The 56,731-nt window shown below is 66.6% G+C and carries 49 protein-coding genes and 2 tRNA genes (1 of these 51 cut by a window edge); 19 read left to right on the top strand and 32 right to left on the bottom strand.

Annotated elements, in window-relative coordinates; all coding sequences use genetic code 11:
- The 3 genes from MXC11_RS06660 to MXC11_RS06650 all read right to left on the bottom strand — a co-directional run.
- Positions 1-200 carry the 5' end (the start) of a phosphoenolpyruvate carboxykinase gene (locus MXC11_RS06660; protein ID WP_250006837.1) on the bottom strand. It extends 1,345 nt beyond the left edge of the window, so only the first 200 of its 1,545 coding nucleotides appear in the window; the start codon lies at positions 198-200; its stop codon lies off the left edge, out of view.
- Between the two features lie 123 nt (positions 201-323).
- On the bottom strand, positions 324-1,211 hold the full coding sequence (hslO, locus tag MXC11_RS06655) for an Hsp33 family molecular chaperone HslO (RefSeq protein WP_250006835.1): 888 nt from the start codon (positions 1,209-1,211) through the stop codon (positions 324-326).
- Positions 1,212-1,328: 117 nt separating this feature from the next.
- Positions 1,329-1,736 (bottom strand): RNA-binding S4 domain-containing protein, encoded by a 408-nt coding sequence (locus MXC11_RS06650; RefSeq protein ID WP_250006833.1) that lies wholly within the window; start codon positions 1,734-1,736, stop codon positions 1,329-1,331.
- Positions 1,737-1,857: 121 nt separating this feature from the next.
- On the opposite strand from MXC11_RS06650, the gene MXC11_RS06645 reads away from it, so the two are divergent.
- Both MXC11_RS06645 and rimK read left to right on the top strand, forming a co-directional pair.
- Entirely contained in the window at positions 1,858-2,337 is a 480-nt protein-coding gene (locus MXC11_RS06645; RefSeq protein ID WP_250006831.1) for an ATP-dependent zinc protease family protein, read from the top strand.
- Positions 2,334-3,239 (top strand): 30S ribosomal protein S6--L-glutamate ligase, encoded by a 906-nt coding sequence (rimK, locus tag MXC11_RS06640; protein ID WP_250006829.1) that lies wholly within the window; start codon positions 2,334-2,336, stop codon positions 3,237-3,239. The genes MXC11_RS06645 and rimK overlap by 4 nt, the downstream gene beginning before the upstream one ends.
- Positions 3,240-3,248: 9 nt before the next feature.
- On the opposite strand, the gene MXC11_RS06635 is transcribed toward rimK, so the two are convergent.
- From MXC11_RS06635 to bcsE, 10 genes are all read right to left on the bottom strand, one after another.
- Positions 3,249-4,562: an ATP-binding protein gene (locus MXC11_RS06635; protein WP_250006827.1), complete on the bottom strand. Its 1,314-nt coding sequence runs from the start codon at positions 4,560-4,562 to the stop codon at positions 3,249-3,251.
- Complete coding sequence (gene ompR, locus MXC11_RS06630; RefSeq protein WP_250006825.1) at positions 4,559-5,302, bottom strand: osmolarity response regulator transcription factor OmpR; 744 nt, start codon at positions 5,300-5,302, stop codon at positions 4,559-4,561. The genes MXC11_RS06635 and ompR overlap by 4 nt, the downstream gene beginning before the upstream one ends.
- Before the next feature lie 88 nt (positions 5,303-5,390).
- A complete protein-coding gene (locus tag MXC11_RS06625; RefSeq protein WP_250006816.1) occupies positions 5,391-8,705 on the bottom strand; it encodes a cellulose synthase subunit BcsC-related outer membrane protein in 3,315 nt (1,104 codons plus the stop codon).
- Positions 8,693-9,799 (bottom strand): cellulose synthase complex periplasmic endoglucanase BcsZ, encoded by a 1,107-nt coding sequence (bcsZ, locus tag MXC11_RS06620; protein WP_250006814.1) that lies wholly within the window; start codon positions 9,797-9,799, stop codon positions 8,693-8,695. Before bcsZ ends, MXC11_RS06625 begins: the two co-directional genes overlap by 13 nt.
- Before the next feature lie 3 nt (positions 9,800-9,802).
- A complete protein-coding gene (bcsB, locus tag MXC11_RS06615) occupies positions 9,803-12,091 on the bottom strand; it encodes a cellulose biosynthesis cyclic di-GMP-binding regulatory protein BcsB (RefSeq protein WP_250006812.1) in 2,289 nt (762 codons plus the stop codon).
- Positions 12,088-14,640 (bottom strand): UDP-forming cellulose synthase catalytic subunit, encoded by a 2,553-nt coding sequence (bcsA, locus tag MXC11_RS06610; protein ID WP_250006810.1) that lies wholly within the window; start codon positions 14,638-14,640, stop codon positions 12,088-12,090. Before bcsA ends, bcsB begins: the two co-directional genes overlap by 4 nt.
- Entirely contained in the window at positions 14,637-15,557 is a 921-nt protein-coding gene (bcsQ, locus tag MXC11_RS06605; protein WP_250006808.1) for a cellulose biosynthesis protein BcsQ, read from the bottom strand. The genes bcsA and bcsQ overlap by 4 nt, the downstream gene beginning before the upstream one ends.
- Positions 15,547-17,169 carry a cellulose biosynthesis protein BcsG gene (gene bcsG / locus MXC11_RS06600; protein ID WP_250006806.1) on the bottom strand — a complete coding sequence of 541 codons (1,623 nt, stop codon included), beginning with the start codon at positions 17,167-17,169 and terminating at the stop codon, positions 15,547-15,549. Before bcsG ends, bcsQ begins: the two co-directional genes overlap by 11 nt.
- Positions 17,166-17,339 (bottom strand): hypothetical protein, encoded by a 174-nt coding sequence (locus tag MXC11_RS06595; RefSeq protein WP_250006804.1) that lies wholly within the window; start codon positions 17,337-17,339, stop codon positions 17,166-17,168. The genes bcsG and MXC11_RS06595 overlap by 4 nt, the downstream gene beginning before the upstream one ends.
- Positions 17,336-18,859 (bottom strand): cellulose biosynthesis protein BcsE, encoded by a 1,524-nt coding sequence (gene bcsE / locus MXC11_RS06590; RefSeq protein WP_250006802.1) that lies wholly within the window; start codon positions 18,857-18,859, stop codon positions 17,336-17,338. Before bcsE ends, MXC11_RS06595 begins: the two co-directional genes overlap by 4 nt.
- A gap of 386 nt (positions 18,860-19,245) precedes the next feature.
- Between bcsE and MXC11_RS06585 the strand changes: the two genes are divergently transcribed.
- The 3 genes from MXC11_RS06585 (at position 19,246) to gshA (ending at position 23,692) form a co-directional block, all read left to right on the top strand.
- Entirely contained in the window at positions 19,246-21,573 is a 2,328-nt protein-coding gene (locus tag MXC11_RS06585) for a Tex family protein (protein ID WP_250006800.1), read from the top strand.
- 27 nt (positions 21,574-21,600) lie between these two features.
- A complete protein-coding gene (locus MXC11_RS06580; RefSeq protein WP_250006798.1) occupies positions 21,601-21,990 on the top strand; it encodes a PaaI family thioesterase in 390 nt (129 codons plus the stop codon).
- A 118-nt stretch (positions 21,991-22,108) separates the two neighbouring features.
- The gene (gene gshA / locus MXC11_RS06575) at positions 22,109-23,692 is read left to right on the top strand and encodes a glutamate--cysteine ligase (protein WP_250006796.1); all 1,584 of its coding nucleotides are present in this window, start codon (positions 22,109-22,111) and stop codon (positions 23,690-23,692) included.
- A 4-nt stretch (positions 23,693-23,696) separates the two neighbouring features.
- Here gshA and argA read toward each other — a convergent pair whose 3' ends face one another.
- The 4 genes from argA to MXC11_RS06555 form a co-directional block, all read right to left on the bottom strand.
- Entirely contained in the window at positions 23,697-24,995 is a 1,299-nt protein-coding gene (argA, locus tag MXC11_RS06570) for an amino-acid N-acetyltransferase (RefSeq protein WP_250006794.1), read from the bottom strand.
- An 8-nt stretch (positions 24,996-25,003) separates the two neighbouring features.
- On the bottom strand, positions 25,004-26,161 hold the full coding sequence (argE, locus tag MXC11_RS06565) for an acetylornithine deacetylase (RefSeq protein ID WP_250006792.1): 1,158 nt from the start codon (positions 26,159-26,161) through the stop codon (positions 25,004-25,006).
- 135 nt (positions 26,162-26,296) lie between these two features.
- Positions 26,297-27,559 carry an inorganic phosphate transporter gene (locus MXC11_RS06560; RefSeq protein ID WP_250006790.1) on the bottom strand — a complete coding sequence of 421 codons (1,263 nt, stop codon included), beginning with the start codon at positions 27,557-27,559 and terminating at the stop codon, positions 26,297-26,299.
- 38 nt (positions 27,560-27,597) lie between these two features.
- Positions 27,598-28,275 (bottom strand): TIGR00153 family protein, encoded by a 678-nt coding sequence (locus tag MXC11_RS06555; RefSeq protein ID WP_250006788.1) that lies wholly within the window; start codon positions 28,273-28,275, stop codon positions 27,598-27,600.
- 118 nt (positions 28,276-28,393) lie between these two features.
- Here MXC11_RS06555 and MXC11_RS06550 point away from each other — a divergent pair, with 118 nt between their 5' ends.
- Positions 28,394-29,761, top strand: a complete 1,368-nt coding sequence (locus MXC11_RS06550; RefSeq protein ID WP_250006786.1) for a CYTH domain-containing protein — start codon at positions 28,394-28,396, stop codon at positions 29,759-29,761.
- A 90-nt stretch (positions 29,762-29,851) separates the two neighbouring features.
- Here MXC11_RS06550 and MXC11_RS06545 read toward each other — a convergent pair whose 3' ends face one another.
- The 3 genes from MXC11_RS06545 to MXC11_RS06535 form a co-directional block, all read right to left on the bottom strand.
- A complete protein-coding gene (locus tag MXC11_RS06545; protein ID WP_250006783.1) occupies positions 29,852-30,286 on the bottom strand; it encodes a GlcG/HbpS family heme-binding protein in 435 nt (144 codons plus the stop codon).
- 116 nt (positions 30,287-30,402) lie between these two features.
- Positions 30,403-31,683: an OprD family porin gene (locus MXC11_RS06540; RefSeq protein WP_250006781.1), complete on the bottom strand. Its 1,281-nt coding sequence runs from the start codon at positions 31,681-31,683 to the stop codon at positions 30,403-30,405.
- Positions 31,684-31,722: 39 nt separating this feature from the next.
- Positions 31,723-31,905 (bottom strand): hypothetical protein, encoded by a 183-nt coding sequence (locus tag MXC11_RS06535; protein ID WP_250006779.1) that lies wholly within the window; start codon positions 31,903-31,905, stop codon positions 31,723-31,725.
- 107 nt (positions 31,906-32,012) lie between these two features.
- On the opposite strand from MXC11_RS06535, the gene trmL reads away from it, so the two are divergent.
- A complete protein-coding gene (gene trmL / locus MXC11_RS06530; protein WP_250006777.1) occupies positions 32,013-32,474 on the top strand; it encodes a tRNA (uridine(34)/cytosine(34)/5-carboxymethylaminomethyluridine(34)-2'-O)-methyltransferase TrmL in 462 nt (153 codons plus the stop codon).
- 91 nt (positions 32,475-32,565) lie between these two features.
- Here trmL and secB read toward each other — a convergent pair whose 3' ends face one another.
- The 4 genes from secB to MXC11_RS06510 all read right to left on the bottom strand — a co-directional run bounded on the left by secB (position 32,566) and on the right by MXC11_RS06510 (position 34,559).
- A complete protein-coding gene (secB, locus tag MXC11_RS06525) occupies positions 32,566-33,039 on the bottom strand; it encodes a protein-export chaperone SecB (protein ID WP_250006775.1) in 474 nt (157 codons plus the stop codon).
- Positions 33,040-33,067: 28 nt separating this feature from the next.
- On the bottom strand, positions 33,068-33,322 hold the full coding sequence (gene grxC / locus MXC11_RS06520; protein ID WP_250006773.1) for a glutaredoxin 3: 255 nt from the start codon (positions 33,320-33,322) through the stop codon (positions 33,068-33,070).
- A 1-nt stretch (position 33,323) separates the two neighbouring features.
- Positions 33,324-33,737: a rhodanese-like domain-containing protein gene (locus MXC11_RS06515; protein WP_250006771.1), complete on the bottom strand. Its 414-nt coding sequence runs from the start codon at positions 33,735-33,737 to the stop codon at positions 33,324-33,326.
- Between the two features lie 75 nt (positions 33,738-33,812).
- The gene (locus tag MXC11_RS06510) at positions 33,813-34,559 is read right to left on the bottom strand and encodes a sulfite exporter TauE/SafE family protein (protein ID WP_250006769.1); all 747 of its coding nucleotides are present in this window, start codon (positions 34,557-34,559) and stop codon (positions 33,813-33,815) included.
- A 150-nt stretch (positions 34,560-34,709) separates the two neighbouring features.
- On the opposite strand from MXC11_RS06510, the gene gpmI reads away from it, so the two are divergent.
- The 3 genes from gpmI (at position 34,710) to MXC11_RS06495 (ending at position 38,961) form a co-directional block, all read left to right on the top strand.
- A complete protein-coding gene (gene gpmI / locus MXC11_RS06505) occupies positions 34,710-36,248 on the top strand; it encodes a 2,3-bisphosphoglycerate-independent phosphoglycerate mutase (RefSeq protein WP_250006767.1) in 1,539 nt (512 codons plus the stop codon).
- An 85-nt stretch (positions 36,249-36,333) separates the two neighbouring features.
- Entirely contained in the window at positions 36,334-37,623 is a 1,290-nt protein-coding gene (locus MXC11_RS06500) for a murein hydrolase activator EnvC family protein (RefSeq protein WP_250006765.1), read from the top strand.
- 45 nt (positions 37,624-37,668) lie between these two features.
- Positions 37,669-38,961, top strand: a complete 1,293-nt coding sequence (locus MXC11_RS06495; protein WP_250006763.1) for a S41 family peptidase — start codon at positions 37,669-37,671, stop codon at positions 38,959-38,961.
- A 79-nt stretch (positions 38,962-39,040) separates the two neighbouring features.
- Here MXC11_RS06495 and hisF read toward each other — a convergent pair whose 3' ends face one another.
- From hisF to hisB, 4 genes are all read right to left on the bottom strand, one after another.
- Positions 39,041-39,811, bottom strand: coding sequence for an imidazole glycerol phosphate synthase subunit HisF (gene hisF, locus MXC11_RS06490; protein ID WP_250006761.1), 771 nt, complete (start codon positions 39,809-39,811; stop codon positions 39,041-39,043).
- 5 nt (positions 39,812-39,816) lie between these two features.
- Positions 39,817-40,554 carry a 1-(5-phosphoribosyl)-5-[(5-phosphoribosylamino)methylideneamino]imidazole-4-carboxamide isomerase gene (gene hisA / locus MXC11_RS06485; RefSeq protein WP_250006759.1) on the bottom strand — a complete coding sequence of 246 codons (738 nt, stop codon included), beginning with the start codon at positions 40,552-40,554 and terminating at the stop codon, positions 39,817-39,819.
- 151 nt (positions 40,555-40,705) lie between these two features.
- Entirely contained in the window at positions 40,706-41,344 is a 639-nt protein-coding gene (gene hisH, locus MXC11_RS06480; protein WP_250006757.1) for an imidazole glycerol phosphate synthase subunit HisH, read from the bottom strand.
- The gene (hisB, locus tag MXC11_RS06475; protein ID WP_250006755.1) at positions 41,344-41,937 is read right to left on the bottom strand and encodes an imidazoleglycerol-phosphate dehydratase HisB; all 594 of its coding nucleotides are present in this window, start codon (positions 41,935-41,937) and stop codon (positions 41,344-41,346) included. The genes hisH and hisB overlap by 1 nt, the downstream gene beginning before the upstream one ends.
- Before the next feature lie 163 nt (positions 41,938-42,100).
- On the opposite strand from hisB, the gene MXC11_RS06470 reads away from it, so the two are divergent.
- The 4 genes from MXC11_RS06470 to MXC11_RS06455 are packed head-to-tail and all read left to right on the top strand — an operon-like array spanning position 42,101 to position 46,139.
- Positions 42,101-42,514: an acetyl-CoA sensor PanZ family protein gene (locus MXC11_RS06470; protein ID WP_250006753.1), complete on the top strand. Its 414-nt coding sequence runs from the start codon at positions 42,101-42,103 to the stop codon at positions 42,512-42,514.
- Positions 42,511-44,763, top strand: a complete 2,253-nt coding sequence (locus MXC11_RS06465; protein WP_250006751.1) for an AsmA family protein — start codon at positions 42,511-42,513, stop codon at positions 44,761-44,763. Before MXC11_RS06470 ends, MXC11_RS06465 begins: the two co-directional genes overlap by 4 nt.
- A 12-nt stretch (positions 44,764-44,775) precedes the next feature.
- A complete protein-coding gene (mutY, locus tag MXC11_RS06460) occupies positions 44,776-45,870 on the top strand; it encodes an A/G-specific adenine glycosylase (protein ID WP_250006749.1) in 1,095 nt (364 codons plus the stop codon).
- The gene (locus tag MXC11_RS06455) at positions 45,867-46,139 is read left to right on the top strand and encodes an oxidative damage protection protein (protein WP_250006747.1); all 273 of its coding nucleotides are present in this window, start codon (positions 45,867-45,869) and stop codon (positions 46,137-46,139) included. Before mutY ends, MXC11_RS06455 begins: the two co-directional genes overlap by 4 nt.
- Before the next feature lie 47 nt (positions 46,140-46,186).
- On the opposite strand, the gene tnpA is transcribed toward MXC11_RS06455, so the two are convergent.
- Positions 46,187-46,555, bottom strand: coding sequence for an IS200/IS605 family transposase (gene tnpA / locus MXC11_RS12250; RefSeq protein ID WP_462938108.1), 369 nt, complete (start codon positions 46,553-46,555; stop codon positions 46,187-46,189).
- Between tnpA and MXC11_RS06450 the strand changes: the two genes are divergently transcribed.
- The 3 genes from MXC11_RS06450 to MXC11_RS06440 all read left to right on the top strand — a co-directional run bounded on the left by MXC11_RS06450 (position 46,448) and on the right by MXC11_RS06440 (position 47,674).
- The gene (locus MXC11_RS06450; RefSeq protein ID WP_462938107.1) at positions 46,448-47,455 is read left to right on the top strand and encodes an RNA-guided endonuclease InsQ/TnpB family protein; all 1,008 of its coding nucleotides are present in this window, start codon (positions 46,448-46,450) and stop codon (positions 47,453-47,455) included. The genes tnpA and MXC11_RS06450 overlap by 108 nt on opposite strands.
- Before the next feature lie 38 nt (positions 47,456-47,493).
- Positions 47,494-47,569 (top strand) — tRNA-Phe (locus tag MXC11_RS06445).
- A gap of 29 nt (positions 47,570-47,598) precedes the next feature.
- Positions 47,599-47,674 (top strand) — tRNA-Phe (locus MXC11_RS06440).
- 177 nt (positions 47,675-47,851) lie between these two features.
- On the opposite strand, the gene MXC11_RS06435 is transcribed toward MXC11_RS06440, so the two are convergent.
- The 3 genes from MXC11_RS06435 to MXC11_RS06425 form a co-directional block, all read right to left on the bottom strand.
- Complete coding sequence (locus MXC11_RS06435) at positions 47,852-49,561, bottom strand: methyl-accepting chemotaxis protein (protein WP_250006743.1); 1,710 nt, start codon at positions 49,559-49,561, stop codon at positions 47,852-47,854.
- A gap of 104 nt (positions 49,562-49,665) precedes the next feature.
- Positions 49,666-50,484, bottom strand: a complete 819-nt coding sequence (locus tag MXC11_RS06430; protein WP_250006741.1) for an OmpA/MotB family protein — start codon at positions 50,482-50,484, stop codon at positions 49,666-49,668.
- Positions 50,485-50,496: 12 nt separating this feature from the next.
- Complete coding sequence (locus MXC11_RS06425) at positions 50,497-51,294, bottom strand: motility protein A (protein WP_250006739.1); 798 nt, start codon at positions 51,292-51,294, stop codon at positions 50,497-50,499.
- 200 nt (positions 51,295-51,494) lie between these two features.
- Here MXC11_RS06425 and MXC11_RS06420 point away from each other — a divergent pair, with 200 nt between their 5' ends.
- Positions 51,495-52,982: a flagellin N-terminal helical domain-containing protein gene (locus MXC11_RS06420; RefSeq protein ID WP_250006737.1), complete on the top strand. Its 1,488-nt coding sequence runs from the start codon at positions 51,495-51,497 to the stop codon at positions 52,980-52,982.
- A gap of 184 nt (positions 52,983-53,166) precedes the next feature.
- Complete coding sequence (locus MXC11_RS06415) at positions 53,167-56,595, top strand: O-linked N-acetylglucosamine transferase, SPINDLY family protein (protein WP_250006729.1); 3,429 nt, start codon at positions 53,167-53,169, stop codon at positions 56,593-56,595.
- Positions 56,596-56,731 lie beyond the last annotated feature (136 nt).

Genomic DNA, 56,731 nt, shown 5'->3' with positions numbered 1-56,731 from the left:
ATCTTGCCCCAAGCGATCTTCGCCTCGGTGCTCGGCTCCTGCACGATGAAGCGATCCATCGGCGAGCGGCCGGTACGATGGCCGGTACGCACGACCAGCGAGCCGTTGGCAGCGAGTTCACCCTCGCCACGGCGGATAGCCTGCTCGATCAGTTCGGCAATGCTGATGTCGGTGTACACGGCAGTGTTGGCTTGCGTCATGTGGTCCCCGTCGGCCCGCGGCCGGGTGCTCTATCTATACGATTTGTAGCCAGCGGCCAGGCCGACTACAGCGAGAAAAAGTGCGCGCGATTATGCCAGAAAGCACCGCAAGGGTGCAGGCAATCAGTGCCGGGTCGGTGACGGCGCGCCGCTGCCACCACCGGCGAACAATTGGGTGACGTCCGCTGCATCGAATTGGTAACGCGCATTGCAGAACTGGCAGTCGATTTCCACCTTACCGCCGCGCTCCTCCAGGAGTGCCAGCGCATCCGCCTCGCCCAGACTGACCAGCGCCCCGGCCGAGCGTTCCCGCGAGCAGCTGCAGGCAAAGCGCAGCGGCTGGGGCTCGAACAGGCGCAGCTCCTCCTGATGGTAGAGGCGGTGCAGCAGGGTCTGGTTATCCAGCGCCAGCAGCTCCTCGGTGCTCAGGGTATCGGCCAGGGTGACCAGATGCTCCCAGCTGGCGCTGCGCGCCTCGCTGTCGGTCAACCGGTCAGCGGGCAGTTGCTGCAAGAGCAGGCCACGGGCGCGCCGGCTGTCGGCGCGCAGCCAGAAGCGGCTGGGCAGCTGCTGGGAGAGGGCAAAGTATTCGGAGAAGCAGGCCGAGAGGCTGTCGCCATCCAGGCTGACGATCCCCTGATAGCGCTGCCCTTCGCGCGGATCGATGGTCATCGCCAGCACGCCTTCGGGCATCAGCTCACGCAGGCCCGCATCGGCGGCGATCTGCTCGGCTTCATAGCGGGCGATGCCACGCACCTCGCGCTCGCTGGAAATCTCCACCATCAGCAGCGGCACCGCGCCCGAGGAGCGCGCCTGCAGCACCAGCAGGCCGTCGAACTTGAGGATGTCCCCCAAGAGCGCCGCCGCGGCCAGCATCTCGCCCAGCAGGCGGGCAACCGGCTCCGGGTAGGCGTGCTTGGCCAGCACCTCGGCATAGCTGCGGTCGAGTTCGACCATCTCGCCACGCACGTCGTTGTCATCGAAAAGGAAGCGCTGGGTGAAATCGGACATGCCTGCTCGCTCAAAAGCCCATGGGGACCATAAAGGTCGCGATTCTAGGCATAAATGCAGGCGCGACCAAGACTCGCGCACCTATCGGATGACAAGAGGCGCTCTATCGGGCGCCACTCAATGTCCGTCGCGGAACTGATGGATCTGCCGGCGCTGCTTCTTGTTCGGCCGCCCGTCGGTCTGCAGCCCCAGCGCGCCGGCGCGGCGCAGCTCGGCGGCTTGCTCGCGCCGCGCCAGACTGTCGGGCGTTTCCGTGTAGAGTTGCTGCGCCTCCGACGCGCCGCGGCGCACCGCAGACAGCGCCTGCACGATCACCACCCGCTCATCAAAGCCGCAGCGGATCTGCAGCTCATCCCCCACTTTGGGTTCACGCGAGGGTTTGCAGCGTTCGCCCCGACAATGCACCTTGCCACTGTCGATCGCCTCGCGGGCCAGCGCGCGGGTCTTGAAGAACCGTGCCGCCCACAACCACTTGTCCAGGCGGATCCGCTCGCGCTCATCTGCTGCTTCTGTCTGTCTGCCCATGCCTGTTCTGCGTCCTGTGTGGTGGGCCGATACCCCGGCGTACCGGCCATCGAATGCGTGTCATATTATGCTGGCATACCGGGCAGCCAGCGGATGCGCCCGCTTTTTCGGAACTTCTGACGTGCAGCGTTTCGCCCAACCGGCCCTGGTCGGCCTCATCGAATGGATCGCCCTGCCAGCGCTGGGCATCACCGCGCTGCGCGCCAAGATCGATACCGGCGCCCACACGGCGACGCTGCATGCCAGCGACTTCCAGCCCTTCGAGCGCGAGGGGCAGGCCTGGCTGCGCTTCACCGCCTACACCGGCAGCCGTCGCCGGCCAAGGACGCAGACCTGCGAGGCACCGCTGGTGGGCCTTCGCGACATCCGCAGCGCCACTGGACAGCTGCAACGCCGCTACGTAATTTGCACCCCGATGGTGCTCGGCCCGCGCTGCTGGCCGGTGGAAATCAGCCTGACCTGCCGCCGCGAGATGCGCTACCGGGCCCTGATCGGCGCCCGTGCCCTGATCGACGGTCATCTGCAGGTCGATCCCTCCCTCTCCTACCTCCAGGGCCGGCCCCAGCTGCCTGCGCCCACAACCCCCTCAGGTGTCCGATGAAGATCGCCGTGCTGTCGCGCAACCCGCGCCTGTATTCCACCCGCCGCCTGGTCGAGGCGGGTCGCGCCCGCGGGCACGAGATGCAGGTGATCGACACCCTGCGCGCCTACATGAACATCGCCAGCCACAAGCCGCAGATCCACTACCGTGGCCAGGCGCTGGAGGGCTTCGACGCGGTGATCCCGCGCATCGGCGCCTCGGTGACCTTCTACGGCTGCGCGGTGCTGCGCCAGTTCGAGATGATGGGCGTGTTCCCGCTCAACGAGTCGGTGGCGATCAGCCGCTCGCGGGACAAGCTGCGCTCGCTGCAGCTCTTGTCGCGCAAGGGCATCGGCCTGCCGGTGACCGGCTTCGCCCACTCGCCGGACGACATCCCCGACCTGATCGACATGGTCGGCGGCGCGCCGCTGGTGATCAAGGTGCTGGAGGGCACCCAGGGCATCGGCGTGGTGCTCTGCGAGACACACAAGGCTGCCGAGTCGGTGATCGAGGCATTCATGGGCCTCAAGCAGAACATCATGGTTCAGGAATACATCAAGGAGGCTGGCGGCGCCGACATCCGCTGCTTTGTGGTCGGCAACAAGGTGATCGCCTCGATGAAGCGCCAGGCCAAGCCCGGCGAGTTCCGCTCCAACCTGCACCGCGGAGGCAGTGCCAGCCTGATCAAGATCACCCCCGAGGAGCGCATGACCGCGCTGCGCGCCGCCAAGGCGATGGGGCTGGGCGTTGCCGGGGTCGATATCCTGCGCTCCAATCACGGCCCGCTGGTGATGGAGGTCAACTCCTCCCCCGGCCTTGAGGGCATCGAGACCACCACCGGGCAGGATGTCGCCGACATCATCATCCAGCACATCGAAGAACACGCCCGCCCGCACCAGACCCGTACCAAAGGCCGGGGCTGAGGCGGCGGGTCATGTCGCCTCGCGCGGCAGCAGCAGGCCCAGCGGCAGACGCACCCGCGCCTCCACGCCACCACCGGCGCGGTTGCGCAGCTCGACGCTACCGCCATGCTGGGCGGCGATGCGCTTGACGATCGCCAGCCCAAGGCCAGTGCCCTTGCTGCTGCGCGCCCGATCAGCGCGGATGAACGGGTTGAAGATGTTTTCCAGATCGGCCGGATCAATGCCCGGCCCGCGATCCAGCACGCTCAGCACCACATAGGGCGAGGCCGTGCCGCCGCAAAGGCTGGAACTGACCTCCACGCCACTGCCACCGTGGCGCAGGGCGTTCTCCATCAGGTTGGCCAACAGGCGCTTGAACGACACCCGGCGCAGCGGAATCGCCGGCAGCGCTTCCAGGCACAGCCGCACCCGCTCTTCGCTCTGATTGAGCGGCGCGGCCACTTCGCGGACCAGCTCATTGAGGTCGAGGGTTTCCAGCGGCTCGTCGCGCCCGTCGCGGATAAAGGCCAGGAACTGGTCGAGAATCGCGTCCATGTCCTCGATGTCGCGGACCATGTCCTCGGTCAGCTCGTTGTCGCTGTCCAGCAGCTCCAGCGACAGGCGCAGGCGGGTCAGTGGGGTACGCAGATCGTGGGAAACCCCGGCCAGCATCAGCTCGCGCTCACGGGCGGCCTGTTCGACATCCTCGGCCATCTGGTTGAAGGCGCGGTACAGCTCGGCCATTTCGCTCGGCGTATCACCGACCGGCAGCCGCACGCTGCGCCCGCGCCCGATCTGCCGGGCGGCAAACACCAGCCGCTTGAGCGGCAGGCTCAGCAGCCGCACGAAGATCCACGCCGCCGCAGTCGACAGCAGGCCGATGGCCAGGAACCAGCCCAGCACACTGCCGATGCGCTGCACCTTGAGGGGGTTGGGATACAGCGGCACCTCGACCCAGTCCGGGCCGAGCGCGGGCGCCAGCACCCAGAGGCGCGGCGTGCGGGCGGCGCGCATGCGCAGCTCAGTATCCTCGCCGAGCTCCTGACGCATCTGCGCCTCGAAAACTTCAGTGTAGGGCCAGTGATGCTCACCCGCCGGCACCTGCTCGGCCCCCAGCTGACGCAGGCCGGTGGCCTGGGCAATCGCCGGGCGCGACTCCGGCGGCGCCGCCCAGTAGGCGCGCAGGGTCAGGGCGGTGCCGTGGCTGTACTGTCGATCGACCAGCATGTCCTCGTTCATCAGCAGGTAGACCAGGGTCAGCACCTTGGAGAACAGCACCACCATCAACACCAGCCAGAGCGTGCGGGCGAACACGCTCTGCGGGAACCAGGCCGGGGTCTTCACTTGCGGGCACTGCCATCCGGGACGAACACATAGCCGACGCCCCATACCGTCTGGATGTAGCGCGGCTTGGACGGGTCCGGCTCGATCAGCCGGCGCAGGCGGGAGATCTGCACATCGATCGAGCGCTCCAGCGCATCCCACTCGCGTCCGCGCGCCAAGCTCATCAGCTTGTCACGGGTCAGCGGCTCGCGGGCGTGCTGGACCAGCGCCTTGAGCACGGCGAACTCGCCGGTGGTCAGCATGTGTACCTCGCCGCCGCGCTTGAGCTCGCGGGTACCCAAATTCAGCTCGTAATCGCCGAAGGTGACCGTTTCCTCCTCGCTGCCCGGCGCCCCCGGCACCACCGGTTGCTGGCGGCGCAGCACCGCCTTGATCCGCGCCAAGAGCTCACGCGGGTTGAAGGGCTTGGCCAGGTAATCGTCGGCACCGACCTCAAGGCCCTGAATGCGGCTGTGCTCATCGCCCTTGGCGGTCAGCATGATGATCGGCACCTGATTATTGCCCTCGCGCAGGCGCTGGCAGGCCGACAGGCCGTCCTCGCCGGGCATCATCAGGTCCAGCACCACCAGATTGAACAGCTCGCGGGCCAGCAGGCGGTCCATCTGCTCGACGTTCTCCACCGTGCGCACCCGGTAGCCTTCCTCGTCGAGAAAGCGCTCAAGCAGACGACGCAGGCGGACATCGTCATCGACGATCAGGATCTTTTCGCCTTCCGGCGCGGTGCTGGCGGTGCTGTGCATGGTAATCCCCTTGTGAATGCGCCGATTATGGCCCAGCGCTGCCGGGCCATCGGCCAGCCATTGTTAGCAGATTTTACGCCTGTCGCGCTCAGCGGAACTCGCTGTAGGGGGTCAGCAGTTCGGCGCCCAGCGGCAGCGCCCCTTGCCAGGGCTCGAACAGATAGCGCAGCTGCAACTGCAGGTAGCTGGGGGCGTAGTCCTCGCTCTGCTGCCAGTTGAAGCTGCCGCCGAGCAGCCAGTGATCGCTCAGGCGCCGCTCCAGCAAGGTGGTGAAGCGGTAGGACCAGGCGCGGCCACTCTCCCCCGGGTTGAGGTCGAAGTCGGCGGCGGGCGGTGCCAGCAGCAGGCCATCGATCAGGCCGCGCAGCGGATAGTCACGACTGGCGGCGCTGCGCGACCACGAGGCGCCCAGCGCGCCGTCCAGCTGCACTGACCAGTTGGCACTGCGCCAGGCCTGACTGAGCGACAGGCTGAGGGAGTTGTAACGCTGCGGGCTGTAGTAGCCGCCCTGCCCGAGGGTATAGCCGCCCAGGTCGCGCTCATAACGCCAGTGCATGGCGGTCAGCCCGAGACGCAGGCGCTGGTTGACCTGCTCGTTGAGCCGATAGTAATACCCGGCCATGAGCCGGGTACGGCGGTTGTCGGCCACCTGCTCGCCCTCTAGCCAGTGCTGGCCGATGTTGGCCCAGAAGCCGTGATCACCGCCCTGATCGTAACTGAGCCCCAGCGTCATGCCGGTCGCGGTCACCGCGCCCCAGCGGATACCGGTACGTGGATCGCGGGCGCCGGCGTAGGAGAGCAGCGAGTTGGCCAGCGGCCGGCGCGAGGTGGTCAGGGTCCAGCCCAGCGTGCCCCAGTCCCCGGAGCGACTCACCCCGCCGAGCCAGTTGCCGAGGGCAAAGCCCTGCGGACTGCGCCCCAGATCGACCGACCAGCGCGCATCGCTCCAACCGAGCGCCAGCGTCGTGCCGCGCGCCTGCTCACGGGTGATCGGGCAGCCGGGCAGCCCCGGCAGCGCACAGGTGCCGAACAGCTCACGGTGCAGGCCGTCAGCCTCGGCGGCAAAACGCCCGGCATCCAGCACGATGTCCTCGGCGCGCAGGAAGGCGCGCCCGCCGCTCAGCGGCCACTCCAGTTGCAGCAGACGCAGATCCTGCTGCAGATCCGAGATACCGCCGGTGACCTCATCGGTGCGCCAGGCATATTCCTGCTGCAGGCGCAGGGTCGGATTCTGCCGCTGATAGAGCGCCGCCGCCTCGGCGCGCAGGCTGCTGCGCAGCCAGTCGTCCTCGGCCTCGGGCCGGGTGGCGCGGGTCAGCGCGCGGTCATCGCGGAGGCGCTCGGCGGATGCTGCCGGCAGCACACCGGCGTCCTGCAGACCGCGGGCGTAGAGGTCCAGCGCCTGCTGCGGGGCCTTGTCCGCCTTGAGACGCGCGGCATCGCGCCATAGCTGCGGCTCGCCTTCTTCACTTTGCAGTGACTCGATCAGCGGCAAGGCCTTGTCCGCCTCCCCGAGCGCCAGCCAGGCCTCGGCACTGCGCCGGCGCAGCGCCACGGCGGTTGCCGGCAACTCCGGCAAGGCGTCCAGCGCCTGGCGCGCCTGCTGACGCTGCCCGGCCGCCAGTTGCTGCTCGAAACGGTCCAGCAAGGCGCCAGCCCGGGTCAGCAGCTGGCGCTCGGCCAGCCGCTCATCGAGCGCCTGCATGTCGGCGCTCCACGCCGTGCGGGGAATCTGCTGCAGACTGGCCCGCGCCTCATCGTCACGGGTCTGCGCCGACAGGTACAGGGCATGGGCATAGCGCGCCGCCGGCAGCTGCCCCTGCCGCTGCAGCAGATCGGCAAACAGCGGCTCCGCCTCGGCCCCGCGCCCCAGCGCCAGCAGGCGGTCGCTCAGGCGATAGGTCAGCCAGGGATTGTCCGGCTTCAGCGCCCGGGCGCGGCTCAGCACCTGCACCTCGGCGGCCGTCTCGCCCCGCGCCTGCAGGGCATCAGCCTCCTTGAGCAGCACCTCGACCCGCAGGTCGCGCAGGGCGTCCGCAAAGGGCTGGCGCAGCCGTTCGGGCAGCCCCTCGAGGAAGGCCAGCGCCCGCTCGGGGGACTGCGCCTGATACAGACGCAACCAGCCGCGCAGCACATCGCCATCCTCAGGCGCCAGGCTGCGGGCCTGACGCAGCAGGCGCTCGGCCCCCGGGTAGTCCTGCTGCAGGATCAGTACATTGGCCTGCCCGACCCAAGCGGCGCTCTCCTGCGGCTGCAACGCGCGCGCCTTGGCATACAACCGGCGCGCCGGCTCCAACGCCTGCTGAGCCAGTTGCTGCTCGGCCTGTCCGATCAAGCCCCAGTAACGGGCCACCTCCTGCAGCGAATACCAGCGGCTGAGCCGGTCGAGGTTCTGCTCGCTCTGGCGCGCCACGGCAAAGGCCCGCTGCGCCTCCTCATGACGCCCCACGCGCATCAGCGCCAGCCCCAGCGCACCCTGCACCGCCGCCTCGCGCGGTAGCCGGCGGACGGCCGGCTGCAACGCGGCCAGGGCCGCCTCGGGGTTGTCCTGCTCCAGCAGCGCTTCGCCGCGCAGCAGCGCCTGCCAGGCCGGATCTGCCAGCCGCTGGCGGACCCGCTCCTGCTCCTGACGCGCCTCTTCCTTGAGGGGCGAGTCCGGGTAGCGGTGCATGAATGTCCCCCAGCGCAGCCCGGCTGCGGCGCTCAGCGACTGCTCCTGCAGGTATTGGAACTCGCGCTCGGCCGCCGCCAGCCGGGCCTGGGGATGCTCGGCCAGCGCCTGCAGCTGATCCAGCGCCTCACGCTCGCGGCCTTCGGCAAACAGCAGATCGGCCAGCCGCAGCCGCAGGGTCGGCTGCTGCGGATACTCGGCGACCAGCGCCTGCAGCCCCGCCAGCACGGCGGGGCGTTGCCCGTCCAGCCGATCGCGCAGCCGCCAGTACTCCAGCGCCAGCTCGATACCCGGCCAGTGACCGGTAAACAGCGCCTCCAGCGCCGCCAGCGCCTGTGCCGGGTCCTCCTCGGCCTGCTGGCGGATCGCCATCAGCTGCGCGCGCCCGGCCTCGCTGGCCAGTTGCAGCTGCAGCCGGGCGGACTGCCAGAGTGGCGAGCCGGGTGCGCTTTGCTCCAGCTGCTCCAGCCACTGCGCGGCGGTCTCGGGCTGATCCTGACGCAGCGCCTGGCGCAGTCGGGCAGCCATGACCTCGGGATGCTGCGGGTCGAACTGCTGCAGCCGCGCCAGCGCGCTGTCCAGAAGATCATCACGGCCCAGCGACTCGGCCAGACGTATCTGCCCGAGCAGCCAGGCTTGTGGATCGGCCTGGGCGCTCGCCGGCGGGGTCTGGGCCAGCGTCAGGACCGGGTAGAGCGCCATGCCGCACAGCAGGGTTCTCAGTCGGGGCATGATCCCTCCTGCCAGGCAGGCAGCAGCCGGCCCCGGGCATCGAAGCGGTACCAGCCCTGATCCCAGCCCTCACCGAACAGGCGCAGCATCTGCCCGTAATAGGCCGTCGGCTCCGGCGCGTGCTGCGCCAGGCGCTGACGCTGCACGCTCAGCGCGGCGGGTGCCTGAGCGGCCAAGAGCGGCAGCAATGCGGCGGAGAAGCCGGCCGGCCCCTGCCCTTGCGCCTGCCCGGTGGCGGCGTCGATCCGCCCAGGCGGCGCACCGCGCTGGGCGGTGAGGCGGGCCATCGGCGCGACATGAGCCAGCAGCGCGGCGCGCTCCGGGGCATCCGTTGCCAGCATGCCCAGCCACAGGTAGACGCGGATCGCATCGTAATCGCCCTCGTGGCCGTATTCGGGATCGGCCGCCGGCTGCCCGCTCCTTTGCCAGAGCAACCAGTCCGGGGCCAGACCGCGCGGGGCGCTGCGGCGCAGCAGCTGATAGGTATTGGCCTCCAACTCCGCCCAGATGCGGCTCTCCTCGGCAAAACGGGCCAGCAGCTGCGGCGGCAGATAGCTGGGATTCAGTCGCCAGCCCTGCGCCGATTCAAAGCCGATATCCCCCGGCAGCAGCATCAGCCCCAGCCCCGGCAGCACCCGCAGGGTCTGCGCGGCGCTGCGCCAGAGCAGCTCAAGACCGAGGCGGCGGTAGTCCTCCCGCCGCCAGAGACGCCCGGCCTCCAGCAGGCTGTAGGCGATCCACAGATCGGAGTCGCTGGCATTGTTGGCGTCCAGCACCTGCCAGCGACCGCTATCTGCGCGCCCCCACAGCCAGGCGGGCAGGCGGCGGGTCAGGTCGCCCTCGGCTAGGTTGTTCTGCGTCCAGCTCAGCACACGAGCGAAGCTCGCCGGATCGTTGGCCACCAGCGCGAAGAACAGCCCGTAGGACTGCCCCTCGGAGGTGGTGATCTGGCGCGGTGAGGATGGATCGATCATCCGCCCGTCTTCACTGAGCAGGTGGGTCTGCACCTGGCTCCAGGCCGGCCAGCGGCAGCTCGCCGCCTCCGCCTGCGCCAGGGTGAGCAGGGTCAAGATCATCAGCCACAGTCTGCGCATGAATCAGCGCTCCTCCAGTCGCCGCCGGGCCACGCCCCGCAGCAGACGCCAGATCAGGAAGCTGCCAAGCAGCACCACCAGCACCGCTACCCCGGCCAGCCACAACGGCTGCGCGGCGAGGTGGAACCACAGCAGCCACCACCAGGGCAGCTCACCGACGTAATAGGGCTCACCGACCGTCTGGCTGACCACCCCGCTGCTGCGGATCAGCGCCAGCGAACCACGGATCTCAGCGCGCCGGGCCGGGTCGGCCAGCGCCTCCTGCAGCAAATGGTGCTCGGCGTCACTGTCCGCCAGCAGGGCCACCAGGCTGTGCTGCGGGTAAAGCGGCGACTGCAGCCCGACCACCGCGGCCAGCGGCGCCGCGGCGCTCAGGGTCACTGCGGTACTAGCCACCGTCTGCGGCTCACTGAGTGGCGTGCGCGGCGGAGCACCGGCCAGCAGGTGATCGGCCAGGCCCTTTTGCAGCGGCAGCACACCCGCCGCCTGCAGGGCCGCCGGCCACTGCCCGAGGATCAGCAGATCCGCCGGTTCAGCACTGGCCACCGCCCAGTCGTCGAACAGCTGCACGGCAAACGCCGGATAACCGATCCGCGCACCCAGATGACCGAACACTTCCAGCAAACTGGTCAGCGACGCCTCGCCCTGCTCGGCCGGCACCAGCATGCGGGTAGCGCTCAGATCGGCCATGCGACTGAACGGGTAGGCACTGCCGGCAAATGCGGCCAGATCGGGCATCGCCATGTAATGGTGGTAGCCGGAGAGATCAATGCTGGAATCCTCATCGATCGCGCCATAGACACTGGCCGGCAAGACCGTCTGGCAGCGATCCTGCTGGCTGCTGCCGACGCTGGCGGCAAAGCTGAACTCAAAGCTCAGGCGGTTGCTGGCACCGACCTTGAGCGAGGGGATCGACAGGCGCTCGTTCTCCCCGCTGCCCTGGCGGTCGCTCAGCCCCAGACGCAGCTCATCCAGCGCCCCGCGCTGCTCGCGGCTGCGCAGCGGCAGGCTGTCGATGAACTGCTCATTGATCCGCACGGTCAGCCGCGACTCGTCACCGCGCTCATTGGCGGTGAAGCGGTACCGGGTGCTCAGCGGAATGCCCTGATTGCGCCAGACGAACAGATCCGGCGGCAGGGTGATGTCCAGCGTAACTGGCGGTGGTAGCAGGCCGCTGACCTGCAGCTGCTGCGGGTAATCGATCAGCTCGCCCAGGCGCACCGGACGATCGACCGGCGCCCAGTTCGGCGCATCATACGGCCGGCGAACCGGCAGCGCCGGCAGCTCGCCCACCTCGACCCGTGCGCCGCGCAGCAGCGGCGTGCCCAGCGCCAGCGCCGTGACCGCGCGCTGCAGATCCGCACTGTCGCGCCCGCGGATCAGCAGCAGGCTGGCATAGGGACTCTCCGGGTGCGCCACCCGCTCGATCACCGGCCCGCTCACATCCGGGAAGCGCTGGCGATCGGCCAGCAGGGCCGGACGACGCGCATTGGTGGCAAACACCACCGCATGCTGGGGCGGCCGGTCCAACGCGACCTCCGGCAGGCGATCCAGCAGCACCGGAAAGCGCGCGCCGCGCCAGTCGCTCAGGCTGCCGAAGTAGGAGGCGAGGATCGCCGCCGCCTGCCGCTCGGCCAGCGGCACGTCGGCGGCGAACAGCATCGGCAGCTCCAGCGCGCGGTTGTCACGCGCATCAAAGAGCGGCGCCGGGAAATGCGCCAGATCCTGCGTGGCCGGCAGCGCCTGCTCGATCAGCTGCAGGGTGCTGCCCTGCCCGATACTCAGCCAGAGCGCCGAGTTGGCCGGATCTTCGCAAATTTCCCGGTAATGCCCGACAAACTCCACGCGCAGGCGATTGAAGTCACCGAACAGCCGCGCATCCAGCGCCACCTGGCGGCGCAGCGGCTGCCCGAGCGCCAGCGGCTCCTCGCCGACCGCCGGCAGCACGCCCATCAGGCGGTCATTGAGGTAGACGCGCAGGTGCGACAGCGCCGCCAGCAGGGCCGGTGAGGGATGGTATTCGAGGTTCAGGGTCGCGGCGGTCACCACCCGGTCACGGCGCAGCGGCAGCTCCAGCTGCACGCTGTTGCGGATGCCCAGCAGCAGTACATCGCCGGCGCGGCCCATGTCGGCCAGGCTGTATTCGCGGCTCCAGATCGGGGCCGGCGGCGGCTCCAGCACCGCCGGAGCCGGCACAACCGTCCCCTCAGGCAGCGGAATGGCCAGCACCGCTGGCAGGCTGCCCAGCAACAGACCGATGGCGGCCATCCAGGGCATGAAAATTCGCATCATCGCTCGGTCACCGCTCGCGAAGGGGTCGAAGGAAGCGGACGGGGCAGCAGACTGCCCAGCCCGCGAAACAGCGCTTGCACACCACGATACAGCGCGCGCAGCGGCGCCGGCAGGTGCTCCATCAGACGCAGATAGCCCTGAATGCCCAGCGCCAGCACCTCGAAGAGGCTGCGCAGTGGTCGCTCCGCCGCATGCTCCTCGCCCCAGTTCAGCCAGGCATCGGCGCGGGCAAAGGTGCATTGCACCAGATCGATCTGCTGCTGCAGGTCCAGCTCGGCAAAATTCAGCCCCAGGTGCTGCGCGGTACAGCGGCTGACCTGCGCCGGGAAGGCGAACTCGCGATTGCCGCGGCGCAGCAGCAGCCAGACCGCACTGCCGGTGGCCAGCGAGCGTGCCTCGGTCAGCGCCAGCCCGGCGCCGCCACTGGAATAGTCCACCAGCCGGGCCTGCAGCAGATGGCCATCGGGCAGACGCAGCGCCGCCGGCAAGTCGGTGGCGACCCGGTGGTTCTGCCGCACCTGGCGCACTTCCGCAGCCACCGCCAGGGCGCCGCCGATGATCAAGAGGTTATAAAACACCCACAGCAGGCTGATCAGCACCGTGCCGGCCTCCTCGACCGGCCCGTAACGCAGACGCCAGACAGCAAAGCCCAGCCCCAGCACATTCAGGGCCGCCAGGAGCAGGTAGGGCCGGGCGATGCGCCAGTCGAACTGATCATCCTCCATCAGCCCGCCCTTGGCGGTGACATTGAACTTGCCCTTGCCGGGGTCGATTAGCGCCATGGTGGTCGGCCAGGTGATGTACCAGGCCAGCACCGTTTCGTAGACCTCGCCCCAGAAACTGTGGCGAAACGCGCCCTGCATCCGCGAGTTGGCGAGGCTGGCATGGGCCATGTGCGGCAGCACATGGATCAGGATCATCAGCGGGGGCGCGTAGATGATGTAGGCATGCAGCAGCAGGAAGGCCAGCGGCGCGGTGAGGAAGATCAGCCGCGGCAGGCCGGCGAGAAAGCTCAGCATGGCGTTGGCATAGCAGATGCGCTGGAAGAAGCTCAGTCCGCGCCCGAGGAACGGGTTGTCGGTACGGAAGATCTGCACCATGCCGCGCGCCCAGCGGATGCGCTGGCCGATGTGCGCCGACAGGCTCTCGGTGGCCAGCCCCGCGGCCAGCGGGATGCGCAGGTAGGCGGAGTTCCAGCCCTGACGGTGCAGGCGCAGCGCGGTGTGGGCGTCCTCGGTGACCGTCTCCACGGCGAAGCCGCCGATCGAGTCGATGGCGGCGCGGCGCAGCACCGCGCAGGAGCCGCAGAAGAACGCTGCGTTCCACAGGTCGTTACCCTCCTGCACCAGGCCGTAGAACAGCTCGCCCTCGTTGGGCCGGCGGCGGAAGGTGCCAAGGTTGCGCTCGAAGGGGTCGGGGGAGAAGAAGTGGTGCGGGGTCTGCACCAGTGCCAGCTTCGGGTCCCTGAGGAACCAGCCGACGGTGAACTGCAGGAAGGCGCGCACCGGCACATGGTCGCAGTCGAAGATCGCCACCAGTTCGCCGTCGATCTGCGTCAGCGCGTGATTGAGGTTGCCGGCCTTGGCGTGCCTGTTGTCCGGGCGGATCAGATAATCGATGCCGACCTCAGCAGCGAAGGCGCGGAAGGTCTCGCGCCGCCCATCATCGAGCAGATGGATGCGCAGCTTGTCGGCCGGCCAGTCGAGGCCCAGCGCCGCATACACGGTGTTGCGCACCACGCTCAGGTCTTCGTTATAGGTGGGGATCAGCAGATCGACGGTCGGCCACTGCGCCCGATCGGCCGGCAGCGGCGCTGGTTTGCGGCCCAGCGGCCAGCTGGTCTGCAGGTAGCCGAGCATCAGCACCAGCCAGGCATAGGTCTCGGCGGCCAGCAGGATCAGCCCGCAGGTCAAATCCAGCGGCGTCTCCCAGTTCAGTGTGGCGGTGTAGCGCCACCACAGGTAGCGGCAGGAGGCCACCACCGACAGCAGGATCAGCAGCAGCACGGCAAAACGCCCCGGCTGACGGCGGATCAGCAGGGCCAACGCCCAGAGCAGGCCCACAAACAGCAGCTGGGCCTGCACGCCGAAGGGCGTGGTGATGCACAGCCAGGCCAGCAGCGCCGTGAGGCTACCCAGACTAACCAGCAGCAACTGACGCACGCGCTGGGGCAGGCGGGCGATCGCCCGCTCGGCCCGCTGCCAGGGCATAGCACGGCGCAGGGGCCGCTCCGCCGACTCCGCGGCAACCTCTTCGGTCCAGCGGCGCAGCAGGATCCGCCGCGGCGCACCCTGCTCGCGCACCAGCAGCAGCCAGAGCAGCTGCAAGGCATGGCGCACGCTGTGGTGCGCGCGCAGTTCAGGCTCGGCGGCAAACCGCTGGCGATAGCGCGCCAGCAGCGCCTGCCAGGCGGGGGCCTCCAGACGCAGCAGCAGCGCCGCCAGCAACCCCAGTACGGCCCCCAGTAGCGCAACCGGCACCGAGGCGCCCTGCTGCTGACGCAGGGTGCGGTAATACCAGGGGAAGCGGCCCGGCAGACGCAAACTCATGCCGGCACCTCTGGCGTTGCCGCGTGGCGCGCGCGGGCGGCACGGGCCAGGCACCAGGTAGCTAGGCCGTGCAGATCCTCGGCGAACAGGCTGTTCGGGGCGTGGATACCGGGCAGCTGCTGGTTGGCCAGCGCTTCGCGCACCGCCTCATCTTCATGCAGGCACTGCGGCACCAGACAGGCCTGCAGGCTCGATTGCCAGAGCCGCCAGAGATCCTGCGCCAGGCGCCGGGTGGGATCAAAACGATTGACCAGCAGCCACTGCTCGGCCGGCAGCCCCTCCTGCAGGCGCAGATGGCAGGCAGGATCGGCCTCGATGACCCGCAGGTACAGATCTGCCCTCAGGCTGCCGACATGCGCGGGCCAGTGCTGGGGCAGATCGCACAGCACCCAGTCGATATTGGGCTGCAGGCTACGAAGACGCGCGGTCCAGAGATCGCCGCGCCCCGCCAGCGACTGCTCCAGCTGCAGGCGCGCCAAAGGCTCCAGCGTGCCGTAAGGCAGCAGATACACCTGGGGCTGGATGTGCCAGGCGCAGGCATGCCAGTCGCCGCCGGCCTGCTCGGCATTCGCCCAGCCCTCCAGCGGACCGGCCGGCAGGGCCGCGTAGTGACGCAGCAACCCGGCGGGGTCCAGCTCAAGGATCAGCACCCGCTGCCCCAGCGCCTGCAATGCCACCGCCAGACCTGCAACCAGCGCACTGACCCCGACACCACCACGCAGCCCCTGCAGCGCCAGCAGGCAGGGCCCGGTTCCCGGCGAGCGGCTGGGTGGCGTCTTTGCCGTGGGCAGCGCCATCGGCAGCCACGGCCAGCGCTGCGGCAGCTGGGCCAGCACGCGCTGGGCAGCCAGGTCGAGGTAAGGCAGTTCGCTCAGGCCCAGCGCCCGGCGCACGCCGTCCAGATCATCAGCGGCCATCCTGTCCCCCGGCATCGAGGGGCACAGGATAGCGCCGCCAGGCACCGCCCTCGCGCACCCGCAGGTAATCGATCCCGGCCGGTGCGACCACCACCCCGCCCTCGCTTTCCGCCACCCACTCGCTGACCGGCAGATCACGCACCAGCGCGGCGGGCGAGAGGGCGCTCTGCCCCGCCGGGATACCGGCCAGCAGACGGGCGATGATCTCCGCCACCGCCAGATAGCTGCTCGGCGTACTGACCCGCTGCGGCGCTGTCTCGTCCAGCGGCAGGTTGATCAGGCGCAGGCCGACCGGTACATGGGTAATCGAGCGCGAGGGGTACTCGCGCAGACCGGCAATCTGCAGCGCATCGCCACGCAGCGCCGCACCATGCTCGGGCACCAGCACCACCACCACCGGCCGGCCGCTGCGCTCCAGAGCCGTGAGAAACGCCTGCAAATCATCCATCAAACGGGTCGCCCGCTCGGCATAGGTGGCTGAGCGCGTCCCGCCATCCACTTCAATCACGCGATTGCCGTCGTGCAGGGTGATGGTGTTGTAGAACAGCGCCGCGGGCGCCGGATCTTGTGCGCTACGCTGCTGCCACCAGCGCTCCAGCACCTCGCCATCGCTCCAGATCGGCGTGCCATCAAAGGCCACCCAGGCGCGGCGCAGCCCCTCGCTGGACTGCGCCGCCGGCAGGTTGCCATGGGCACGCAGCATGTCGCCAAAGCCCTCGAAACGCCCGTTGTGATTGAGCGCCAGGTGCTTGCTAAAGCCGAGCTGGGCCAGGTTGTCGAACAGCTGGCACTGCGCATCGGCAGCCTGGTACAGCTGGCTATGCGCCGGCTGGCCGCAGCTGGCGCGCAGCAGCCGGATCGCGGCCGGGCCGCTGTAGGAAGTGGCCGAGTTGAACTGCTCGAACAGGATATCCATGTCCTGCAGCAGAGGGTGCTGCACAAGGCCAACCTGGCGCAGATCGCTCCAGGCCAGCGAGCAGATATTGAGCACCAGCAGATCAAAGGGCGGTGTGCCGCTTGCCGCCGGGAAGCTGACCCGGCGCTGCGCCTCACGGGCGTGGAACTCGACCAGCCACTGATCAAGATCGGCCTCGGCCGGGGCGGCTGTGCTGCCCGCAGCTGGCGTTGAGGCGGCCTGCACGGTCTCACTCTGCAGCAACGGCCAAAAGGCTGGCAGCGGCACCTGCAGCAGCGCCAGCCAGAGCAGGCCACCCAGCGACAGGCTGCTCAGCCGCAGCCAGGGCGACAGCAGGTAGTAGGCGAGCAGACACAGGGCCACCGCCCCCGCCTCACGCACGCTAAAGAACCGCCCCGCCAGTTCCAGCAGGTACTCGGGGGAGAAATCCAGCAGCCCCGAAAGCGCGGTCAGCCGCTCCACCGGCGGCAACGGGCTTTCCTGGTACAGCAGCGCCAGCGCCGCCGGCACGGCCAGCAGCAGGCGCAGGCGGGCCAGCCAGAGCCCCAGCGGCAGCAGCAGGACGGCGGCCAGCAGCAGGTTGGGCAGCACCTGCAGCGACAGGCTGCCCTGCCAGGCGAGCAGCAGCTTGGCGAGAAAATACAGGTTCCAGTGCCCTAGCCCCGACCAGTGGCCGGTTGTACCCGGCGCGATCATGCCCGGCCTCCCCGACGCCGCTGGCGCGGGTAGAAACGCAGGTGGCGTGAGGGCCATACGCGCGCCAGCAGCGCCCACAGGCCGCGCAGCAGGGCTGGAAGCAGTAACCCGGCCAGCAGGCCCAGCGCCGCGCCACTGAGCAGCAGGTACAGCGCCTGGGTGTGACTCATGTCCTGTCCTCCCCGCCGTGCAATGTCACCCGCATCGGCGCGGGCCGTAGTGCCTGAGCCAGTGCCTGAGCAGACGCAGGCGCTGGGTGCGGGGCCAGTACCTGGGGCAGCGGCTGGGCATCACGGCGGATCGTGCGACTGTCTTCCAGCAAGGCATGCGCCACAAACAACTCCCGCCAGGCCAGGCGAAAGATATTGTCCAGCGCACTTTCAAGCATGCCGGGGCGGCAGGCAAACAGGAACAGATAAACAGACCCATCCGCCACACAGGCCAGATCGCCATAGCGGCGCAAACGGCACTGGCCGATGAGCTGGGCCGGCTCCAGCCCCGGTACCGGCTGCAGACGCACCAGCAGGTGGCTGACCTCGGCCAGCCGCGCCTGCTCCAGCAAGTGATCCACGGTGCGGCAGAAGTCCTCGACCGCCAGCAGACCGCGCACGCTGGGCGGTTGCAGCTGCCGCAAAGCCTGCGCGAAATCATCCGGCAAGGTGCGATTCCACACCTGGCCCTGCAGGCTGTCGAGCAGGGTCAGAAAGCGCGCCAGCACGGTGCCGCACGGCACGATCAGCGATGCCCCGCAGCTCAGCAGCAGCTGTTCATCCAGATAGCGCAGGCACGGTGACAACTCGCGCACCACAATCTTCAGCGCATGACCGCGCAGGCGACGCAATTGATAGAGCTGCTCGGCCAGGGTGGCGACGGCGTCGTTGCTGTCGATGGCCAGGATCACACTGGCGGCGCTGGACTGCTGCGCAACCGCCAGTAGCTCCGCCGGCTCATCGAACAGCTGCCAGTGCTCGGAGAGCGGCGGCGCCCCCTCCAGCACCGCGCGCAGTGCCAGACAGCGCTGCAGATCCTCGGCGGCAGGATCAGCCGGCAGGACCGACTCAGCGCGGGCACACAGCTGCCCCTGCTCCTCACCCAAAGCCACCTCATTGCGGGCATGCACGCCACCTGAATGGCGCCAGAAGTGCAGCAGGTACTGCAGACTGCCGCGCGCCCGGTACAGCTGCACCAGCCCGTCCAGGTCCGCACTGCAGGCCAGCAGACGGCCACTCAAACGGTGCGCGGCGCCATAGCCCAGTACCAGCAAGGTGCAGTCACGGGCCTGCAACCAGCTGCGGGTTTCACGGCACCAGCGCTGCAGGGAAGCGTCATGGAAGGCATCGAATGCCTCGGTCGGGATCACCAGCACCAGCAGTTGCCCATGCGGCCGGCCACGCCGCTGCAGATCGCGCGTCAGGGCCTGCAGGGCCGCGCGCAGATCACGTCCGATGATCTGCACCGGCCAGACTTCAGCGGGGCCGGCGTCAGTCGGCAGGCGCTCCAGCAGGCGCTCTGGGTGCGCCGCTGTATCCAGCAAGATCACCCGCTGCGCGTGGCCAAGCCCGGCCAGCACCTGGCTGCACAGCTGCACCGCCGTGTCGCGCTGCTCAGCATTCAGCCAGTAGAGGCCGCCTTGCTGCAGCTGCTGCCATTCATCGCGCAAACTAGGGATCGTCAGGGGAAAACCGCTCAAACGCCCGACTCCTTGTCGTGACAGGATCTGATCCATCACTGGCTGTATTGTTGTAGGAGTGACCACGCCGCATACCCTGCATGGTTGGTGCAGGATGCGTGCTGAAAATAGCATTTGCCACGCAGCGCCTGTGCGCCCTTCGAGATCCAGGCGGCAGAAGGCCGGCGCCCAAGGGCCCACAAGGCCATCAAAAAGACGGCACGCAAAGCATTTTAGGCTGCCGCATTTAATCAGAAAGCCATATTTATGTCGCAAAAAGCAGACGAGCTCGGCAGCGTCCTTTGACCCGGCCTGCGCATGGCGCTGCCGGCGGCACCGGCAAAACTGCTAATCTGCCGCCCCCTGCCGCCTGCGTGCGGCTTCACTGTGCAGTTGCAGGAAGTTTCATGGACAGCATCAACGCCCGCATCGCCGAGGAACTCGGCGTCCGCCCGCAACAGGTCGCCGCCGCTGTGGCGCTGCTCGACGAGGGCTCGACCGTGCCCTTCATCGCCCGCTACCGCAAGGAAGTCACCGGCAGTCTCGACGACACCCAGCTGCGCACCCTCGAAGAGCGCCTGCGCTACCTGCGCGAGCTGGAGGAGCGGCGCAGCGCGATCCTCTCCAGCATCGAGGAGCAGGGCAAGCTGACCCCGGAACTGGCCCGCGAGATCAAGCTGGCCGACACCAAGACGCGCCTGGAAGACCTCTACCTGCCCTACAAGCAGAAGCGCCGCACCAAGGGCCAGATCGCCCTGGAAGCCGGCCTCGGCGAGCTGGCCGATGCGCTGTTCGCCGATCCGCAGCTCGATCCCGAAACGGCAGCGGCGCGCTTTGTCGATGAAGGCAAAGGTTTTGCTGATGTAAAGGCGGTGCTTGATGGCGCCAAGTACATCCTCATGGAGCGCTTCGCCGAGGACGCCAGCCTGCTCGAGCGGCTGCGCGGCTTCCTCAAGGACAACGCCACCCTCAGCGCGCGCCTGGTGCCGGGCAAGGAGCAGGAAGGCGCCAAGTTCAGCGATTACTTCGAGCACGACGAACCGCTCAAGGGCGTGCCGTCGCACCGTGCCCTGGCGATCTTCCGCGGCCGCAACGAGGGCGTGCTGAGCGCCAGCCTGAAGGTCGGTGAGGAGCTGCCGGGCAGCGCCCATCCCTGCGAGGGGATGATCGCCGAGCGCTTCGGCATCGAGCAGCGTGGCCGCGCCGCCGACAAATGGCTGACCGAGGTGGTGCGCTGGACCTGGAAGGTCAAGCTCTACACCCACCTGGAAACCGACCTGCTCGGCGAGCTGCGCGAGGCGGCCGAGAGCGAGGCGATCAACGTGTTCGCCCGCAACCTGCACGACCTGCTGCTGGCCGCCCCGGCCGGCCCGCGCAGCGTGCTGGCGCTGGATCCGGGTCTTCGTACCGGCTGCAAGGTGGCGGTGGTCGATGCCACCGGCAAGCTGCTCGACACCGCCACCGTCTACCCACATGCGCCGCGCAACGACTGGGACGGCACCCTGGCCGTGCTCGCCCGCCTGTGCGCCAGGCATCAGGTCGAGCTGATCGCCATCGGCAACGGCACCGCCAGCCGCGAGACCGACAAGCTGGCAGCCGACCTGATCCGCCAGCTGCCGGCACTCAAGCTGACCAAGATCATAGTCAGCGAGGCCGGCGCCTCGGTGTACTCGGCCTCCGAGCTGGCTGCCCGCGAATTCCCCGAGCTGGACGTGTCGCTACGCGGCGCGGTGTCGATCGCCCGCCGTCTGCAGGACCCGCTGGCCGAGCTGGTGAAGATCGAGCCCAAGGCGATCGGCGTCGGCCAGTACCAGCACGACGTCTCCCAGCTCAAGCTGGCGCGCTCGCTGGACGCGGTGGTCGAGGACTGCGTGAACGCGGTCGGCGTGGATGTGAACACTGCCTCCGCCGCCCTGCTGGCGCGCATCTCCGGCCTCAACGCCACCCTGGCCAGCAACATCGTGCAGTTCCGCGACGCCAACGGCGCGTTCAAGTCGCGCAGCGAACTGAAGAAGGTGCCGCGCTTGGGCGAGAAGACCTTCGAGCTGGCGGCGGGCTTTTTGCGGGTGATGAACGGCGATAACCCGCTGGACGCCTCGGCGGTGCACCCGGAGACCTACCCGCTGGTCACGCGCATCGCGGCAGACACGGGCCGCGACATCCGCTCGCTGATCGGCGACTCGGCGTTCCTCAAGCGCCTGGACCCGGCCAAGTTCACCGACGAGCGCTTTGGTCTGCCGACCGTCAGCGACATCCTCAAGGAACTGGACAAACCCGGCCGCGACCCGCGCCCGGAGTTCAAGACCGCCGCCTTCCAGGACGGCGTCGAGAGCCTCAAGGACCTGCAGCCGGGCATGGTGCTGGAGGGCGTGGTGACCAACGTGACCAACTTCGGCGCCTTCGTCGACATCGGCGTGCATCAGGACGGTCTGGTACATATCAGCGCGCTGTCGGAGAAGTTCGTCAAGGACCCATATGAAGTGGTCAAGGCCGGTGACATCGTCAAGGTCAAGGTCATGGAAGTGGACATCCCGCGAAGCCGAGTCGGCCTGTCGATGCGTATGAGCGACACTCCCGGCGAGAAGGTTGACGGGCCACGAGGCGGTCAGCGCGGTGCTGGCAAGGGCGGCAATGCGCCGCGCAGCGAGCGCCACTCCAGCCAAGACAAGCCGGCGCCGGCCAACGCGGCGATGGCTGCACTGTTTGCCAATGCCAAGTCGCTCAAGAAGCGCTGAAGCCCCTGTGTTCGGAGAATCCTCGCCATGAGCGCTATTGATCCTCGCAGCCTCACCACCAGCGCCTTCAGCGACCTGCTCGGCTGTGAACTGCTGCGGGTCGAGCAGGGCGAGGCCGAGGTGCGCCTGCACCTGCGGCCCGAACTGCGCAACCGCGCCGGCATGCTGCATGGCGGGGTGATCTTCAGTCTGGTGGATGTGGCGATGGGCTTTGCCTGCTCCAGCGCCCACGGCTTTGACCGCCAGAGCGTCACCCTGGAGTGCAAGATCAACTACCTGCGCGCCATCGGTGAAGGGGCGGTGCTGTGCCTGGCGCGGGTGGTGCATCACGGCAGCCGCACGCTGGTGGTGGAGGCGGAAGTGCGGCAGGGCGAGGTGCTGGCAGCCCGTGCCCAGGGCACCTTCATGCAACTCTGAACGGCGCGGTGGCGCGTCATGAGTCTGGCTCGCGGCCGCTCGCGCTGGGCGGCCGGCTCTTGAGACTGACGCGATTCGCCCCCATAGTGCGGAAAATTTGCCAACAGGAATCCGACTTTTGAGCGACCTACTGTCCCGCCGCCTGGCCCTGCTGGAAGGCGCCCAAGCGCGTGAACTGCTGCGCCACTGCCGGCATGGCCTGGAAAAGGAAAGCCTGCGCGTCGACGCCCAAGGGCATCTGGCCTTGACCGCGCACCCGCCGGCGCTGGGCTCGACCCTGACCCACGCGCAGATCACCACCGACTACTCCGAAGCGCTGCTGGAGTTCATCACCGACGCCCACGAGGATCCCCAACAGACCCTTGATGAGCTGGATGCCATCCACCGCTTTGCCTGCGCGCAGTTGGGCGAGGAGCAGCTGTGGATGCACTCGATGCCCTGCACGCTGCCCGAGGAGGCAGAGATTCCGATTGCCGAATACGGCACCAGCCACAGCGGGCGTCTCAAGCATGTCTACCGTCAGGGACTGGCGGTGCGTTACGGCAAGGCCATGCAGTGCATTGCCGGCATTCACTACAACTTCTCGCTGCCCGAGGGGCTGTGGCCGCTGCTGCAGGCAGATAGCGCAGACACGCGCCCGGCCGCGGACTGGCAGTCGGCCGGCTACATCGCGCTGACCCGCAACTTCCGCCGCTACAGCTGGCTGCTGATGTACCTGTTCGGCGCCTCGCCGGCGCTGGACGCGGGTTTTCTCAAGGACCGCGAACACGACCTTGAGCGTCTGGATGCCGACACCTTCTATCTGCCCTGGGCCACCAGCCTGCGGATGAGCGACCTGGGTTACCAGAACAACGCCCAGGCCAGTCTCAAGCCCTGCTACAACAGCCTGGACAGTTACCTCGCCAGCCTGCGCCGGGCGGTCTCGACCCCCTACCCGCCCTATCAGGCCCTCGGCACCCATGATGCGGAGGGGCAGTGGCGGCAGCTCAACACCAACGTGCTGCAGATCGAAAACGAGTACTACTCGAGCATCCGTCCCAAGCGCGTCACCCGCCCCGGCGAGCGGCCGATTCAGGCGCTCGCGGCGCGCGGCGTGCAGTATGTCGAGGTGCGTTGCCTGGACATCGACCCATTCCTGCCGCTGGGCATTGATGTGGTGGCTGCGCGCTTCCTCGATGCCTTCCTGCTGTTCTGCGCCCTGGAAGACAGCCCGGCGCTGGACGGTGCCGAATGCAGCGAATGCACCACCAACTTCGCCCTGACCGTCAAGGCAGGGCGCAAGCCGGGGCTGCAGTTGAGCCGCGCCGGCCAGCCGGTCACGCTCACCGACTGGGGGCTGGAACTGCTGGCGCGCATCGAAGCCTGCGCCACCGCGCTGGACGCCGCCCACGGCACGAGTGATCTGCACCGCCAAGCGCTGGCCAGCCAGCGTGCCAAGCTCGAAGACGTCCGCCTGACCCCGTCAGCGCGGGTGCTGCAGAGCCTGCGCGAGGAGCAGCTGAGCTTCCACGCCTTCGCCCTTCGCCAGTCCGAGCGCCACGCCGAATGGTTCCGCAGCCGGCCGCTGGGAGCCGCCGAACAAGCGGCCTTCGAGCAGGCCGCGCGCGATTCACTCGCCGCCCAGGCCGCGCTTGAAGCCGCGCAGGAAGGCAGCTTCGACGAGTACGTCGCGCGCTACATGGCGGCCATCACCCCCGCCTGAGCCCTTACAGCGCCTTCTCGAATACCTTCGACTGGCGCTGGAAGTTGTACAGCGAGGCACGGGCCGGCGGCAGGCGCTCGACGCCGCAGGCCTTGAAGCCGCGCTCCTGGAACCAGTGCGCGGTGCGGGTGGTGAGCACGAACAGAGTCTTGAGACCCGTGGCGCGGGCACGCTGCTCGATGCGCTCCAGCAGCTCATCACCGCGCCCGCCCTGGCGGTACTCGGGATTGACCGCCAGACACGCCAGCTCGCCCCAGTCGGAATCCGGCACCGGATACAGCGCGGCACAGGCGATGATCAACCCGTCGCGCTCGACGATGCTGAACTGGCCGATCTCCCGCTCCAGCACCTCGCGGGAGCGGCGCACCAGAATGCCCTGCTCCTCCAGCGGGCGAATCAGCTCGAGCAGCCCACCCACATCATTGATGTTTGCCTCGCGCAGCTGCTCGAACTGCTCCTGGGCGACCAGGGTGCCGGCGCCGTCGCGGGTGAACAGCTCGTTGAGCAGCGCGCCGTCCTCGGCATAGCTGACGATATGGCTGCGGCGCACGCCACCCCGACAGGCCTGCGCCGCGGCATCCAGCAGCTCGCCCTGATAGTCACTGCCAAGGCGCTGCACATGCGGGCCGGCCTGCTGGGCACGCAGCTCGCGGATCAGGCTGCCATCAGCTTCCAGCACGCCGCGCTCGGCGCCGAACAGGATCAGCTTCTCGGCGGCCAGCTCGATGGCGGTGCTCATCGCCACGTCCTCGCAGGCGAGGTTGAAGATCTCGCCGGTCGGGGAATAACCGAGCGATGAGAGCAGCACGATGCGCCGCTCATCCAGGAGCCGCTCGATGCCCTTGCGGTCGATGCGCCGCACCTCACCGGTGTGCTGATAATCCACCCCCTCGACCACGCCGATCGGCCGGGCGGTGACCAGATTGCCCCCGGCCACCCGCAGCCGGGCGCCCTGCATCGGCGAGGCGGCCATGTCCATCGACAGCCGCGCCTCGATGCCCAGCCGCAGCCCGCCGACCGCCTCGACCACGCACTCCAGGGTCGGCCCATCGGTGACCCGCAAGCCGCGGTGGTAATGGGCCTGCAGACCACGAGCGGTCAGGCGCGCCTCAATCTGCGGCCGCGAGCCGTGCACCAGCACCAGACGCACGCCGAGGCTGTGCAGCAGCACCAGATCGTGGACGATGTTGGCGAAGTTGGGATGCTCGACCCCCTCCCCCGGCAGCATGACCACAAAGGTCCGCTCGCGGTGGGCGTTGATGTAGGGCGTGGCATGGCGAAGCCAGTTGACGTAATCGTGCATGGGCAATCCTAGGCAAGCGGTTGGGCGTCGAGGCAATAGTGGCCGATCAGGCCGCGCAAAAGCGCAATGGTCGGGGTGAGGCGTGCCAGATCCAGGTACTCATCCGGCTGATGGGCGCAGGCGATGTCGCCCGGGCCGAGCACCAGCGTCTCGCAGCCAAGCTGCTGCAGATAAGGCGCCTCAGTGCCAAAGGCCACCGCCTCGGCGGTATGGCCGGTAAGGCGCTCGGCCAGGCGCACCAGCTCGCTGTCCGCTGCCTGCTCGAAGGGCGGCACGCCGGGGAAGATCGGCCCGTAGTCGATGCGCACGCCGCGCTGCTCGGCCAAGGGCTGCAGTTTGCCGCGAATCGCCGCGCGCAGCTCCTCGGGGTCCATGCCGGGCAGCGGGCGCAGGTCGAACTCCAGCGCGCACTGGCCGCAGATGCGATTGGGGTTGTCGCCACCGTGGATGCAGCCAAGGTTCAGGGTCGGCTGCGGCACGTTGAATAGCGGGTTGTGATAGGCCTGCTGCCACTCACGGCGCAGCGCCAGCAGCTCGCCCATCGCCGCGTGCATGGCCTCCAGCGCGCTGCGCCCAAGCGTCGGGTTCGAGGAGTGGCCGCTCTGGCCCTGGATGTCGATGCGCTCCATCATCACGCCCTTATGCAGTCGGATCGGCCTGAGCCCGGTCGGCTCGCCGATCACCGCGGCGCGGCCCAGCGGACGCCCCGCCTCGGCCAGCGCACGGGCGCCGCTCATCGAGCTTTCTTCATCGCAGGTGGCGAGGATCAGGAGCGGCTGGCGGAATGGCTGATCAAGCAGCGGGCGCACCGCTTCGATGATCAGCGGAAAGAAGCCCTTCATATCGCACACGCCAAGGCCATACCAGCGATCATCCGCCTCGCGCAGGGTCAGCGGATCGCTGCGCCACAGCGCTGCATCAAAGGGCACGGTATCGCTGTGTCCGGCCAGCACCAGCCCGCCGGGGCCGCTGCCATAGGTGGCCAGCAGGTTGGCCTTGCCGGGGGCGATGTCCTGGATTTCACAGGCGAAGCCGAGATCGCCGAGCCAGCTGGCCAGACGCTCGATCAGCGCCCGGTTGGGCATGTCCAGCGCCGGCTGGGTACAGCTCACCGACGGCAGGGCAATCAGCTCGGCAAACTGCTGTTTGAGGGAGGGGATGGGCATGACGGTACTCCACAAGAGAGGCCGTCATCATAGGACGCGGCGCCTGGCGGCGAAACCGCCGGCACCGCCAGCGGCACGCTCCGCCTGCCACAAGGGCAATGACGAAGCGCACCGGCCGGCCATGCCCGGCGCGGATCAGGCGAAGATCAGCTTGAGGATGGCGAAGAAGATGATCGCGAGGATCGCGCCGGCCGGCAGGGTGATCAGCCAGGACATGAAGATCTTACCCACTACGCCAAGGTTCAGCGCGCCGATACCGCGCGCAATGCCGATACCCAGTACCGCACCCACCAGCGTGTGGGTGGTGGAGACCGGCAGGCCGATGGCCGAAGCACCAACCACGGTGGTCGCAGTAGCCAGCTCGGCGGCAAAGCCGCGGCTTGGGGTCAGCTCGGTGATTTCCTTGCCGATGGTGGCGATCACCTTGTAGCCGTAGGTGGCCAGACCGATGACGATGCCCACCGCACCCAGCAGCAGCACCCAGCCCGGCAGGGCCGCCTTCGCACCGACTGCTTCGCCACCAGACTGGATCACCCCGACGATGGCCGCCAGCGGGCCGACCGCGTTGGCCACGTCGTTGGAGCCATGAGCAAAGGCCATCGAGCAGGCAGTGAAGATCATCAGCACCGCAAAGACTTTCTCCACGCTGGCGTAGTGGAAGGTCTTGTCGGCCTCGGCGTCGATCTGGATGCGGCTGAGCAGCGCGATCCCCAGCAGCATGACCAGCAGGCCGATGCCTACCGCCAGCAGCAACCCCTCACCGTTGGAGAGGTGCAGGCCGACGTGCTTGAGGCCCTTGGTCACGGTCATCACGGCGACCATGAAGCCGGTGAGGAACATGTACAACGGCACGAAACGCTTGGCGTTGCGGAACGGATCATCAGTGTCGATGATCAGCTTTTGCACGCTCATGAACACGCCAAAGGCGACGATGCCCGACAGCAGCGGCGAGACCACCCAGCTGGCGACAATCGGGCCGATGCCCGACCAGTGCACGGCATCCACCGAGACACCGACCGCCGCAAAGCCGATCACCGCGCCGACGATGGTGTGGGTGGTGGACACCGGCCAGCCGCGGCTGGTGGCAATCAGCAGCCAGGTGCCGGCTGCCAGCAGGGCGGACATCATGCCCAGCACCATCAGCTCCGGCGGAATCACTGCCGCATCGACGATACCGCTCTTGATGGTCTCGGTGACCTGACCGCCGGCCAGGTAGGCACCGCAGAACTCGAAGACCATGGCGATGATGATCGCCTGCTTGATGGTCAGCGCACGCGAGCCGACCGAGGTGCCCATGGCGTTAGCCACGTCATTGGCACCGACGCCCCAGGCCATGAAGAAGCCGAACAGACAGGCCAGCACCAGAAGTACGAAGCCGTAATCCGCGATAAGAGACATAAGAAGTTTCTCGTTGGTCCCAGAAAGAATGCCGGCGCTCAGCGCGCCAGCAGTTGCTCCAGACGGTTACCAACGCGCTCAGCGCGGTTGGCGACGTCACCGATCCATTCGATGATCTTGTACAGGAAGATCACATCGACCGGCGGCAGCTCTTTCTCGAGCTTGAACAGCGCACGACGCACCTCGACCTGCAGACGGTCGGTGTCGTGCTCGATGACTTCCAGCTCCTCGACCATGGTCTCCACCAGGGTCGCCTCGCGGCCGGCAAAGCCGGTTTCCAGCAGCTCATCCAGCTCGTTCATGGCCTTGAGGGCCTGGGCGCTGGCATCCACGGTGCGCTGCACATAGGCAAGCATCAGCGGCTGCAGGGGGGCGGGGATGGTCATCTGCCGGCCCAGCATCAGCCCGGCGATGTCCTTGGCACGATTGGCAACTTTGTCCTGTACACTCAGCAGCTCCAGCAGGTCGGAGCGCGGAACCGGCAGAAACAGGCTCTTGGGCAGGTGAATGCGTACGCTCTTCTTGAGCTTGTCGGCTTCCTGCTCCAGACGCGCCATCGTCTGCTGGATCTGCTCCACCTGCACCCAGTCCTCGGCAATCACGGCCTGGAAGAACGGCAGGAGGCTCGCAGCACATTCGTGCGCCTTGGCAATGTGCTGTTGCATCGGCCCGATCGGCGAACGGCCGAACAGGCTGACAAAGGGATTGATCGGCATGGGGTAAAACCCGTTGGGAAGGGACTCCAATTATAGGTCTGCCGCCGATGGCCTCGCCAGCACGCATTCGCGGCAACGCACGACTCGCATTTCCCAGACCCAGGGGGCCCACTTCACCATGGTCAAAGAAACCGAAATCAAGCTGCGCGTCAGTCGCGCCACGCTCGACGCCCTGCGTGTCCACCCGCTGCTGCAGGCGCGCAATACCAGTGGCTGGCAGCCGCGCGAGCTGTTCAATCAGTATTACGACACCCCTGCCCGCGAACTGGCCGCCGCCCGCGTGGCGCTGCGCCTGCGCCGTGATGGCAGCCAATATATCCAGACCTTAAAGACTCGCGGCCAGAGCGTGGCTGGGCTGTCCGAGCGCAACGAGTGGGACTGGTACCTCAGCGGCGACCAGCTCGACACCGCCCTGCTCGATGCCCAGTGCTGGCCAGAAAGCCTGGCCACGCTGGACAAGACCCGGCTGCAACCGATGTTCAGCACCGACTTCCACCGCGAGCGCGCCGATATCGTCTGGTCGGCCGAGGAGCGCCGGGTCGCCATCGAGGCGGCGCTGGATCTGGGCGAGGTACGCGCGGGCGAGCAGTGTGAGGCGATCTGCGAGCTGGAGCTGGAGCTGCGCGAGGGCCAGCCGGAGGATCTGCTGACACTGGCGATCGCGCTGGCCGAGGCGCTGCCGCTAATGCCCTGCGATATCAGTAAGGCCGAGCGCGGTTATCGCCTGCTGGACCCGACCAGCTACAGCACCCGCGCCGCCGAGCCGGCGCTGGACGCAGCGCAGCCGCTGGACGATGCCTTTGCCGCCCTCGCCTGGCACCTGCTTGGCACCAGCCAGCGGCTGGCCGAGCAGTACCGCTTCAGCGGGCACTGGAAGCTGCTGGAGCAGTGGCTGCAGCAACTGATCGACCTGCGCGCACTGCTCGGCTCACTGGGCCAGGCCGCGCCACGCGCCAGCTCCCGCCAGCTGCGTGAGGATCTGGATGCTCTGCTGAATGACTGGCGTCCCCGCCTGCAGACCGGCCAGCAAGACGGCGCCGCGCGTCAGCAGGCAGCCGAGCAGTTTGCCCAGGAGCTGGAAAATACCCGCTGGGGCCTGTTCTCGCTGCGCGCCTCGCTCTGGCTGCTGCAGCGCGCCTGGACCGCGGCGCGCAATCCGCGTGGCCAGCGCGCGGGCCAGGCCGCTGTCGGGCGCTGGTTGACGCGCCTTCTGGGTGAGGAAATCGCCGACCTGCCGCTGGAGCGTTACCAGCGCCAGCCGGGCGATCTGCCGGAGCAGCTGCCGCGCCTGGAGCGCATGCTGGCCTGGCTGCGCCTGGCACGCTCGATGCTGGAGCAGGTCGAGGCCGATCGTCTGTATGGCGAGTTGCACAAGCTCTACACCCTGAGCAGCCGCCCGGCCGATGAGGCGGTGCTCGCCGAGCGCGCCGAGCAGACACAGGTGGTGTGGATGCTGCCGGGCTGGAAAGCCCTCAAGCTGCGCTAAGCGCCCTACCCCGCGCCACACGGCTGGCCCGGCACTCGGGCACGCCTAGCGCGGGGCGGATGCTCACGCCCGGCCTCCCCGATCGCCGGCTCAGGCGGAGGCCAGGGCAGCCATCACCGCCTGCACCCCGGCATGGGCGCACTGCTCGTCCTGCTCGGCGCTGGCACCGGATACGCCAATCGCGCCGACCACCTGACCACTGGTCCGCACCGGCTCGCCCCCACCAAACAGCACCATGCGCGGACGATGCGCCAGACCGTCACGCACGCTGGCAGGCGCCTCGGCCAGCTGCGCCTCCCAGCGCCCGGTGGACAGGCCGAAGCTGGCCGCGGTGTAGGCCTTGTCAAGCGCGATATCGCGGCTCAGCGCCGGCGCACCATCCATATGCGCCAAATGAATCAGCTGACCGGCAGCATCGACGATCGACACGCTGATCTGCACCTGCAGGCAGGCCGCCTCCTCCAGCACCGCCGACAGGGCAATGCGGGCCAGCTCAAGAGACAGGGTGGCTTGTTGACGCAACATGAAAGGCTCCTTGGCAGCGTGTGAGGCAGTATGCTGCGCGGATCTTCACCGATCCGGCGCCGGCCCACAACGAAAAAACCCGCCGGGGCGCGGCGGGTCTTTTACGCAGCCGATGCTTAGAGCAGCGGCAGGGTGTAGCTGACGATCAGACGGTTTTCGTTGAGGTCCTGAGTTGTCAGACCACCACCGTTACGCAGGGTGGCGTTCAGCCAGGTCACACGAGCACCCTTGATCGGACCGCTCTGGAAGGCATAGGAGATCAGGCTGTCACGCTCGATCTGCTTGCCGGTGTTGGCAGTGCCTACCTGCGCATCATCGCCATAGATGTAGCGGGTCATGAAGCTCAGGCCCGGGACACCCAGCGAGGTGAAGTCCAGATCGTAGCGCAGCTGCCAGGCATCCATGTCAGCCAGGGTGAAGTCGGTCAGCGAGACGCTGTTGACGGTGTAGGCATCGATGGCAGCATAGGGGAAGTTGCCATCACCGCTGACGGTGGAGTAGCCCAGGCCGAACTTGTGGGCGTTCATGCCCAGGGTAACCATGCCGTTGAAGAAGTCGTTGTCGATCTTGCCGCCCAGTGCGCGACCTTCATCCTTGCTCTTGAAGTAGCGCAGATCGGTACGCAGGGTCAGGCCATCACCGAGATTGGCGTTGTGCACGGCACCGACGAAGTGCTGCTTGTACACATCTTCCATGTTGCCGTAGTAGTAGCTGGCGGTCAGCTCGGGGCTGATGACATAGGAGCCACCGGCGAAGTCCAGACGATCGGCTTCAACGCCACCCGCGTAGGACGGAGTACGCAGACGAATCTTCTGGTTGCTGGAGTCGTCACGGTCGTTGTGGCGCTCGAGGCGACCGGCGTTCAGGGTCAGGCCGTCGATCTCCTGGGAGGTGATCATGCCGCCGGCGTAGGTGCTGGTCAGCAGGCGCGCGTCGTTGGCCATCACCACCGGCAGCATCGGCTCGAGGGTGCCCAGCTTGAGCACGGTCTTGGAGATGCGCGCCTTGGCAGTCAGACCCAGCTCGCCGAACGAGCTTTCCGCATCACCACGGCCATCGCCTTTGTGGTTGATGTTGAGTACGCCGGAGCCATTTCTGTTCTGGCCATTGCTGTGATCCAGCTTGATGCCGGCCATGCCCAGAGCATCGATACCGACACCGACGGTGCCTTCGGTGAAGCCGGACTCAAAACGCAACTTGAAGCCCTGAGCCCATTCCTTGTGGGTATCGGTGTTGGCGCCGTGAGCATTACGCACATCACGGTTCTGATACATGTTGCGCAGCTCCAGGCTCGCCTTGCTGTCTTCGACCAGCGCAGCCTGAGATACGGCGGGAATGGCCATGGCAGCAGCGAGGATGCTCAGGCCCAGCTTCGAACGTTGGGAAATCTTGTTCATTGTTATTGTATCTCCACGAGGGACTTTTTCTTCGAATTTTCACCCATCGACCGTGACGGTGCCGGTCGGGTAGCGCTGGACTGGTGCTGTTGGCCAGTAAGCAGCGGCTGCCGGGGCGGAACTGCCGATCCATGTCAATTGCACGGCGGTTTCAAAAATGCCGCAAAAAGTAGCATTTGAAAAGCCTTGCAACGGATTCTGGCAAATTGGCAGGGCGAACACCGCCCTCCGTTAGGCTAGGTTGACATGCACGAAAGCATGACACTGAAGTGACCGGCAGATGACCGGGAGCGCTATCATCTCGCCCTTTTCAGACCGGATGCCTTGCCATGTTCCATGTCGTGCTCTTTCAGCCGGAAATTCCGCCCAACACCGGCAACATCATCCGCCTGTGCGCCAACGCCGGCTGTCAGCTGCACCTGATCGAGCCGCTGGGCTTTGAGCTGGACGACAAGCGCCTGCGCCGCGCCGGCCTCGATTACCATGAATACGCCACCGTGCAGCGCCATGCCTCGCTTGAGGCATGCCTTGCGCAGCTGGGCGAGGCACGGCTGTTCGCCTTCTCCACCAAGGCCCGGCACAGCTATGCCGCCGTCAGCTATCGACCGGGCGATGCCTTCCTGTTCGGACCGGAGAGCCGCGGCCTGCCGGAAGATGTGCGCGACAGCCTGCCGCCCGAGCAGCTGCTGCGCCTGCCGATGCGCGCCGGCTGTCGCAGCCTGAATCTCTCCAACGCGGTGGCAGTTACCGTCTACGAAGCCTGGCGCCAGCTGGAGTTCGCCGGCGCCTGAGCCGCGAACCGGCAAGGTTTCTGCAGGCTCGCCAGACAGACAGAGCCCCGCGCGCAGCGGGGCTCTGTCTGTCTGCCTGTAGCTACAAAGATCAGGCCTGGGCTTCGCCGCCTTGCAGGCGCGCCAGCTCCTGGGCGTACAGGGCATCGAAGTTGACTGGCGCCAGCATCAGGGCCGGGAAGGAGCCACGCACCACCAGGCTGTCGAGGGTCTCGCGGGCATAGGGGAACAGCAGGCTCGGGCAAAAGGCCCCCAGGGTGTGGCTCATCGAGGCGGCATCCAGCCCCTTGATCAGGAAGATCCCCGCCTGTTGCACCTCGGCAATGAACGCCACATCCTCGCCATTACGCGCGGTCACCGAGAGGTTCAGCACCACCTCGTAGAAACCGCCCTCCAGGTCCTTGTGACGGGTGTTGAGATCGATGCTGATGTTGGGCTGCCATTCCTGACGGAACACCTCCGGGGTCTTGGGTGCCTCGAAGGACAGATCACGGACATAGATGCGCTGCAGGGCGAACTGCGGCTGCTCGGCCTGCAGGGCCTGATCGTTGGCTTGCTCGGTCATGTGTTGCATTCCTTGTTATGGGAGGGAATCACGCGCGCAGCAGGGCATCGAGCTTGCCGGCCCGCTCCAGCGCGTGCAGGTCGTCGCAGCCACCGACATGGGTGCCGCCGATCCAGATCTGTGGCACCGAGGTGCGGCCGGCCTTCTGGGCCATCTCGGCGCGCACGGCCGGCTTGCCGTCGACGCAGATTTCCTCGAAGGCTACGCCCTTGCTGGTCAGCAGCTGCTTGGCGCGCACGCAGTAGGGGCAGTAGTCACTGGAATAGATGATCACGTTCGCCATATCACTTCACCACCGGGAGGTTGTCGTTGCGCCAGCTGGCGAGGCCACCGCTCAGGCGGGTGACCTCATGGCCGGCCTTCTTCAGCGTGCTGCAGATGCTGCCGGCATGCTGGCCCATGGCATCGACCACGATCAGCGTCTTGCCCTTGTGCTTGTCCAGCTCGCTCAGGCGGCTGTCGAGCTTGTCATAGGGAATGTTCAGCGCGCCGGTGATGTGGCCGGTGGCGAACTCTTTATGGGGACGCACATCCAGCACCACGGCGCTGCCGGCGTTCAGCGCGGCGGTCAGCTCGCGGCAGCTCAGGCTGCGCCCGCCGCGGCGTGCCTCATTGGCGAGCAGCAGGGCCAGCAGCACCACGAACAGGGTACTGAGCAGGTAATGGTTGGAGGCAAATTCGATCAGCTGGGCAAGCATTGCAGGCATCCGGTACGGGTCGCAGAGAGTGCCGAAGTATACACAGCCCGCCCCCGGCCGGAACCGGCGCGCGCGTCAGAATCCGGCCGCCTGCCAGAGCAGACGCAGCGCCAGCAAGGTCACCAGCACCCGGAAGATCTGCGCAAAACGCGCCGCCGGCAGGCGATCCAGCAGCTTGAGCCCCAGCCAGCTGCCCAGCGTGCCGGCCAGAAGCATCAGCACGACCAGCACCAGCCATTCGCTGAAGGCAAAACCGACCACCGAGAACACCGTCATCTTCAGCAGGTGCTGAGCGCTCATGCAGGCGGCGAAGGTCGCCGTGGTCGCCAGCTTGTCCATGCCGTGGCGATGGATGAAGCCGGCCACCAGCGGCCCGGTGGCGCCGACAAACATCGACACCAGCGTAGTGAAAGCCCCGGCCAGCAGCTGGCCGCGCGCGCTCAGGCTGTGGCGCGCCGGCTTCGGCCCCCAGACCAGGTAGAGAATGAAGGCCGCCACGCTGAACTGGATGATCTGCAGCGGCAACTGCACCACCAGCAGCGAGGCCAACAGCGCGCCGAGCAGCGCGCCGAGCACAAAGCGGCGCAGCAGCGCATGGTCGATGTGCTGGCGAGTCATCCAGGCGCGGTTGCCGTTCGAGCCGAGCTGCACCAGCCCATGCACCGGAATCAGCGCCGCCACCGGGACGATGCCGGCCATGATCGCCAGCAGCAGCACCCCGCCGCCGATCCCCACCGCCGCGGTGAGCAGCGAGGTGAAGCCGGCACTGGCGATCAGCACGCCCGCCTCCAACAGGGAAATCGATGCTGGCAAAAACTCCATGGCGCACCTCACGCTCCAGATTGAGCCAGCATCTAAGCACCGCCCCGCGCCTTGGGCAACCGCCCGGCCCGCGGGTGCTGATCCACGGTGACGCCCCCGCCCTGAGCCCTTAAAATGCCCATCCCGCCCACTTCAAGCCGAGACGGACGCATGCCTGCCACGCCCAAACCCCTGGTTCTGATGATCCTCGATGGCTTCGGCCACAGTGAAAGCCCGGACTACAACGCCATCTTCCACGCCAATACCCCGGTCTGGGATCGCCTGCGCGCCGAGCGCCCGTGGGGCTTGATCTCTGGCAGTGGCATGGATGTCGGCCTGCCTGACGGGCAGATGGGCAACTCCGAGGTCGGCCACATGAACCTTGGCGCCGGCCGTGTGGTGTATCAGGACTTCACCCGCGTCACCAAGGCGATCCGCGACGGCGAGTTCTTCGAGAATGCCGCGATCAATGCGGCCGTGGATAAAGCGGTGGCCGCCGGCAAGGCGGTACACATCCTCGGCCTGCTCTCCGACGGTGGCGTACACAGCCATCAGGATCATCTGGTGGCGATGGTTGAGTCGGCCGCCTGCCGCGGCGCCAAGCAGATCTATCTGCACGCCTTCCTCGATGGCCGCGACACCCCGCCGAAAAGCGCCCAGCCGTCGATCGAGCTGCTGGATGCCACCTTCGCCAAGCTCGGCAAGGGCCGCATCGCCAGCCTGACCGGCCGCTACTTCGCCATGGACCGCGACAACCGCTGGGACCGCGTCGAGCAGGCCTACAAGCTGATCGTCGATGGTGAGGGCGAGTTCGCTGCCGCCAGCGCGGTCGAGGGGCTGGAAGCCGCCTACGCCCGCGGCGAGAGCGATGAGTTCGTCAAGGCCACCACCGTCGGCGCACCGGTGAAGGTGGAAGACGGCGATTGCGTGGTATTCATGAACTTCCGTGCCGACCGCGCCCGCGAGCTGACCCGCGCCTTTGTCGAGGGTGGCGAGTTCAGCGGTTTCCAGCGCGCCCGCGTGCCGCAACTGGCCGGTTTTGTGATGCTCACCCAGTACGCGGCGAGCATCCCGGCGCCCTGCGCCTTCCCGCCGGAGCCGCTGACCAACGTGCTCGGCGAGTACCTGGCCAACAACGGCAAGACCCAGCTGCGTATCGCTGAGACTGAGAAGTACGCCCATGTGACCTTCTTCTTCTCTGGCGGCCGCGAGGAGCCATTCGCGGGTGAGGAGCGCATCCTCATCCCCTCGCCTAACGTCGCCACCTACGACCTCAAGCCGGAGATGAGCGCCCCGGAGGTCACCGACAAGATCGTCGACGCCATCGAGAACCAGCGCTATGACGTGATCGTGGTCAACTACGCCAACGGCGACATGGTCGGCCATACCGGGGTGTTCGAGGCCGCCATCCAGGCGGTGGAAACCCTCGATCACTGCATCGGCCGCATCACCGCCGCGCTGGATAAGGTCGGCGGCGAGGCGCTGATCACCGCCGACCACGGCAACGTCGAGCAGATGGAAGACGAAGTCACCGGCCAGGCACACACCGCGCACACCTGCGAGCCGGTGCCCTTCCTCTACTACGGCCCGCGCAGCCTGACGATCCGCGCGGGCGGCGTGCTGGCGGATGTGGCGCCGACGATGCTCAGGCTGCTGGATCTGCCGATCCCGACCGAGATGAGCGGCACACCGCTGGTCGAACTGTCCTGAGTCCTGCGCCCCGGCCCGTCCGGGGCGTTCTTTTTGCCCCGGGGGCCGGGCATACTAGGGCGCTCCCGCCACGGAACCCACTGCCATGCTGCGTGCCCTCCTGACTGTCCTGCTCGTCTGCTGCCTGAGCCCGGCCGTGGCCGATCAGCGCGCCAGCGCCCAGCGCGAGCTGGAGGCCGCACAGCGCGACATCCGCGAGCTGCAGCAGCGCATCGCCAAGGTGCGTGAGGAGAAAGGCGCCGCCGAGCAGCAACTGGCGCGCAGCGACCGGGAGATCGCCAAGATCGCCCAGCAGATCGCCACGCTGGAGCAGCAGCTGCAAACCGGCGAGGCCGAAATTGCCCGTCTGGGGAGCGAGCAGCAGGCCCTGCTGGCCCAACAGGCCGAACAGCAGCGGCTGGTTGCCCTGCAGATCCGCGCGGCCTATCAGAGCGGGCGCCAGGAATACTTGAAATTGCTGCTCAACCAGCAGCAGCCCGAACAGTTCAGCCGCAACCTCACCTACCACGACTACCTGAGCCGGGCGCGCAACGCCCAGCTGGCGACCTTCCAGAGCACCCTGGAGCAGCTGCAAAATGTCGAGGGCGAACTGGCCACCCAGCACGCCTTGCTCGCCGGCCAGCGCCTGGAGCTGCAGGAGCGGCGCAGCGCCTTGGATAGCGCGCGCCAAACCCACCAGCAGCTGGTGGCCAAACTCAGCCACGAGCTGGGCGAAGGCGATCGGCGCCTGCAGGCTCGCCAGCAGGAGCAGGCGCGTCTTGAGCAGCTGCTCAAGACCATCGAGGAAACCCTCGCCCGTCAGGCCCGCGAGGCCGAGCAGCGCCGGCTGGCCGAGGAGCAGCGCCGTCTGGCCGAAGCCCAGGCTCGCGCGCAGGCCGAGGCCGAGTCACAGGCGCGGCGTGACCAGCGCCCTGCCGCCCAGCCCGACGGCGACGCGGCAGTGGTCACGAGCAGCGCAGCGCATGTCGATGGCCCGTTTGCCCGCGCCCGTGGCCGGCTGCCTTGGCCGGTCAGCGGCCCGCTGCTGGCGAATTTTGGCTCACCGCGCGGCGATGAGCGTCTTAAATGGGATGGCGTGCTGATCGGCGCGCCGGCCGGCAGCCCGGTGCGGGCCATCCACGCGGGCCGGGTGGTGTTTTCCGACTGGCTACGCGGCTCCGGCCAGCTGCTGATCATCGACCATGGCGACGGCTACCTCAGCCTGTACGGCCACAACCAGCGCCTGCTCAAGCAGGCCGGTGACCGGGTACAGGCCGGCGAGACCATCGCCACCGTCGGCGACAGTGGCGGGCAGGAACGTCCGGCGCTGTACTTTGCCATCCGCCAGCAAGGCCAGCCCAGCGATCCGCGCCGCTGGTGCAGCACCCGGGGCTAGGGCCTGCCCATCGCATCGCCACCCCGTTCACTTCAGGAGTCATTCATGTCGTCGCGCTCCCGTATCTCCGCCCTGGCGCTGAGCCTGGCCCTGGCTGGTGGCCTGCCGGCCGCGCTGGCCAACGACACCCGCGAATCCGCGCCCGCTACCCTGCCCCTTGACGAGCTACGCACCTTCGTCGAGGTGCTCGACCGCATCAAGAGCGCCTACGTCGAGCCGATCGACGACCGCACCCTGCTGGAAAACGCCATCAAGGGCATGCTCGGCAACCTCGACCCGCACTCCGCCTACCTCGAGCCACAGGCGTTCCAGGAGCTGCAGGAAAGCACCAGCGGCGAGTTCGGCGGCCTGGGTATCGAGCTGGGTATCGAGGACGGGATGCTCAAGGTCATCTCACCGATCGATGATACTCCGGCGGCGCGCGCCGGCATCGAGGCCGGCGATCTGATTACCCGCATCGACGAGCAGCCGACCAAGGGCTGGACGCTGATGCAGGCGGTGGAAAAGCTGCGCGGCAAGCCCGGCAGCAGCGTCAACCTGACCCTGATGCGCGATACCGGCAAGCCCTTCGATCTGGAGCTGACCCGTGATGTGATCAAGGTGCGCAGCGTGAAGAGCGAGCTGCTGGACAAGGGCTATGGCTACCTGCGCATCACCCAGTTCCAGGTCGATACCGGCCGCGAGGTGGAGCGCGCACTGGCCCGCATGGCCCGCGACAACGGCAAGGCGCTGGACGGGCTGGTGCTGGATCTGCGCAACAACCCGGGTGGCGTGTTGCAGGCAGCGGTGGAGGTCTCCGACCATTTCCTCAGCAAGGGGCTGATCGTCTATACCAAGGGGCGCATCGCCAACTCCGAGCTGCGCTTCTCGGCCGATGCCGACGATGCCAGCCGCGGCGTGCCGCTGGTGGTGCTGGTCAACGGCGGCAGCGCCTCGGCAGCGGAAATCGTTGCCGGCGCGCTGCAGGATCACAAGCGCGCAGTGATCATGGGCACCGACAGCTTCGGCAAGGGCTCGGTGCAGACCGTGCTGCCGCTAACCAACGAGCGCGCCCTGAAGCTGACCACTGCACTCTACTACACGCCCAACGGCCGCTCGATCCAGGCCCAAGGCATCGTGCCGGACATCGTCGTCGAGCGCGCCCGCCTGACCCGCGAGGAAGACGCCAGCCGCGTCAAGGAAGCGGATCTGGCCGGGCATCTGGGCAATGGCAACGGCGGCGCGGACAAGCCGGGCGGCGCCAAGGGCCGCACGGCCGGCAAGCCGCAGGATGAGGATTACCAGCTGGCCCAGGCCCTTAACCTGCTCAAGGGGCTGAACATCACTCGCCGGCCGTAAGACGAGGCGACTCCCCACACGCACAAGCCCGGGTCACGGCCCGGGCTTGTGCTTTTACAGCCTGTACTGCCTATACCACTCAGCGCATCACAATCCCGCGGCTGGCCAGGTAGGCCTTGGCCTCGGGAATGCTGTACTCGCCAAAGTGGAAGATGCTCGCCGCCAGCACCGCGTCGGCCTTGCCTTCGAGGATGCCGGCGGCCAGATGCTCCAGATTGCCCACCCCACCGGAGGCGATCACCGGAATGCTCACCGCCTCGCTGATCGCGCGGGTCACGCCGAGATCATAGCCACGCTTGACGCCATCCTGATCCATGCTGGTCAAGAGGATCTCGCCGGCGCCGTAGTCGGCCATCTTCTGCGCCCAGGCCACCGCATCCAGCCCAGTCGGTTTGCGCCCGCCGTGGGTGAAGATCTCCCAGCGGCCCGGCTCACCGGGGGCGGAGACCTTCTTGGCATCAATCGCCACCACGATGCACTGCGAGCCGAAGCGCTCGGCCGCCTCGCGGACGAACTCCGGGGTGAACACCGCCGCGGTGTTGATCGACACCTTGTCGGCGCCGGCATTCAGCAGGTTGCGGATGTCCTGCACGCTGCGCACGCCCCCGCCGACGGTCAGCGGGATGAACACCTGGCTGGCCATGCGCTCCACCGTGTGCAGGGTGGTGTCGCGACCGTCGGAACTGGCGGTGATGTCGAGGAAGGTGATCTCGTCAGCGCCCTGCTCGTCGTAGCGGCGGGCGATCTCCACCGGGTCACCGGCATCGCGGATGTTCTCGAACTGCACGCCCTTGACCACGCGGCCGTTGTCCACGTCCAGGCAAGGAATGATGCGTTTGGCGAGGGCCATGGCGATTACCCCCCGAACCCGTCGCACAGCGCCTGGGCCTGGGCCACGTCCAGCGTGCCCTCATAGATCGCCCGGCCAGTGATAGCGCCGACGATGCCGGCGTTGCGGGTGTCCAGCAGCTTCTGGATGTCACCAATATTATGGATGCCGCCGGAGGCGATCACCGGGATGCGGCTGGCGTTGGCCAGCGCCACGGTGGCCTCGACGTTGCAGCCCTGCATCATCCCGTCCTTGGCGATGTCGGTGTAGACGATCGCTGCGACGCCATCGGCCTCGAAGCGCTTGGCCAGATCGGTGGCCTGCACGCTGGAGACTTCCGCCCAGCCGTCGGTGGCGACAAAGCCATCCTTGGCATCCAGACCGACGATCACCTTGCCGGGGAAGGCCTTGCAGGCCTCGGTGACAAATTCCGGCTGCTTGACCGCCTTGGTGCCGATGATCACGTAGCTGACCCCGGCGCGCACATAGTGCTCGATGGTTTCCAGCGAGCGGATGCCGCCACCGATCTGGATCGGCAGGTTCGGGTAGCGCGCGGCGATGGCGGTGACCACCTCGCCGTTGACCGGCTTGCCCTCGAAGGCGCCATTGAGATCGACCAGGTGCAGGCGGCGGCAGCCGGCCTCCACCCATTTGGCAGCCATCGCCACCGGGTCGTCGGAGAACACCGTGGCGTCGTCCATCAGGCCCTGGCGCAGACGCACGCAGGCACCGTCCTTGAGATCGATTGCGGGGATGATCAGCATGATTGAAACCTCTAAGTGTCCGGGCTCGCGTCAGGCAGCGAGCGCAGGCGAATCGGGGGTGCGTCTCGTGCGCTCGCCCGCAGGTAGCAAAATACGGCGGGCGGCCAGCACAATCAGGCGCAGCGGCGGCAGCGCACTGCCGCCCTGCACATTAGCGGCGGCCATCCCAGGCGATGAAGTTCTGCAGCAGCTGCAGACCGTGGGTATGGCTCTTTTCCGGGTGAAACTGCACGGCAAAGCGCGAACCGTCAGCCAGCGCGGCGGCAAAGCGCTTGCCGTAGTGACCGTGCCCGGCGACCTGCGCCGGGTTGCCGGCCTCGACGTAGTAGCTGTGCACGAAGTAGAAGCGCCCGCCATCGGGAATCTCGTGCCACAGCGGGTGGTCGCCATCGTGGAACACCTGGTTCCAGCCCATGTGCGGCACCTTGAGGTGTTCACCGGCCTCGACCATGTCCTTGCCGAAGAAGCGCACCTGACCGGGGAACAGGCCGATGCAATCGACCCCGCCGTTCTCCTCGCTGTGCTCCATCAGCGCCTGCATGCCGACACAGATGCCCAGAAACGGCCGATCCTGGCTGACCTCGCGCACCAGCGCATCAAAGCCCAGGCGACGGATTTCAGCCATGCAGTCGCGGATCGCGCCGACGCCGGGGAACACCACGCGGTCGGCTTCGCGGATGGTCTGCGCGTCGCTGGTCACCAGCACCCGGCCGGCGCCGACGTGCTCAAGCGCCTTGGCCACCGAGTGCAGATTGCCCATGCCGTAGTCGATGACGGCGACGGTCTGCATCAGAGGCACCCCTTGGTCGAGGGCATCTGCCCGGCCATGCGCGGGTCCAGCTCCAGCGCCATGCGCAGGGCGCGGCCAAAGGCCTTGAACACCGTCTCGATCTGGTGGTGAGTGTTGGTGCCGCGCAGGTTGTCGATGTGCAGGGTCACCTGGGCATGGTTGACGAAGCCCTGGAAGAATTCCTGGAACAGATCGACATCAAAACCACCGACCGTGGCGCGGGTATAGGGCACGTTCATGGTCAGGCCGGGGCGGCCGGAGAAGTCGATCACCACCCGCGACAGCGCCTCATCCAGCGGCACATAGGAGTGGCCGTAGCGGGTCATGCCCTTCTTGTCGCCAACAGCGCGGGCGAAGGCCTGCCCCAGGGTGATGCCGACATCCTCGACGGTGTGGTGGTCGTCGATATGCAGGTCACCCTTGCACTCGATGTCCAGATCGATCAGCCCGTGGCGGGCGATCTGGTCGAGCATGTGCTCGAGGAAAGGCACGCCGATGTCGAATCGGGCCTTGCCGGTGCCATCCAGATTGATGGACACCTTGATCTGGGTTTCCAGGGTGTTGCGCTCGACGGACGCCTTGCGTTCGGCCATTGCCAGCTCCACAGAATCACGGGGCGAAATTGGGCGGCCATTATAGGCCGCGCCCGCCATCGCGGGCTACCGACGCGCCGGACGCAGGCGGCACGCCCGGCAGGCCATCGGCACAATGGCGCGCAAACACATACAATCCCCCGATCATCTTGAGGAGCCTGCCATGCCCGTCATCGTCGAACACCTCACCCAGCCCAGCACCCAGGATCGCCTTGATCTGGCGAAAATCTACGCCGATGCCCCGGCCTGGCTGCTGCCGCCCCACGCCTCGGCCGAGGCGCTGATCGAGGCTGGCCTTGCCGCCGGCCAGCTGATTGCCGGGCGTTTCAATGATCGCCTGCTGGGCGCGGCCTGGCTGATGCAGGACGCCCAGGGCTGGCGACTGTCGCACCTGTGCGTGCGCAAACTGACCCGCGGGCGCGGCGTGGCCACCCGCCTGGTCGCCGCTGCCCGCCAGCAGGCCGAGACTGCAGGCATGCCCCTGCGCCTGGTCGTGCCGCCCGAGCAGCTCGATGCCCAGGCCTGGGCAGTGCGCCTCGGGCTGGTGCTGGATCGCAGCGCGCAGGCCCCGGCATGAACCGCGCCCTGCGCCTTAGCGGCGCGCTGATCGCCGGACTGCTGATCCTGCTGCTGCTCGGCGCGCTGGCGCTGGTACAGCTGTTTGACCCCAACGATTACAAGGCGCAGATCCGCAGCCAGATCCAGGCCCGCAGCGGGCTGGACATCGAGCTGCGCGGGCCGATCAGCTGGCGGCTGTTCCCCTGGCTGGGCCTTGAGCTGCGCGATCTGCAGCTGGCTGGCCGCGATCCAGCGCAGACGCTGCTGCACATCGACGAGCTGGGGATCGCCGTGCAGCTGCTGCCGCTGCTGCGCCGGGATATTCAGATGGATGCCCTGCGCGTCGAGGGCCTGCAACTGGATCTGGTGCGCGGCCACAACGGGCGGGGCAACTGGGAGCTGCCGCTGACCGCAGGCGGCAGTGCCGGTAAGTCCACCGATGCCCCGGCTCGCCCGAGCGCCAGCGATACCCGCAGCATGGAAAATGTGCCTGCCGCCTCAGCGCCCAGCGCCACCCTGCGTATCGACGGTCTGACGCTGAACAACGCCCGCATCGACTACCGCGATCTGGCCAGCGGCCAGCAGCTCAGCCTGCAGGGGCTACAGCTGCAGAGCAGCGCACTGGCCGCCGACAACCCGGCTGACCTGCGCGCCAGCGGCCACCTGAGCCTGAACCAGCCGGCGCTGCAAGCGCGCTTGAGCCTGCAAAGCACCCTGCAATTTGACGCAGGGCTGCGCATCTTGCGCCTGGAGGCCACCGACCTGCGCGGCGATCTGACCAGCAGCGCCCTCAACGGCCAGCCGCTGGATCTGCGCCTGCGCGGCGACCTGCAGCTGGACACCGCCCGCCGCACGCTCAGCGCACAAAAGCTGCATATGGATGCCAACCAGCTCAGCTTGCTCGGCCAGCTTGAGCTGCAAGGCGGTGAGGCGCCGCGCCTGAGCGGCGAGCTGTCCATCGCTGCCTTTGATCTGCGCGCCCTGCTGCAGCAACTGAGGCAGACGCTGCCGGCGATGGCCGACGAGCAGGCCCTGCGCCAGGTCGCGCTGGCCAGCCGGATTCAGGCAAGCCCCGAGCAGCTGCGTCTGCAGGACCTGCGCTTGCAACTCGACGACAGCCAGCTGGACGGCCAGCTGCAGCTGACCCTGAGCGAGCCGCCCCGGCTGGAGCTGACCCTGGCCGGCAATCGTCTGAATCTGGACCGCTACCTCGCGCCCCAGGCGAGCGACGAGCGCGCCACCGCTGATACGGGCACACCCAGCGCCCCCCGTGCGCCCACAACAGCCCGCGCGAGCGCCGGCGCCAGCAGCAGCGCCCTGCCCGCCGTGCCCACCGAGGAGCGCTGGAGTGCCGAGCCGCTGCTTGACCCGGCCAGCCTGCGCCGCCTGAATGGCCGACTGGAGCTGGCACTCAACCAGCTGACCCTGCGCGATCTGCCCTTCGAGCAGGTCACGCTCAAGGCCGAGGCCCGTAACGGGCGCCTGAGCCTTGAAGACGCGCAGGCCGATCTGCTCGGTGGCCGCCTGCAACTGGCCGGCCAGCTGAACAGCCGCGCAACACCCGCCACACTAGCCCTGCGCCTGCACAGCAGCGGCCTCGATCTGGCCCGCCTGCTCACACAGCTGGAGCCCAGCGAACCGCCGGCGCTGCGTGGCAGCCTGCAGCTACAGGCCGAGCTCAGCGCCCGCGGCAACAGCGAACAGGTGCTGATCGGCAGCCTCGCCGGCAACGCCCGCCTGCAGATCGATAACGGCGCGCTGAACGATGCCAACCTCGAACAGCAGCTGTGCCGCGGCATCGCCCTGCTCAACCGCAAGCCACTGACCCAGCCGTTCAGCGAGCGCGACACCCCGCTGCAGACCCTGAGCAGCAGCCTGCGCCTGCAAAACGGCGTGGCGCACAGTGACGATCTGCTCGCGCGGTTGCCCGGACTGACCGTCAAGGGCGCCGGGGACATCGACCTGCGCGTGCTGGGGCTGGATTACCGCCTCGGCGTGACGCTGGAAGGTGATCAGCGCGCGATGCCCGATCCGGCCTGCCAGGTCAATCCGCGCTACGCCGGCATCGCCTGGCCGCTGCATTGTCGCGGCCCGCTGGAGCTGGGCGCGCGCGCCTGCCGCCTCGACAGCGAAGGTCTCGGCGAGATCGCCCGCCAGCTGGCCGGCAGCCGGCTGGAGGAAAAGCTCGAAGAGAAGCTCGACGAGAAACTCGGCGACAAGCTCAGCCCGGAACTCAAGGACGCCCTGCGCGGGCTGTTCCGCCGCTAACGGATCTTGACCATGTACGACAGTCATTTCCTTGCCAGCGACTTTGCCGAACGGGTGCTCAGCTGGTTCGACCGCCACGGCCGCCACGACCTGCCCTGGCAGCAGGACATCACCCCCTACCGGGTCTGGGTGTCAGAAATCATGCTGCAGCAGACCCAGGTGGCCACCGTGCTCGGCTACTACCCGCGCTTCATGGCCGCCTTCCCCACCGTGCAGGCGCTGGCGGCGGCCAGCGAGGATGAGGTGCTGCACCTGTGGACCGGGCTCGGCTACTACAGCCGCGCCCGCAACCTGCACCGCGCCGCGCAGCAGGTGGTCGCGCAGCATGGCGGCGAGTTCCCGCGCTCGGTCGAGGCGCTGGCCGCGCTGCCCGGCATCGGCCGCTCCACCGCCGGGGCGATTGCCAGCATCAGCATGGGCCTGCGTGCGCCGATCCTTGATGGCAACGTCAAGCGCGTGCTGGCCCGCTACCTAGCCGAGCCCGGCTACCCCGGTGAAAGCGCCGTGGCTGCCCGGCTATGGGCTGCCGCCGAGCATCTCATCCCAAGCCTTCGGGCCAATCACTACACCCAGGCGATGATGGATCTCGGCGCGACCCTGTGTACCCGCAGCAAGCCAAGCTGCCTACTCTGCCCGCTGGCCCAGGATTGCCGCGCCCATGCGCTGGGCCGGGAGCGCGACTTCCCCACGCCCAAGCCGCGCAAGGCGTTGCCGCAAAAGCACACGCTGATGCCGCTGCTGCACGATGGCCAGGGCGCTATCCTACTCTATCGCCGCCCCTCCAGCGGGCTGTGGGGCGGGCTGTGGAGCCTGCCGGAGCTGGAACCGGCACAGCCGGGGGCACTGGCGCAGCTAGCCCGCCAGCACGCACTAACGCTTGGCACCCCGCAGCCGCTGACCACCCTCAGCCACACCTTCAGCCACTTTCAGCTGCACATCGACGCGCAACTGATCGAGGCCGTGCCGCAGGGCACCTGCGTGGCCGAAGGCGACTGGCTCTGGTATAAGCTCGCCAACCCGCCGCGTCTGGGCCTGGCCGCACCGGTCAAGAAACTGCTCGAACGCGCATCCTTGCACCTAACCCCCGCTTCAGGAGAGCCGCTATGACCCGCATGGTGATCTGCCGCAAGTATCAGGAAGAACTCCAGGGCCTCGACCGCCCACCCTACCCCGGTCCCAAGGGTGAGGACATCTTCCAGCATGTATCGAAAAAGGCTTGGGAGGAGTGGCAGAAGCACCAGACCATGCTGATCAACGAGCGGCGCCTGAACATGATGAACGCCGAGGATCGCCGGTTCATCCAGGCGGAGATGGACAAGTTCCTCAGCGGTGAGGAATACGCCCAGGCCGAAGGTTACGTCCCGCCAAGTGCCTGAACACCTGCCCGCGCATTCCCCCTGCTAGGCCGTAGGCCAGTAGGGGGTCAAGCGGACGATGTTACCGTACGCTCTGCGCCTTTTCTGGCGTACTCCTCTGTACCCTGCGACTCGACATAAGCCCTCACCGTATCCAGTGTTTCGCCGCCCACGCTGCCCACAAAGTAGGCGCGGTGCCAGAACACTGGCTTGTGGTAGAAGGCCGCCAGGTGGCTGGCAAAACGACCGCGAGCGCGCCGGGCACTGGCTGTTTTCAGGTTGTTGATCAGCACAGAGATGTCAAGCGCCGGGTGTATATCAAGCAGCAAATGGACGTGATCTGCCTCGCCGCCAAACTCCAGCAGCTCGCAACGCCAGGCACCCTGCGGCTGGGCAGCGGCAAGGACGCCATGATGATCCGCCTGCGCGGACGCCACCGTTTTGCCGAATTCACGCCCAACGACCTGGCCCTCAGTCGCCGCCGCAATGCGGCCACTGGCGAGGACCAGTGGACCGCCTCGATCACCCTGCGAGTGCCCACGTCGGCCTGTGCCCGGCAGCGCACCGGCGACGAAGCCGTAGGCGTCGACTTCGGCCTGGCACACTGGGCGAACTTCGACGATGGCAGCGCCCTCAGTAACCCACGCTGGCTGCGCGAGGCGCTACCCCGGCTGGCCGACCTGCAACGTCAACGGGCTCGGAAGCGGCGCGGCTCGCACCGTTACCGCCTGCTGTCCCAGCAGATCGCCCGGCTGCATCAGCGCATTGCCGACCGTCGCCGGGACTTCATCCACCGGGAAACCTCGGCCCTGGTGCAGCGCTGCGCGCTGATCGCCACCGAGGAGCTGGCACCGAAAAACATGAGCCGCAGCGCCAAAGGCACGGTCGAAGCACCGGGCCGGCGCGTGCGGCAGAAGGCTGGGCTCAACCGGGAGATCCTTTCGGCCGGGTTCGGCATGGCGCACCAGATGCTCCAGTACAAAGCGGCAGAAGCTGGTACTCGGCTGCATCTGGCCTTCACCCGCCAACTCAAACCCTCGCAGCGCTGCTCCGGCTGCTGGGCCGTGGTGCCCAAGACGCTCAACGAGCGCTGGCACCTATGCCCGCAACTGCGGTTGCTCGCTGCCGAGGGATCAGAACAGTGCCAGGGTCGTGTTGCTCGACGCCTGGACACCAGAGCACACGCCTGGGACGGGCGTGGCGGCGAGACTCAAGCCTCTGCCCGCGCAAGCGGTCAAGCCCAGGTCGAAGACCCGCGAAACCCCTACTACAACCGCAACAGTGGTTTAGTGGCGGGAAAGTTCATAAAACCGCGCTTTTTTGCCGGCAGCAGTTGACGTAGCAACGGGATGGCGGTTTAATGCCGCCCGTTGTTGCCCAGGTAGCTCAGTTGGTAGAGCAGGGGATTGAAAATCCCCGTGTCGGCGGTTCGATTCCGTCCCTGGGCACCACTTAACATAAGTGGTTCCGCAACAGATTGGCCCAGGTAGCTCAGTTGGTAGAGCAGGGGATTGAAAATCCCCGTGTCGGCGGTTCGATTCCGTCCCTGGGCACCACAAATTTCGAAAAGCCCCGGCCCTGTGCTGGGGCTTTTTGCATCTGGCGCCCGGCCAGCCGCAGCGCCGCGCTTTTGCCCGCGCCCAAACGCAACGCGGCGGGCACAAGGCCCGCCGCGCATCTGTCGCTGATTGATCACGCAACCCGCCGCAAAGGCTGGCAGGCAGTGCTACCGGTCAGAAGCTCTCCCAGTCGTCCTCACTGGCCGCCTTCTGCGCCACCGGTGCCGGACGCGGCTTGCTGGCGGCCGGGCGTGACGTTGCGGCATGGGATGCGCTGTGGCCCTGACCGTGCCCCGCACCGCCCTGCGCGGCAGCGCTGCGCGGCGCGGCCTGTGGCACGCCGCAGAACAGATCCATCGAGCGATTGAGCTCGACGCCTTGGGCATCCAGCTGGCCGGCGACGTGGGACGAAGTCTGCACCAGCGCGGCGTTCTCCTGCGTCACCCGGTCCATCTGCACGATGGCCTGGCTGACCTGGGAAATCCCCAGACTTTGCTCGTTAGAGGCACTGGCAATCTCGCCCATGATGCCGTTGAGGCGGCTCACCGCCCCCACCACTTCGCGCATCGCCTCCTCGGCTTGGCGCACCTGGTCTGCCCCGCTGTCGATTACCGTGCCGGAGGCCTCAATCAGCCCGCGGATCTCCTCGGTGGCCGACGCGGTACGCCGCGCCAGCGTGCGCACCTCGCGGGCAATCACCGCAAAGCCACTGCCCTGCTCACCCGCCTTGGCTGCCTCGATCGAGGCGTTGAGCGCCAAGAGGTTGGTCTGGAAGGCCAAGCCCTCAATGGTGGCGATCACGTTGTGCATCTCGGCGGCACCGGCGGTGATGCGCTCCATGGTCGCCACCACATCGCCCATCGCCGCGCCGCTCTGCTCAACGCTCTGCACCGCATCCCCGGACAAGGTGCTGGCCTGACGGGCGCTGTGGGCGCTCTGCTCAACGGTCGAGGTGATCTCTTCCATGCTCGCGGCGGTTTCCTGCAATGCCGCAGCCTGCTGCTCGGTGCGCGCCGCCAGATCCAGGTTGCTGTCGGCCATGCTGCGGGTTGCCTGGGCTACGGTCTCCACGCTGCCACGAATGTCCATGGCAATGCCCATCAGGCTCTTGCGCAGGGTGTCGAGCATCCGCGCCAGCTCACCCAGCTCGTTGTGGCCAACATCGCGCATCCGTACCGCGACGTTACCTGCCGACATCTGCTCCAAGAAGCTCACCGCCTCGGCCGAAGGGCGCAGCACCGCCCGTGCGGTGGCCACGCTAAGCAGCGCGACCAGGAGACTGCCGCCGCCGATCACCGCCCATTGCGCCACCGGCATGTTCTCCAGCGCCAGCCAGCCACTGCCGAGCAGGCTCAGCGTGCAGGCAGCGGCCAGATAGCTCAGGCGCGCCTTCATCGAGCCGAGCTGCAAACGCTCCAGCCGGCCGCGCAGCCCGCCATGTACCAGCCGGCCACGGTCCAGACTCATCGAGGCGCGCCCCTCGCGCATTGCCCGATAGGTTTCGGTGGCCAGCGCCACCATCTCGCGGCTCGGGCGCACGCGGATCGAGGCATAGCCGACGTGAGCGCCGTTCTCGTAATAGGGCACCACCGAGGCATCCACCCAGTAGAACTCGCCGTTCTTGCGGCGGTTCATCACCAGACCATGCCAGAGCTGCCCGGCCTTGACCGTTGACCACAGGTTGCCAAAGGCCGCCGCCGGCATGTCCGGGTGGCGCACCAGATTGTGGTTGGCACCCAGCAGCTCATCGTAGGTAAAGCCGCTGACCTCGACGAACGCCGGATTCGCGTAGGTGATGTAACCCTTGAGATCGGTGCGCGAAATCAGGAAGTCATCCTCCCTGAGCTCGTATTCCCGGTGGGTCGTGTAGGGGGCATTGGCCATTGAAGATACCTGGCAGAAGAAGGATGGAAGGTGCCGGCCGGCATTCTCTTCACAGTATAGGAACAGCCGCGCCCCTGGCACAGCCCCGTTAAAAACAGCCCGCCTTAGCGCGGCTGCTCGAGGATCAGCTCCACACGGCGGTTGGTGGCCTTGCCCTCGGCGCTGGCGTTATCAACCAGCGGCTGGGTATCGGCATAACCGACCGCGCGCAGACGGTTGCTGGCCACCCCGTTGGACTCCAGATAGCGCACCACACTCCCCGCCCGCGCACTCGACAGCTCCCAGTTGGAGGGGAAGCGCACATTGCGGATCGGCACATTATCGGTATGCCCGACCACCGCGACGTTATGGGTGCTGCTGTTGAGCACCGAGATCAGCTGACGCAGCACCCGCAAGCCATCCAGACTCAGCTCGGCCTGCCCGGAGGAGAACAGGATCTCACTGCTGATCCGAAAGCTCACCGTACCCTCCTTGACCACCACGTCGATGTCCTCGCCCAGCGCGCCCAGCTCCAGCCCTTCCAGCGGGTCGGGCATGCCCTCGGCGGTCTGCATGTCCGGGCCGCTGCCCTTGAGCAGCCCGGCGCCCTCGGGCAGCACGCTCTGCCCGGAGAGCACCGCAGGCAGCTGGCGCACCGCATCGCCAGTGTTCTTGCCGGCAAAGGCCAGCATCACCACCAGCAGCACCAGCAGCAGGGTGAGCATGTCCAGATAGGTCATCAGCCAGCTCTCCTCCTCCTCCGCGCCCGATGGCAGGGCGGCGGCCTCGGCGGCCTGACGCTTGGCGCGCTGGCTGGTCTTTTGCAGGCGCTGCACTGACTTTTCCAGCTCGCGTTGGCGAGCCAGCAATGCCTGACGCGCACTGGCCGGCGTCGGCGCGGCGGCCGGTTGCGCGGCGGGGGTGCCCTCGTTCTGCTCGCTCATCGCCGCTCTCCGTCAGTCACGGGCACGGCGGTCGCCGCCGCTGTCGTGGATCTCGTCCTGGTACTGGGCCATGAACGAGTTGAGCGTCTCGCGCATCAGGCCGGGGCTGCGCTTGTTGCACATCATCGAGATGCCCTGCAGCACCATGTTCATCAGCACCACGCGCTGCTCGGTACGCCGCTCCAGCTTGACCGCCACCGGCTTGAACACCAGGTTGGCCATCAGCACGCCATAAAAGGTAGTGATCAGCGCCAGCGCCATCTGCCGGCCAATGGCGGTCATGTCGCCATCGCCAAGCAGGAACATCAGGTTCACCAGGCCGATCAGGGTGCCGACCATGCCGAACGCCGGGGCAAAGCTCGCCATCACCCGGAACAGCTGCGCCTCGGCATGCTCACGGGCACGCAGGCGCGAGATGCGCCACTGCAGCAGCTCGATGATGTCCTCCTCCGGGGTGTTGTCCACCACCAGCTGCACGCCGGTACGCAGGAAGGGGTTACGCACGCCCGCCAGCGCATCCTCGACCTGGCGCAGATTGCCCTGCATCCACAACCGCGAGATGTTGACCAGCTCCTCCATGTCGTTCTGGGTGTAGAGCTTCTCGTTGCGCAGCACGGTGGCGAACAGGCCGAACACCCGCAGCACCTCGCCCAGCGGGTAACTGATAAAGGTGGCCGCCAGCGTGCCGGTGAGCACGATGCCAAGGCTTGGCCAGTCGAGGAACAGCATCGGGTCCTCGGCGGAGAACACCAGCACCACCGCCAGCAAGGCAATACTGGTGACGATACCGATCAGGGTGGATGGATTCATGAACAACTCCGGGGGATACGGTCAGGGCACGCCAGCGTGCCCCAGCTGCGACAGTATGGCATGGCAGAAAAAAAATTCCCCAGGCCCTAAAGCTCGCCGGACGAGCGACGATACTTTGGGTAACAGCCAGCGCACAGCCCCACGCCGCAAGGCCCCAAGGCAAACGCCGGTGACTATTCAGCAAGCCAGGAGTACCTCGCATGTCCGTGATCAATACCAATATCACCTCGATGATCGCTCAGAAGAACTTGGGTGCATCGCGTAACGCACTGACCACCTCGATGGAGCGTCTCTCCTCCGGCCTGCGCATCAACAGCGCCAAGGATGATGCCGCCGGTCAGGCGATTGCCAACCGTATGACTGCGCAGATCAAGGGCCTGGCCCAGGCACAGCGTAATGCCAATGACGGTATCTCCGTGGCTCAGACCGCTGAAGGCGCGCTGAACCAGGTCAATGACAACCTGCAGCGTATCCGCGAACTGAGCGTACAGGCCGCCAACAGCACCAACTCCGGTGAAGACCTGGTCTCGATCCAGAATGAAATCGGCCAGCGTCTGGATGAGATCAACCGCATCTCCAAGGAAACCAACTTCAACGGCGTGAAGGTGCTCGCCAGTGACCAAGGCCTGAAGATCCAGGTAGGTGCCAACGACAGTGAGATCATCAATGTCGACCTGAAGCAGATCAACGCTACCACGCTGGGTCTCCAGAACCTCGACATGACCAAGCAGGTGACCTCTGACTCCCTGACTCAGGTCACTGTGGTCAGCGAGGCAGTTGCGCCCACCAAAGTCACCCTGACCTTCACAGGGGCTGCGGCTGCTGAACCGGCACTCTTTGTAGGCACTAATGGCGCGCTGTATGCCGGTACCGCCGGTGAGGCGTGGGCGGCTACGTACGATCCGGAAACTGATACCGTTTCTTATAACACCAGCGCCACTGGCGTGGCCATGGCGGACTCGGGAGCAACCAGCTTCGTGCTGGATGGGACGCTCGTCGAGCTGGCTGATCTGGGTGATGCAACTCGCAGTGACGCTGCAGGCCCGGTAACATTTACCGTTTACCAGGAGAAGGCCACCGGTGCGTATCTGGTCTCTGACGGCACGAATACATGGAGTGGGGCTGACGCCGCGATCAACCTCAATACCGGCATCGTCACGCTGGGCACCAAAGATGGAACGGCTGCCGCGACAACTGGGTTTGATGCGGTCTCCGAAGGTGACGTACTGACCCTTCCCGGCAGTGCAAAAGTGACCGCGGATCTGAGCGGCGTGGAGCTTGAGGGTACCAATACTCTGATGCAAGGTGAGGATGGTGCTTATTACATCAAGAACGTCAACGACTCTGAGACTTCTTACTACGCGGCGACTGTTGATGCAGCAACGGGCGCCGTGACACAGGGTGCGCTGACAGCCGTTGATCCGCTGAAGGCCATCGACAATGCGCTGAAGAGTGTCGATGCACTGCGCTCGGATCTGGGTGCCATCCAGAACCGCTTCATGGACGCCATCACCAACCTGGGCACCAACGAGACCAACCTCTCGGCAGCCCGCTCGCGCATCCAGGACGCCGACTACGCGGTCGAGGTAGCCAACATGACCCGTGCGCAGATCCTGCAGCAGGCCGGTACCTCGGTGCTGGCTCAGGCCAACCAGATCCCGCAGGGTGTACTGTCGCTGCTGCGGTAATACTTCAAAGGCAGGCCAGTATCCTGCTCACGATCACAACAGGCGCCCTTGTGGCGCCTGCTGTGTTTCTGCTCTCGACAGATTGCGTCCTATCCTTGCCTGAACGCCGCTACATATGCCCTCACACGCTGCGTACCGGCTTGTGCAGCAGGCTACCCGCCTCTGATCCATCAAGGCTCATTTCATGTCCAGAAAAAAGTACCCCTCTCGCCCTCGCCTCATACAGACCACCAAGATACGGCCCACAAGCATCGAGCAGGCACGTCGCCTGACTGAACAACGTCCGCAAGACCACTCTGCCTGGAAGGCTCTCGGTCTGGCTTACCTGCATGCAGCTCAGCTGAATGAATCCATCGCGGCCCTGCAACAGGCGCACACACTGTTCAACGAGGATGCTGAGGTACTGAAGTGGCTGGGCAATGCGCACTACAAGTGCAGCGCCATCACGGATGCCGAGCGCACCCTTCAGCAAGCACTGAAGCTTGCGCCCGATGATGAAGAAACCCACACACTGCTTGCCCTGATCTATACCAAGACAGGGAATAACAAGAATGCCTTGCAACACATAGAGCGCGCCCTGGAGCTGAAGCCGGCCTTTTTGCCTTCACTCGCCATCAAGGCCGGACTACTGACCAACCTCTATCGCTACGATGAAGCCATTGCGCTGCGCGATGAGCTGTGTACAAGGGAGCCCAACTCCCCTGAACACTGGAACAATCTGGGGAATCTGTACAGGGATATGGGCCTTATCGATCAGGCTTATGCACACTATCGCAAGAGCATGGAGCTCAACCCGCAGGCAGAGCTGCCCTTTTGCAACCTGATCACCGCCATGCATTACGATCCGCGCTGCAGCCGTGAAGATATCCTTGCTGCACTGCGCGAGTGGGAACGGCGCTATGCGCCTTCGGTAATACCCGATCGCCCGATACCAACTGACCGCAGCCCCAAACGCCGCCTGCGTATTGGCATGATATCCGATGGCTTCCGCCGCCACCCTGTAGGCAACATGATCACCTCGGCATTGGAGCAGCTGGCCAGCCATAACTTCCAGCTCTTCTTCTACAGCACCAACAAGCGTGTCGATATCTTGACTCAGCGACTGCGCAACTTAGGTGCATTCACCCAGGTCGATCAAGATACCGATGAGCGCCTTGCCCAGCGCATCCGTGATGACCGGATCGATATTCTCTTTGACCTGTGCGGCCACAACGCCGGCACCCGCTCGCGAGTCATGGCCATGCAGCCGGCGCCACTGCAGGTCAAGTGGGTCGGCGGCCTGATCAACACCACCGGCCTGACCGCCATCGACTACCTGCTCAGCGACCCGGTCGAATCCCCTGAAGGCGATGATGCCTTCTACACCGAAAAGCTGATCCGCATGCCGGGGGACTACATCTGCTATGAAGCCCCACCTCACGCACCCGATGTTGGTCCGCTACCTGCCCAGGATAATGACTACATCACCCTGGGCTGCTTCAACAACCCGACCAAGATCAATACCGAGCTGATGACCCAGTGGGCGTTGCTCATGCATGAGCTGCCTCACTCAAGATTGTTTTTGAAAGGAGCGGCCTATAACAGCGAGGCATTGGGTGAGCGGATATGCCAGTTCATGGAAACCCAGGGCATCAGTGCGGAGCGCCTCATCATAGAGGGATACTCTCCACACCTCGAACTGCTGACTGCCTATAACCGAGTCGATATTGCCCTAGACCCCTGGCCCTACTCCGGTGGTCTGACCACCTGCGAAGCCCTGCTGATGGGCGTGCCCGTGGTCACCCTGCCCGGCCCGACCTTTGCCGGGCGCCACAGTGCCACGCACCTGGTCAATGCCGGCATGCCGGAGCTGGTCGCCGCTGACTGGGCGGAGTACCGGATGCGCGTGCGTGAGCTGGCGCTGGACCTCGACAGCCTGGCGACCATCCGCCGCCACCTGCGGGATATCCTGCTGCAATCACCGGTCTGCAACGCCGAGCAGTTTGCGCGCCACTTCAGCAATGCCATGCGGGCCATCTGGCAGCGTTACTGCGCGGGCAAGGCCCCCGAAGCCCTGCGTCTGGATGAGCAGGGGCAGGCCTGGTTTGCCGATGAATCCGCACCGCTGCCGCTGCAGCATGCGCCGGAAGAGGTCGACGAAAACGAATTCCGCTTCCAGTTTGATGGCAAGATCATCGCGCTCGAACAGGGCACCCTGCTGAGCGGCAGCCCGAACTTCCGCAATCTGCAAAAGCTCGGCGCGATAGCCACCATCACCTTCGATCCGGCCAGCGCCCTGCAGGCACCCGGCCTGCTGCAGGCCAATGGCGAGCTGCACCACTACCCGCACGCCGCGCTGGGCGATGGCACGGAGGGCACGCTGTATGTCTGCCTTGACCCGGCGATGAGCGCCACCCTCGAACCCCTGCCTGCCGAACAGCAACTGCCCAACCATGTGCAGCCCACCCAGCTGCTGACCCGCCTGCCGATCAGCACCCTGCGCCTGGATGATATCGAGGGACTGGACAGCATCGACTGGCTGCTGCTGGACAATATGAATGACAGCCTGAAGGTGCTGGAAAATGGCGAGCAGGCGCTGGCCAATACCCTGCTGGTGCAGGTGAGAGTCAACTTTGTACCCACCCACAAGAATCAGCCGGAACTGACCCAAATCAGTCACTGGCTGGCGCGGCATGGGTTCAGTTTTTATCGGTTCAGTGGACTGGAGCATTACAGCCACCTGCCGAAGCGGGATGATCTGATCGCGCGTCAAGCCACACAACTGCGCAGCGCCGACGCTCTGTTCATTCCCGACCAGAATCGTCTGGCACAGCTACCTGCCAACCAGCGTATGAAGCTGGCTTTTGTCCTGCACACGGTTTACAGCGCACACGACCTGGTCAGTGCTCTTCTCCATTCGCTCGACGAAAAGCTGGAAAGAAACTACCTGATCGCTGAGAAGTTTCTGACCGCGCCACAGAGCACTCCAGCTGACCCGGCAGAGCGTGTGAACGTCCCAACAGATATTCCTGCAAACATGCCTTCAAGCTCATCTTTAGAGCTGCCAAAGGCTCCGCATATGTCTGAAGCAGAACGCGCGCTCTTCAAGAAAGCCCTGAGCGAAGCCAAGAGCTACTTTGAGTTCGGCTCTGGCGGCTCGACCGTCTGGGCTGTTCGTGCCGGTCTGACCGTCAAGGGAGTGGAGAGTGATGCAAGCTGGGTCAATGCCCTGAAACAGCAACTTGGCGATCACTGCCAGGTCGAGGCAGTGGATATTGGCCCGACGCGTGAGTGGGGATATCCGACCTCGAGCGAGCATAGCCACAAATTCGCCAACTACAGTCATGCCATCAAAGCACACGATTACCCATTCGACCTGATTCTGGTTGATGGCCGTTTCCGTGTCGCCTGCACAGCGACGACCATTCAGCACATCCTCGATCACCACCGATCACCAGAGGATGCGCGGATCTTCATCCACGATTTCTGGGATCGTCCTGGCTACCATGTAGTCCTTGATTTTCTCGATACGCTGGAGCGTGTCGATACGGCTGGACTCTTCAAGCTGAAGCCGGATATCAAGCGCGCAGATGTCGAAAAGATGTTGAAGCAGTATGTCTTGAAGCCGGCCTGAGAGTAGTTTTCTGTATTAATCCGGCAACCCAATACCCCAAATCATGCGGCATACGCGATTTTGGGATGTCGGAAGTAGGATCGAATCCGTTCAGGCCTGGATTGCAGGCGACGCAGTACTGAGCGGATTCGCTTTT

The sequence above is a fragment of the Pseudomonas eutrophicaquae genome (genome assembly GCF_023544715.1).
Taxonomy (GTDB): Bacteria; Pseudomonadota; Gammaproteobacteria; order Pseudomonadales; family Pseudomonadaceae; genus Geopseudomonas.
The sequence above is the reverse complement of the archived record's forward strand: the minus strand, read 5'-3'. Positions and strand labels throughout refer to the sequence as shown.

What these genes read in the sequence shown, in the direction of transcription:
- secB (WP_250006775.1), bottom strand. Translation starts at nt 33,039, where the DNA reads ATGACCGAGCAAGCCAACGATCAGGCCCTGCAGGCCGAGCAGCCGCAG.
- hslO (WP_250006835.1), bottom strand. Translation starts at nt 1,211, where the DNA reads ATGTCCGATTTCACCCAGCGCTTCCTTTTCGATGACAACGACGTGCGT.
- bcsG (WP_250006806.1), bottom strand. Translation starts at nt 17,169, where the DNA reads ATGATCGCGCCGGGTACAACCGGCCACTGGTCGGGGCTAGGGCACTGG.
- MXC11_RS06540 (WP_250006781.1), bottom strand. Translation starts at nt 31,683, where the DNA reads ATGAACAAGATTTCCCAACGTTCGAAGCTGGGCCTGAGCATCCTCGCT.
- MXC11_RS06495 (WP_250006763.1), top strand. Translation starts at nt 37,669, where the DNA reads ATGTCGTCGCGCTCCCGTATCTCCGCCCTGGCGCTGAGCCTGGCCCTG.
- gpmI (WP_250006767.1), top strand. Translation starts at nt 34,710, where the DNA reads ATGCCTGCCACGCCCAAACCCCTGGTTCTGATGATCCTCGATGGCTTC.
- trmL (WP_250006777.1), top strand. Translation starts at nt 32,013, where the DNA reads ATGTTCCATGTCGTGCTCTTTCAGCCGGAAATTCCGCCCAACACCGGC.
- MXC11_RS06580 (WP_250006798.1), top strand. Translation starts at nt 21,601, where the DNA reads ATGAGCGCTATTGATCCTCGCAGCCTCACCACCAGCGCCTTCAGCGAC.
- bcsA (WP_250006810.1), bottom strand. Translation starts at nt 14,640, where the DNA reads ATGAGTTTGCGTCTGCCGGGCCGCTTCCCCTGGTATTACCGCACCCTG.
- MXC11_RS06510 (WP_250006769.1), bottom strand. Translation starts at nt 34,559, where the DNA reads ATGGAGTTTTTGCCAGCATCGATTTCCCTGTTGGAGGCGGGCGTGCTG.
- MXC11_RS06425 (WP_250006739.1), bottom strand. Translation starts at nt 51,294, where the DNA reads ATGAATCCATCCACCCTGATCGGTATCGTCACCAGTATTGCCTTGCTG.
- hisF (WP_250006761.1), bottom strand. Translation starts at nt 39,811, where the DNA reads ATGGCCCTCGCCAAACGCATCATTCCTTGCCTGGACGTGGACAACGGC.
- ompR (WP_250006825.1), bottom strand. Translation starts at nt 5,302, where the DNA reads ATGCACAGCACCGCCAGCACCGCGCCGGAAGGCGAAAAGATCCTGATC.
- MXC11_RS06585 (WP_250006800.1), top strand. Translation starts at nt 19,246, where the DNA reads ATGGACAGCATCAACGCCCGCATCGCCGAGGAACTCGGCGTCCGCCCG.
- MXC11_RS06430 (WP_250006741.1), bottom strand. Translation starts at nt 50,484, where the DNA reads ATGAGCGAGCAGAACGAGGGCACCCCCGCCGCGCAACCGGCCGCCGCG.
- mutY (WP_250006749.1), top strand. Translation starts at nt 44,776, where the DNA reads ATGTACGACAGTCATTTCCTTGCCAGCGACTTTGCCGAACGGGTGCTC.
- MXC11_RS06455 (WP_250006747.1), top strand. Translation starts at nt 45,867, where the DNA reads ATGACCCGCATGGTGATCTGCCGCAAGTATCAGGAAGAACTCCAGGGC.
- MXC11_RS06545 (WP_250006783.1), bottom strand. Translation starts at nt 30,286, where the DNA reads ATGTTGCGTCAACAAGCCACCCTGTCTCTTGAGCTGGCCCGCATTGCC.
- MXC11_RS06500 (WP_250006765.1), top strand. Translation starts at nt 36,334, where the DNA reads ATGCTGCGTGCCCTCCTGACTGTCCTGCTCGTCTGCTGCCTGAGCCCG.
- rimK (WP_250006829.1), top strand. Translation starts at nt 2,334, where the DNA reads ATGAAGATCGCCGTGCTGTCGCGCAACCCGCGCCTGTATTCCACCCGC.
- MXC11_RS06415 (WP_250006729.1), top strand. Translation starts at nt 53,167, where the DNA reads ATGTCCAGAAAAAAGTACCCCTCTCGCCCTCGCCTCATACAGACCACC.
- grxC (WP_250006773.1), bottom strand. Translation starts at nt 33,322, where the DNA reads ATGGCGAACGTGATCATCTATTCCAGTGACTACTGCCCCTACTGCGTG.
- MXC11_RS06515 (WP_250006771.1), bottom strand. Translation starts at nt 33,737, where the DNA reads ATGCTTGCCCAGCTGATCGAATTTGCCTCCAACCATTACCTGCTCAGT.
- MXC11_RS06470 (WP_250006753.1), top strand. Translation starts at nt 42,101, where the DNA reads ATGCCCGTCATCGTCGAACACCTCACCCAGCCCAGCACCCAGGATCGC.
- hisA (WP_250006759.1), bottom strand. Translation starts at nt 40,554, where the DNA reads ATGCTGATCATCCCCGCAATCGATCTCAAGGACGGTGCCTGCGTGCGT.
- hisB (WP_250006755.1), bottom strand. Translation starts at nt 41,937, where the DNA reads ATGGCCGAACGCAAGGCGTCCGTCGAGCGCAACACCCTGGAAACCCAG.
- bcsQ (WP_250006808.1), bottom strand. Translation starts at nt 15,557, where the DNA reads ATGGCCGCTGATGATCTGGACGGCGTGCGCCGGGCGCTGGGCCTGAGC.
- MXC11_RS06550 (WP_250006786.1), top strand. Translation starts at nt 28,394, where the DNA reads ATGGTCAAAGAAACCGAAATCAAGCTGCGCGTCAGTCGCGCCACGCTC.
- hisH (WP_250006757.1), bottom strand. Translation starts at nt 41,344, where the DNA reads ATGCAGACCGTCGCCGTCATCGACTACGGCATGGGCAATCTGCACTCG.
- argE (WP_250006792.1), bottom strand. Translation starts at nt 26,161, where the DNA reads ATGCCCATCCCCTCCCTCAAACAGCAGTTTGCCGAGCTGATTGCCCTG.
- MXC11_RS06560 (WP_250006790.1), bottom strand. Translation starts at nt 27,559, where the DNA reads ATGTCTCTTATCGCGGATTACGGCTTCGTACTTCTGGTGCTGGCCTGT.
- bcsB (WP_250006812.1), bottom strand. Translation starts at nt 12,091, where the DNA reads ATGATGCGAATTTTCATGCCCTGGATGGCCGCCATCGGTCTGTTGCTG.
- MXC11_RS06435 (WP_250006743.1), bottom strand. Translation starts at nt 49,561, where the DNA reads ATGGCCAATGCCCCCTACACGACCCACCGGGAATACGAGCTCAGGGAG.
- MXC11_RS06450 (WP_462938107.1), top strand. Translation starts at nt 46,448, where the DNA reads ATGGACGTGATCTGCCTCGCCGCCAAACTCCAGCAGCTCGCAACGCCA.
- MXC11_RS06650 (WP_250006833.1), bottom strand. Translation starts at nt 1,736, where the DNA reads ATGGGCAGACAGACAGAAGCAGCAGATGAGCGCGAGCGGATCCGCCTG.
- MXC11_RS06595 (WP_250006804.1), bottom strand. Translation starts at nt 17,339, where the DNA reads ATGAGTCACACCCAGGCGCTGTACCTGCTGCTCAGTGGCGCGGCGCTG.
- MXC11_RS06555 (WP_250006788.1), bottom strand. Translation starts at nt 28,275, where the DNA reads ATGCCGATCAATCCCTTTGTCAGCCTGTTCGGCCGTTCGCCGATCGGG.
- MXC11_RS06625 (WP_250006816.1), bottom strand. Translation starts at nt 8,705, where the DNA reads ATGCCCCGACTGAGAACCCTGCTGTGCGGCATGGCGCTCTACCCGGTC.
- bcsZ (WP_250006814.1), bottom strand. Translation starts at nt 9,799, where the DNA reads ATGCGCAGACTGTGGCTGATGATCTTGACCCTGCTCACCCTGGCGCAG.
- MXC11_RS06420 (WP_250006737.1), top strand. Translation starts at nt 51,495, where the DNA reads ATGTCCGTGATCAATACCAATATCACCTCGATGATCGCTCAGAAGAAC.
- MXC11_RS06465 (WP_250006751.1), top strand. Translation starts at nt 42,511, where the DNA reads ATGAACCGCGCCCTGCGCCTTAGCGGCGCGCTGATCGCCGGACTGCTG.
- argA (WP_250006794.1), bottom strand. Translation starts at nt 24,995, where the DNA reads ATGCACGATTACGTCAACTGGCTTCGCCATGCCACGCCCTACATCAAC.